This window comes from Streptomyces olivaceoviridis (genome assembly GCF_014650115.1).
GTDB lineage: Bacteria > Actinomycetota > Actinomycetes > Streptomycetales > Streptomycetaceae > Streptomyces > Streptomyces olivaceoviridis.
In genome coordinates, this window is sequence record NZ_BMUI01000008.1 from 280,315 (window position 1) to 335,924 (window position 55,610).

Annotated in this window: 52 protein-coding genes and 1 pseudogene (2 of these 53 only partly in view); 27 read left to right on the plus strand and 26 right to left on the minus strand. The window is 73.9% G+C overall.

The window, feature by feature from the left end; genetic code table 11:
* Positions 1–287, plus strand: partial view of a carbohydrate ABC transporter permease gene (locus IE273_RS18340; protein ID WP_189816256.1) — the end only. The gene continues 619 nt to the left of window position 1, outside the view; 287 of the gene's 906 nt are visible here — the last part of the coding sequence; its start codon lies off the left edge, out of view; the stop codon is at positions 285–287.
* Entirely contained in the window at positions 284–1,315 is a 1,032-nt protein-coding gene (locus tag IE273_RS18345; RefSeq protein ID WP_189816257.1) for a LacI family DNA-binding transcriptional regulator, read from the plus strand. Before IE273_RS18340 ends, IE273_RS18345 begins: the two co-directional genes overlap by 4 nt.
* On the opposite strand, the gene IE273_RS18350 is transcribed toward IE273_RS18345, so the two are convergent.
* Together IE273_RS18350 and IE273_RS18355 are read right to left on the minus strand one after the other, a co-directional pair.
* Complete coding sequence (locus tag IE273_RS18350; protein WP_189816258.1) at positions 1,296–1,643, minus strand: hypothetical protein; 348 nt, start codon at positions 1,641–1,643, stop codon at positions 1,296–1,298. The two genes, IE273_RS18345 and IE273_RS18350, sit on opposite strands and share 20 nt — an antisense overlap.
* Positions 1,640–2,014, minus strand: a complete 375-nt coding sequence (locus IE273_RS18355; RefSeq protein WP_189816259.1) for a hypothetical protein — start codon at positions 2,012–2,014, stop codon at positions 1,640–1,642. The genes IE273_RS18350 and IE273_RS18355 overlap by 4 nt, the downstream gene beginning before the upstream one ends.
* Before the next feature lie 245 nt (positions 2,015–2,259).
* Here IE273_RS18355 and IE273_RS18360 point away from each other — a divergent pair, with 245 nt between their 5' ends.
* Both IE273_RS18360 and IE273_RS18365 read left to right on the plus strand, forming a co-directional pair.
* Positions 2,260–2,610, plus strand: a complete 351-nt coding sequence (locus IE273_RS18360) for a VOC family protein (protein ID WP_189816260.1) — start codon at positions 2,260–2,262, stop codon at positions 2,608–2,610.
* A 73-nt stretch (positions 2,611–2,683) separates the two neighbouring features.
* Positions 2,684–3,121, plus strand: coding sequence for a MarR family winged helix-turn-helix transcriptional regulator (locus IE273_RS18365; RefSeq protein WP_189816261.1), 438 nt, complete (start codon positions 2,684–2,686; stop codon positions 3,119–3,121).
* A gap of 6 nt (positions 3,122–3,127) precedes the next feature.
* Here IE273_RS18365 and pqqB read toward each other — a convergent pair whose 3' ends face one another.
* From pqqB to IE273_RS18395, 6 genes are all read right to left on the minus strand, one after another.
* Positions 3,128–4,024: a pyrroloquinoline quinone biosynthesis protein PqqB gene (pqqB, locus tag IE273_RS18370; protein ID WP_229887278.1), complete on the minus strand. Its 897-nt coding sequence runs from the start codon at positions 4,022–4,024 to the stop codon at positions 3,128–3,130.
* Positions 4,025–4,203: 179 nt separating this feature from the next.
* A complete protein-coding gene (locus tag IE273_RS18375) occupies positions 4,204–4,602 on the minus strand; it encodes an SseB family protein (protein WP_189816262.1) in 399 nt (132 codons plus the stop codon).
* Positions 4,603–4,930: 328 nt separating this feature from the next.
* Positions 4,931–5,518: a cysteine hydrolase family protein gene (locus IE273_RS18380; RefSeq protein WP_189816263.1), complete on the minus strand. Its 588-nt coding sequence runs from the start codon at positions 5,516–5,518 to the stop codon at positions 4,931–4,933.
* Positions 5,515–7,068: a purine-cytosine permease family protein gene (locus tag IE273_RS18385; RefSeq protein WP_189816264.1), complete on the minus strand. Its 1,554-nt coding sequence runs from the start codon at positions 7,066–7,068 to the stop codon at positions 5,515–5,517. Before IE273_RS18385 ends, IE273_RS18380 begins: the two co-directional genes overlap by 4 nt.
* An 88-nt stretch (positions 7,069–7,156) precedes the next feature.
* Positions 7,157–7,480 carry a DUF2795 domain-containing protein gene (locus tag IE273_RS18390; RefSeq protein ID WP_189816265.1) on the minus strand — a complete coding sequence of 108 codons (324 nt, stop codon included), beginning with the start codon at positions 7,478–7,480 and terminating at the stop codon, positions 7,157–7,159.
* A 10-nt stretch (positions 7,481–7,490) separates the two neighbouring features.
* On the minus strand, positions 7,491–7,646 hold the full coding sequence (locus tag IE273_RS18395; RefSeq protein ID WP_189816266.1) for a hypothetical protein: 156 nt from the start codon (positions 7,644–7,646) through the stop codon (positions 7,491–7,493).
* Positions 7,647–7,821: 175 nt separating this feature from the next.
* Here IE273_RS18395 and IE273_RS18400 point away from each other — a divergent pair, with 175 nt between their 5' ends.
* Together IE273_RS18400 and IE273_RS18405 are read left to right on the plus strand one after the other, a co-directional pair.
* Positions 7,822–8,016, plus strand: a complete 195-nt coding sequence (locus IE273_RS18400) for a DUF2795 domain-containing protein (protein WP_014670942.1) — start codon at positions 7,822–7,824, stop codon at positions 8,014–8,016.
* 507 nt (positions 8,017–8,523) lie between these two features.
* The gene (locus tag IE273_RS18405; RefSeq protein WP_189816267.1) at positions 8,524–9,393 is read left to right on the plus strand and encodes a CAP domain-containing protein; all 870 of its coding nucleotides are present in this window, start codon (positions 8,524–8,526) and stop codon (positions 9,391–9,393) included.
* Between the two features lie 213 nt (positions 9,394–9,606).
* On the opposite strand, the gene IE273_RS18410 is transcribed toward IE273_RS18405, so the two are convergent.
* Positions 9,607–11,709 carry a sigma-70 family RNA polymerase sigma factor gene (locus IE273_RS18410; protein WP_189816268.1) on the minus strand — a complete coding sequence of 701 codons (2,103 nt, stop codon included), beginning with the start codon at positions 11,707–11,709 and terminating at the stop codon, positions 9,607–9,609.
* A gap of 166 nt (positions 11,710–11,875) precedes the next feature.
* Entirely contained in the window at positions 11,876–12,274 is a 399-nt protein-coding gene (locus tag IE273_RS18415) for a winged helix-turn-helix transcriptional regulator (RefSeq protein ID WP_189816269.1), read from the minus strand.
* A 97-nt stretch (positions 12,275–12,371) separates the two neighbouring features.
* Between IE273_RS18415 and IE273_RS18420 the strand changes: the two genes are divergently transcribed.
* On the plus strand, positions 12,372–13,298 hold the full coding sequence (locus tag IE273_RS18420; RefSeq protein ID WP_189816270.1) for an alpha/beta fold hydrolase: 927 nt from the start codon (positions 12,372–12,374) through the stop codon (positions 13,296–13,298).
* Here IE273_RS18420 and IE273_RS18425 read toward each other — a convergent pair.
* Positions 13,261–13,917, minus strand: a complete 657-nt coding sequence (locus tag IE273_RS18425) for a DUF4232 domain-containing protein (RefSeq protein ID WP_189816271.1) — start codon at positions 13,915–13,917, stop codon at positions 13,261–13,263. The genes IE273_RS18420 and IE273_RS18425 overlap by 38 nt on opposite strands.
* A gap of 338 nt (positions 13,918–14,255) precedes the next feature.
* Between IE273_RS18425 and IE273_RS18430 the strand changes: the two genes are divergently transcribed.
* Both IE273_RS18430 and IE273_RS18435 read left to right on the plus strand, forming a co-directional pair.
* Positions 14,256–15,329, plus strand: coding sequence for an NAD(+)/NADH kinase (locus tag IE273_RS18430; RefSeq protein ID WP_189816272.1), 1,074 nt, complete (start codon positions 14,256–14,258; stop codon positions 15,327–15,329).
* Between the two features lie 124 nt (positions 15,330–15,453).
* Positions 15,454–15,954 carry a peptidylprolyl isomerase gene (locus tag IE273_RS18435; RefSeq protein WP_189816273.1) on the plus strand — a complete coding sequence of 167 codons (501 nt, stop codon included), beginning with the start codon at positions 15,454–15,456 and terminating at the stop codon, positions 15,952–15,954.
* A gap of 71 nt (positions 15,955–16,025) precedes the next feature.
* Here IE273_RS18435 and IE273_RS18440 read toward each other — a convergent pair whose 3' ends face one another.
* On the minus strand, positions 16,026–16,805 hold the full coding sequence (locus tag IE273_RS18440; protein WP_308437046.1) for a thioesterase II family protein: 780 nt from the start codon (positions 16,803–16,805) through the stop codon (positions 16,026–16,028).
* A 111-nt stretch (positions 16,806–16,916) separates the two neighbouring features.
* Here IE273_RS18440 and IE273_RS18445 point away from each other — a divergent pair, with 111 nt between their 5' ends.
* The 3 genes from IE273_RS18445 to IE273_RS18455 all read left to right on the plus strand — a co-directional run bounded on the left by IE273_RS18445 (position 16,917) and on the right by IE273_RS18455 (position 19,858).
* Positions 16,917–17,606: a helix-turn-helix transcriptional regulator gene (locus tag IE273_RS18445; protein ID WP_229887279.1), complete on the plus strand. Its 690-nt coding sequence runs from the start codon at positions 16,917–16,919 to the stop codon at positions 17,604–17,606.
* Positions 17,607–17,620: 14 nt separating this feature from the next.
* A complete protein-coding gene (locus tag IE273_RS18450; protein ID WP_189816274.1) occupies positions 17,621–18,805 on the plus strand; it encodes an alanine racemase in 1,185 nt (394 codons plus the stop codon).
* Between the two features lie 69 nt (positions 18,806–18,874).
* A complete protein-coding gene (locus tag IE273_RS18455) occupies positions 18,875–19,858 on the plus strand; it encodes a threo-3-hydroxy-L-aspartate ammonia-lyase (protein ID WP_189816275.1) in 984 nt (327 codons plus the stop codon).
* Here IE273_RS18455 and IE273_RS18460 read toward each other — a convergent pair.
* Both IE273_RS18460 and IE273_RS18465 read right to left on the minus strand, forming a co-directional pair.
* Positions 19,833–20,621, minus strand: a pseudogene (locus tag IE273_RS18460) (PIG-L deacetylase family protein). The gene IE273_RS18455 and the pseudogene IE273_RS18460 overlap by 26 nt on opposite strands.
* Entirely contained in the window at positions 20,618–21,124 is a 507-nt protein-coding gene (locus IE273_RS18465) for an NUDIX domain-containing protein (RefSeq protein ID WP_189816276.1), read from the minus strand. The pseudogene IE273_RS18460 and the gene IE273_RS18465 overlap by 4 nt, the downstream one beginning before the upstream one ends.
* A gap of 320 nt (positions 21,125–21,444) precedes the next feature.
* Here IE273_RS18465 and IE273_RS18470 point away from each other — a divergent pair, with 320 nt between their 5' ends.
* Positions 21,445–22,464, plus strand: coding sequence for a sigma-70 family RNA polymerase sigma factor (locus IE273_RS18470; protein WP_189816277.1), 1,020 nt, complete (start codon positions 21,445–21,447; stop codon positions 22,462–22,464).
* A gap of 114 nt (positions 22,465–22,578) precedes the next feature.
* Here IE273_RS18470 and IE273_RS18475 read toward each other — a convergent pair whose 3' ends face one another.
* Entirely contained in the window at positions 22,579–24,651 is a 2,073-nt protein-coding gene (locus IE273_RS18475; protein ID WP_189816278.1) for a SpoIIE family protein phosphatase, read from the minus strand.
* A gap of 86 nt (positions 24,652–24,737) precedes the next feature.
* The gene (locus IE273_RS18480) at positions 24,738–25,163 is read right to left on the minus strand and encodes an ATP-binding protein (protein WP_189816279.1); all 426 of its coding nucleotides are present in this window, start codon (positions 25,161–25,163) and stop codon (positions 24,738–24,740) included.
* Positions 25,164–25,451: 288 nt separating this feature from the next.
* Here IE273_RS18480 and IE273_RS18485 point away from each other — a divergent pair, with 288 nt between their 5' ends.
* Together IE273_RS18485 and IE273_RS18490 are read left to right on the plus strand one after the other, a co-directional pair.
* Entirely contained in the window at positions 25,452–29,216 is a 3,765-nt protein-coding gene (locus IE273_RS18485; RefSeq protein ID WP_189816280.1) for a CHAT domain-containing protein, read from the plus strand.
* 50 nt (positions 29,217–29,266) lie between these two features.
* Positions 29,267–30,154 (plus strand): endonuclease/exonuclease/phosphatase family protein, encoded by an 888-nt coding sequence (locus tag IE273_RS18490; RefSeq protein WP_189816281.1) that lies wholly within the window; start codon positions 29,267–29,269, stop codon positions 30,152–30,154.
* Positions 30,155–30,216: 62 nt separating this feature from the next.
* Here IE273_RS18490 and IE273_RS18495 read toward each other — a convergent pair whose 3' ends face one another.
* Both IE273_RS18495 and IE273_RS18500 read right to left on the minus strand, forming a co-directional pair.
* Positions 30,217–31,506, minus strand: coding sequence for an MFS transporter (locus IE273_RS18495; RefSeq protein WP_229887280.1), 1,290 nt, complete (start codon positions 31,504–31,506; stop codon positions 30,217–30,219).
* Positions 31,507–32,359: 853 nt separating this feature from the next.
* Positions 32,360–32,686 carry a hypothetical protein gene (locus IE273_RS18500; protein ID WP_189886688.1) on the minus strand — a complete coding sequence of 109 codons (327 nt, stop codon included), beginning with the start codon at positions 32,684–32,686 and terminating at the stop codon, positions 32,360–32,362.
* Positions 32,687–33,024: 338 nt separating this feature from the next.
* Here IE273_RS18500 and IE273_RS18505 point away from each other — a divergent pair, with 338 nt between their 5' ends.
* From IE273_RS18505 to IE273_RS18520, 4 genes are read left to right on the plus strand one after another with little or no spacing between them, the layout of a single operon-like run.
* Positions 33,025–33,363 carry an antibiotic biosynthesis monooxygenase family protein gene (locus IE273_RS18505; RefSeq protein ID WP_189816282.1) on the plus strand — a complete coding sequence of 113 codons (339 nt, stop codon included), beginning with the start codon at positions 33,025–33,027 and terminating at the stop codon, positions 33,361–33,363.
* The gene (locus IE273_RS18510; RefSeq protein WP_189816283.1) at positions 33,360–34,247 is read left to right on the plus strand and encodes an NAD(P)-dependent oxidoreductase; all 888 of its coding nucleotides are present in this window, start codon (positions 33,360–33,362) and stop codon (positions 34,245–34,247) included. The genes IE273_RS18505 and IE273_RS18510 overlap by 4 nt, the downstream gene beginning before the upstream one ends.
* Positions 34,244–35,206 (plus strand): amidohydrolase family protein, encoded by a 963-nt coding sequence (locus tag IE273_RS18515; protein WP_189816284.1) that lies wholly within the window; start codon positions 34,244–34,246, stop codon positions 35,204–35,206. The genes IE273_RS18510 and IE273_RS18515 overlap by 4 nt, the downstream gene beginning before the upstream one ends.
* Entirely contained in the window at positions 35,203–36,444 is a 1,242-nt protein-coding gene (locus IE273_RS18520) for a cytochrome P450 family protein (protein ID WP_189816285.1), read from the plus strand. The genes IE273_RS18515 and IE273_RS18520 overlap by 4 nt, the downstream gene beginning before the upstream one ends.
* A gap of 96 nt (positions 36,445–36,540) precedes the next feature.
* On the opposite strand, the gene IE273_RS18525 is transcribed toward IE273_RS18520, so the two are convergent.
* Positions 36,541–37,470, minus strand: a complete 930-nt coding sequence (locus IE273_RS18525; RefSeq protein ID WP_189816286.1) for a LysR family transcriptional regulator — start codon at positions 37,468–37,470, stop codon at positions 36,541–36,543.
* A 95-nt stretch (positions 37,471–37,565) separates the two neighbouring features.
* On the opposite strand from IE273_RS18525, the gene mdlC reads away from it, so the two are divergent.
* The 3 genes from mdlC to IE273_RS18540 all read left to right on the plus strand — a co-directional run bounded on the left by mdlC (position 37,566) and on the right by IE273_RS18540 (position 41,989).
* Positions 37,566–39,146 carry a benzoylformate decarboxylase gene (gene mdlC / locus IE273_RS18530; protein WP_189816287.1) on the plus strand — a complete coding sequence of 527 codons (1,581 nt, stop codon included), beginning with the start codon at positions 37,566–37,568 and terminating at the stop codon, positions 39,144–39,146.
* A gap of 54 nt (positions 39,147–39,200) precedes the next feature.
* Entirely contained in the window at positions 39,201–40,655 is a 1,455-nt protein-coding gene (locus IE273_RS18535) for an aldehyde dehydrogenase family protein (RefSeq protein WP_189816288.1), read from the plus strand.
* Between the two features lie 86 nt (positions 40,656–40,741).
* Positions 40,742–41,989 (plus strand): MFS transporter, encoded by a 1,248-nt coding sequence (locus tag IE273_RS18540; protein ID WP_189816289.1) that lies wholly within the window; start codon positions 40,742–40,744, stop codon positions 41,987–41,989.
* Positions 41,990–42,004: 15 nt separating this feature from the next.
* On the opposite strand, the gene IE273_RS18545 is transcribed toward IE273_RS18540, so the two are convergent.
* The 4 genes from IE273_RS18545 to IE273_RS18560 form a co-directional block, all read right to left on the minus strand.
* Positions 42,005–42,649: a TMEM175 family protein gene (locus IE273_RS18545; RefSeq protein WP_189816290.1), complete on the minus strand. Its 645-nt coding sequence runs from the start codon at positions 42,647–42,649 to the stop codon at positions 42,005–42,007.
* A 62-nt stretch (positions 42,650–42,711) separates the two neighbouring features.
* A complete protein-coding gene (locus IE273_RS18550) occupies positions 42,712–43,359 on the minus strand; it encodes a DUF4232 domain-containing protein (protein WP_189816291.1) in 648 nt (215 codons plus the stop codon).
* 101 nt (positions 43,360–43,460) lie between these two features.
* Positions 43,461–44,309, minus strand: coding sequence for an alpha/beta fold hydrolase (locus IE273_RS18555; RefSeq protein WP_189816292.1), 849 nt, complete (start codon positions 44,307–44,309; stop codon positions 43,461–43,463).
* 43 nt (positions 44,310–44,352) lie between these two features.
* The gene (locus IE273_RS18560; protein WP_189816293.1) at positions 44,353–45,078 is read right to left on the minus strand and encodes an alpha/beta fold hydrolase; all 726 of its coding nucleotides are present in this window, start codon (positions 45,076–45,078) and stop codon (positions 44,353–44,355) included.
* Positions 45,079–45,389: 311 nt separating this feature from the next.
* Here IE273_RS18560 and IE273_RS18565 point away from each other — a divergent pair, with 311 nt between their 5' ends.
* A complete protein-coding gene (locus IE273_RS18565) occupies positions 45,390–46,370 on the plus strand; it encodes a helix-turn-helix transcriptional regulator (protein WP_189816294.1) in 981 nt (326 codons plus the stop codon).
* A 42-nt stretch (positions 46,371–46,412) separates the two neighbouring features.
* Here the strand turns inward: IE273_RS18565 and IE273_RS18570 are convergent, their stop codons facing one another.
* Both IE273_RS18570 and IE273_RS18575 read right to left on the minus strand, forming a co-directional pair.
* The gene (locus tag IE273_RS18570) at positions 46,413–47,390 is read right to left on the minus strand and encodes an alpha/beta hydrolase (protein WP_189816295.1); all 978 of its coding nucleotides are present in this window, start codon (positions 47,388–47,390) and stop codon (positions 46,413–46,415) included.
* Between the two features lie 202 nt (positions 47,391–47,592).
* Positions 47,593–48,645 (minus strand): helix-turn-helix domain-containing protein, encoded by a 1,053-nt coding sequence (locus IE273_RS18575; protein ID WP_189816296.1) that lies wholly within the window; start codon positions 48,643–48,645, stop codon positions 47,593–47,595.
* 330 nt (positions 48,646–48,975) lie between these two features.
* Between IE273_RS18575 and IE273_RS18580 the strand changes: the two genes are divergently transcribed.
* The 3 genes from IE273_RS18580 to IE273_RS18590 all read left to right on the plus strand — a co-directional run bounded on the left by IE273_RS18580 (position 48,976) and on the right by IE273_RS18590 (position 52,316).
* Positions 48,976–50,217 (plus strand): MFS transporter, encoded by a 1,242-nt coding sequence (locus IE273_RS18580; protein ID WP_189816297.1) that lies wholly within the window; start codon positions 48,976–48,978, stop codon positions 50,215–50,217.
* A 135-nt stretch (positions 50,218–50,352) separates the two neighbouring features.
* Positions 50,353–51,222 carry a LysR family transcriptional regulator gene (locus tag IE273_RS18585; RefSeq protein ID WP_189816298.1) on the plus strand — a complete coding sequence of 290 codons (870 nt, stop codon included), beginning with the start codon at positions 50,353–50,355 and terminating at the stop codon, positions 51,220–51,222.
* 110 nt (positions 51,223–51,332) lie between these two features.
* Positions 51,333–52,316: an AraC-like ligand-binding domain-containing protein gene (locus IE273_RS18590; protein WP_189816336.1), complete on the plus strand. Its 984-nt coding sequence runs from the start codon at positions 51,333–51,335 to the stop codon at positions 52,314–52,316.
* Here IE273_RS18590 and IE273_RS18595 read toward each other — a convergent pair.
* A complete protein-coding gene (locus IE273_RS18595; protein WP_189816299.1) occupies positions 52,309–54,633 on the minus strand; it encodes an ATP-binding protein in 2,325 nt (774 codons plus the stop codon). The two genes, IE273_RS18590 and IE273_RS18595, sit on opposite strands and share 8 nt — an antisense overlap.
* Positions 54,634–54,800: 167 nt before the next feature.
* Between IE273_RS18595 and IE273_RS18600 the strand changes: the two genes are divergently transcribed.
* Positions 54,801–55,610 carry the 5' portion of an alkaline phosphatase PhoX gene (locus IE273_RS18600; protein WP_189816300.1) on the plus strand. It continues 567 nt past the right edge of the window, so 810 of the gene's 1,377 nt are visible here — the first part of the coding sequence; its start codon is at positions 54,801–54,803; its stop codon lies off the right edge, out of view.

Consider the following 55,610-nt stretch of genomic DNA (forward strand, 5'->3'; position numbering starts at 1 on the left):
GGATCGCGCTGCCGATGATGATCCCCGGCATGGTCACGGTGTTCCTGTTCCAGTTCGTCGCGATCTGGAACAACTTCCTGCTGCCGTTCATCATGCTCAGCGACGACGAGAGGTTCCCGCTCACGCTGGGTCTGTACACGCTGCTGGAGCAGGGCGCGAACACGCCCGCGCTGTACACCCTGGTGATCACGGGTGCGTTCCTCGCGGTGCTCCCGCTGATCGCCCTCTTCCTGGTCATCCAGCGCTTCTGGAGCCTCGATCTGCTGTCCGGGGCCGTAAAGTCATGACCATGAGCAATACGGGGGGCCGGCGCAGACCGCCGACGATCCATGACGTGGCGCGCGAGGCCGGCGTCTCGCGCGGCACCGTCTCGCGTGTGCTCAACGGCGGCCACTATGTCAGCCCCGCCGCCCAGGAGGCGGTCAACGCCGCCATCCGCAGGACCGGGTACGTCGTGAACCGGCACGCCCGTTCGCTGATCACGGGCCGCTCCGACTCGGTGGGCTTCCTGCTGACCGAGCCGCAGGAGCGGTTCTTCGAGGACCCCAACTTCAACGTCCTGCTGCGTGGTTGCACCCAGGCGCTGGCCGCGCACGACGTCCCGCTGCTGCTGATGCTGGCGGGCACCGAGGACGAACGGCGGCGCATCACGCGGTACATCACCGCCGGGCACGTCGACGGGGTGCTGCTGGTCTCCAGCCACTCCGGCGATCCGGTCGCCGAGGAGTTGCGGGAGGCGGGCGTGCCGCTGGTGGCGTGCGGAAAGCCGATCGGGCTCGGCTCGAAGGTGAGTTACGTGGCCGCCGACGACCGGGACGGCGCCCGGGACATGGTCCGGCACCTGCTGTCGCTGGGGCGGCGCCGGATCGGGGTGGTCACCGGCCCGCTGGACACCCCGGGTGGTGTGGAGCGGCTCGCCGGGTACCGGGAGGTGCTCGCCGAGGCGGGCATCGCGGCCGACGAGCGGCTCGTCGTCCCCGGCGACTACAGCCGGGCCAGCGGTGAGGCGGGCGCGGAGCGGCTGCTGGCGCAGGCGCCGGACGTGGACGCCGTGTTCGTCGCCTCCGACCTGATGGCGCAGGGCGTGCTGGCGGCCCTGCACCGGGCCGGGAAGCGGGTGCCCGAGGACATCGCCGTCGGCGGTTTCGACGACTCGCCGGCGGCGACCGCCGCCACCCCCACGCTCACCACCATCCGGCAGCCGTGGGACCGGATCAGCAACGAGATGGTGCGGGTGCTGCTCGCCCAGATCGGCGGTGAGGACCCGGCGGCGGTGATCCTGCCGACGGAGCTGGTCAAGCGCGACTCGACGTGACGCCGGGTGCGCTCCGGCGTACCTCCCGGCAGGTGACCCGCGACGACGCGCCGTACGGCAGCACGGCGGTCCGCGCACCGGTGACGGTGCCGTCCAGGCACAGGTGCCCGCCCATGATCCGCAGGTCGAGCGTGAAGCCCACACCGCCGGCGGACCGCCGGGGACCGTCGACGCGCTCGTCGAGGTGACCGAGGCCGCGCAGTGCTTCCTCGACCTGGTCCGGGGTGGGGTCGGGCGTCTTCCCCAGGGCGTCGGTGATCCGGCGGGTGCGGGCGCGGGCCGCGCACTTCTCGACGCCGCTCAGTGCAACCTCCGCACGGGGGTTCACGGGGGAGCCGGTGGCATCCGGGACCGGGGCGGGGTGCCGGGGAGCGTGGGCAGGGGCGTGGGCACGGTCCTCGGCCGTCCCGGCTCGGACGGCTCGGGCGCGACGGTGGCCGGCGCCCGCGGCACGCACGGCGCCTCGACGGAGTCGAGCAGTTCCATGAACGCGACGAACCCGGGGCCCTCCAAGGGGGTGCGGGCGGCCACGGACCGGCCGCCGGCGCCGTCCTTCCCCTCCTGCTCACCGCCCGCTCGTTCGCTGCCGCACGCGGCGAGGAGCAACGCGCACAGGGCGAGCGGCACCGCGCGGCTGCCGACGCGGGTGGGCCGAGCCGGGCGCGCGGCACGGGTACGTGTGCTGAGGAGTGGCTTCATGCCGGCAGTCTCGGCTGCGTGGGGTTCCCCGGCATGAGTACGGCTACTCAGGTACGGCCCCCAGGTGTGCGTGCGACGTTCCGGCGGGACGTCGCCGGTGCGTTCCGGCGGGACGTCGTCGGTGCCGGCGAGCTGGTCCATCCGGAAGCGGTCAGGATCGAAGAAGCCGCGGCGGGCTGCCCGGCCCTAGCGTGAGAGCACCGACGGGGAACCGTCGGGTCCCGCGTCTCGAAGGAGTGAGCACCATGACCGCCGGCCTGCGAACGATCATCTACCCGGTGAAGGACCTGGACCGCGCCAAGGCCCTGTTCGGCGCGCTGCTGGGCGTCGAACCGTACGCGGACGAGCCGTACTACGTCGGCTTCAAGGCCGCCGGCCAGGACGTCGGCCTGGACCCGAACGGGCACGCCAAGGGCATGACCGGGCCGGTGCCGTACTGGCACGTGACGGATCTGCGGGAGCGGCTCGCGGCGCTGCTGGCGGCGGGCGCCGAACTGCTCCAGGACGCGCAGGACGTCGGCGGCGGCCGGCTGATCGCCTTTGTGAGGGACCCCGACGGCAACCTCGTGGGGCTGCTCCAGGACCCGGCGGCCTGACGTCGCCACGGCCCCTGCGCCGAGCACTAGTTGCACACTCAACGATTGGCTGGATCGGTGCTACCGTGCGGGTATGGCAGGCACGACGGCCGAGACCCGGCTCGAAGAACGCTGGCGGGACATCCTCGCGGTGCACGCACGCACGATGTGCGAGATCGACCGCGCCCTGCATCCGCACGGACTGGGCGCCAGCGACTTCGAGGTGCTGGACATCCTGGCGACGCAGTCGCCCCGGCAAGGTGACCAGTGCCGGGTGCAGAACCTGGTCGGCCGGGTGCACCTCAGCCAGAGCGCGCTGTCCCGGCTCATCGGCCGGCTGGAGAAGGACGGCCTGGTGGAGCGCTCGGTGTGCGCGGAGGACCGGCGCGGGGTGTGGGTGGCGCTCACTCCCAAGGGCCGGGCCCTGCACGCCGAGGTGCTGCCGGTGCAGCGGACGGTCCTGCGGCGGATGCTGGCCGGACAGGAGGGCCCGCGCCACGAGGCCCACCCTGGGGAACCGCCGGCCGTCTAGACGCGTCTAGACCACCAGCTCGGTCCCGTCCGGCAGGATCTCCGCGCCGTATGCGGCCACACGCGCGCGTGCGGGTGAGGCGGGGTCGAGGAGCGGGTTGGTGTTGTTGAGGTGGGTGTAGATCCGGCGCGCGCCGGGATGCCGGGCCAGCGCGGCGAGGGAGCCCTGGGGACCGGTGACCGGCAGGTGGCCCATGGCGGCCTGCCCGGCGCCGGAGCGCACCGCCGTGCCCATCTCGTCGGCGGCGAAGAAGGTGCCGTCCAGCAGGACGCAGTCGGCCTCGGCGCACAGCCCGTCCAGTACGGGGCTCCAGGCGCCGACGCAGGGCGCGTACACCAGCACTCCCCCGGTGGCCAGGTCCTCGACGCGGTACGCCGTCACCCACGGTCCCGGCGGCTTGGACGCCTGGTCCGGTACGTACTTCGGGACCTTCACCCCGACCGGATGGGCGGTCACCACGAGTCCCCCGGCCAGCACGAAGCCGCCGTCGGCCAGGCTGTCGGCCCACTCCCAGGGGGCATAGCGGTCCAGGGCGGCGCGGGCGGGGGCGAGGGCGCCGTGCACCGGGGGCGCGGCGTAGATCTTCAGGCCCGCCGCCCCGCGCAGCTCGGTCAGGCCCGTCACGTGGTCGGCCTCGGCGTCGGTGAGCAGCACTCCGCGCACCGGGGTTTCGCGGGGTCCGGGGCCGGGCCACAGGGTTCGGGTCGCGGCGAGCTGCGTGCGCAGGTCGGGGGAGGCGTTCAGCAGCCACCAGTCGCGGCCGTTGCCGGTGACGGCCGCGCAGTCCTGTGTGCGGGAGGGCAGCCTGCCGTCCCGGGCCGCGGCGCACAGCGCGCAGGCGCAGTTCCACTGTGGGAAGCCGCCCCCGGCGGCGGTGCCCAGCAGGACGACCTTCACGACCATCGGCTCCTTCGCGCTCGCCCGACTCGTCCCCCGACTGGGATCTTCCCGCGGAAGAGCCGGTGACCACCGGCGCCGGGGAGCACTTCCGGCCGTAGTGGACGGGGACGCCTTGGTGCGCGCGCGGGTGCGCGCGGTGTGTGGGCGTGCGCGGGGCTCGCGCGCCCCTCAGGGGCGCCGTATCACCGGACCAGCAGGGCGCGCACCCCCTGTGAGGTGAGGGTCAGCCCGTGCGCGGAGCTGCCGTCGATGGCCAGGGAGAGGTCCCCCTCGGGCCACTGGGCGGCGAGCGCGCCGAGCGGGATCAGGCGGTAGCGCGAGACGAACGGCAGCAGCTCGGCCATCTCGCCCTCCGTGGTGAACACCGGGACGACCGGGTCGCCCCCGGGCTGTTCCAGGACGGGCAGGGCCACCGTCGAGGTGTCGGCGCCTTCTCCGTCCACCGCGTCGTCCGGTACGGGGACGAGTACGTCACTGTGGGCGAGGGTGTCCAGGGCGGTCTGGTCCTCGGCGTTCTCGGCCAGCGCGTCCAGTGCCTGCTGGGCCGGCGTCGGCTGGGCGTCGTGTGCGGGTGTCTCCATGGCTGATCCCCAGGTAGCGGTGGTCGTACGGGCCGCCCGGGCGGGCTGGTGCCCGGACGGGCTCCCGCCTCGCGTACCCGGTGGGGTCCCCGGCATGCGTGGGGATCGGCGGGAGGTCCGGTGACGAGGCGGTGGACCGGGCGGCGAGCGCGGAACGACCAGGTGAGCGCCGAAGGGACCAGTACCGCTGATCGGCACCTGCGCCCGCGAGTCCCGCTCTGGCGTGGCCGCATGCCGATGCGACCCTGGTTCCGCGACGCCAAGCTGGGGATCTTCGTCCCCTGGGGCGTCCACGCCGTGGACGGAGTCCCTGAGTCCGGGACGCCGGTCATGGCCCGGCCTGCGCGAGCAGGTCGTCGATGGTGGTGACCCGGATCAGCGGCCGGTACAGCTCCATGATCTGAAGGGCCTTGACGTGGGAGTCGTCGTCCACGCCGACGCAGGCGTCCGCCACGACCAGCACCTCCGTGCCGGCGTCCGCGGCGGCGAGGGCGGTGGAGAGCACGCAGCATTCGGTGCTGACGCCGGCCAGCACCAGGCGGCCGTCGGGGGCGGTGCGGGCGGCGAGTGCGGGGGTCCATTTGCCGAAGGTGGTGGCGTCGACGACGTGGTCCGCGAGACCGGCGAACTCGTCGGTCAGCGCCCAGAGCCCGGCGTCCGGGGGCCGGCGGGCGAAGGGCCAGCGGTCGTAGTAGGCGCGCCAGGCGCCGGCCGGTCGCTCCGGGGCCAGGAAGCGGGTGAAGGTGACGCGGCCGGCGAAGGCCGGCAGCAGGGCGCGTACGCCGGCTGCCGCGTCGGCGTATCGGGGGGTGGCCCAGGGGCTCGCCGGGTCGGCGAACACGCGCTGCATGTCGATGACGGCGAGATGGCCGGGGCTCCTGCGGCGGGTCCGGGCGTCGGGGTGTCCGGCGGTCATGGGTTCAGCACCCCGTCGTCGAGCGCCGGGCTCGGTTCCCGGGCCTCCTGGGAGCGGACCCGGGCCCGGCCCGGCAGCAGCGTGCCGAGGAAGCCGAGGCCCAGGGCGACGAGGACGCCCAGGTTGGCGTAGGCCCAGGGACCGGTTTTGCCGCCGAGACCGAACGGCTCCAGCAGGTAGCCCTGCCAGGTCAGCCAGCGCGCGGCACCGTTGGTGACCAGGCCCCAGCCGACGGCAGTGGCGGCGAGGGTGAGGACCAGCGGGCGCAGGGGGACGTCGCCGTAGCGGCCGTGCGGGCGGAACAGGTCGCCGTCGTCGTAGTCGCGGCGGCGCAGGGCCAGGTCGGCGAGCATGACCCCGGCCCAGGCGGCGATGGGCACGCCGAGGGTGGTGAGGAAGCCCATGAACTGGGCGAGGAAGGTGTCGGCGAAGAACACGATGTAGATCGCGCCGGCGATCATCAGCACGCCATCGAAGAACGCGGCCAGATAGCGGGGCACCCGCAGGCCGGCGGAGAGCAGGGCCAGGCCGGAGGAGTAGATGTCGAGGACCGCGCCGCCGACCAGGCCGAGAACGGCGACCAGGGCGAACGGCACCAGGAACCACGTCGGCAGGAGCGTCGCCAGCGCCCCGATCGGATCGGCCGCGATGGCCTTGCTCAGCTCCGCGGAGGAGCCGGCCAGCAGCAGGCCGAAGACCAGCAGGACGAGCGGGGCCAGGGAGGCGCCGAAGGCGGTCCAGCCGATCACGCCCCGGCTGGAGGAGTCGCGGGGCAGATAGCGGGAGTAGTCGGCGGCGGCGTTGACCCAGCCGAGGCCGAAGCCGGTCATCATGAACACCAGGGCGCCGATGAACTCCTGCGCCGAGCCCGCCGGGATGGCGTCCACCGTGCTCCAGTGGACGTGGTCGGCGACGAGGACGACGTAGACGATCGTGAGCGCGCCGGTGATCACGGTGATCCAGGTCTGCAACCGCATGATCAGGTCGAAGCCCATGACCCCGCCGACGACGGTCAGGGCGGCCACCACCATGAGGGCGACCGCCTTGGTCTCGGTGCCGCCGCCCCAGCCCAGGCTGTCGAAGACGGTCGCGGTGGCCAGCGTGGCGAGCGCGGTGAGGACGGTCTCCCAGCCGACGGTGAGCATCCAGGAGATCACGGACGGCAGCCGGTTGCCGCGCACGCCGTAGGCCGCCCGGCTGAGCACCATGGTGGGGGCCGAGCCGCGCTTCCCGGCGACCGCCACGAAGCCGCAGAGCAGGAACGATACGGCGATGCCGAGCACGCCGGAGACCAGTGCCTGCCAGAAGGAGATGCCGAAGCCGAACGCGAAGGCGCCGTAGCTGAGTCCGAGCACGGACACATTGGCCCCGAACCAGGGCCAGAACAGGGAGCGCGGGGTGCCCCGGCGCTCCGAGTCCGCGATCACGTCGAGCCCGTGCGCCTCGACCTGGAGGGGACGGCCGGTGGCTCCGCCCTCCCGAGGGCCGGTGACTCCGCCGCCCCGAGGACCGCTGGCTCCGCCGTCGAGAGGGTCGTACGGATGCGTCATCGCCGAGCCACCTGCCCTACCTGTCCGAACGTGTTCGATCACGCTAGGTCTGCCCTCGGGGGCGTCGGGGCAAGCCCGGTACAACCGGTCAGCGGTCGAACTCCTCCTGGATCGGGGTCTTCGGCTCCTCCCGCAGATGCTGGGAGAGTCCCGGCTTGCCGCCCCGCCGTGCCTGTTCCGCCCGCTGGGCGGCGTTGGTGGCGAGGTCGGAGTCCGGGTCCACGCGGACGGACCTCGCCACGTCCGCGCGGTTGGTGTACTCCTCGGCGGGGATGCCGCGCAGGGCCTTCACGACCTCCTCGGAGGCTCCCGCCTCCCGCGCGGCCGAGACCAGCCGGTCCTTGCCGGCCGGGTAGATCACGTCCTTCAGCGCGTCCAGTACCTCTGGAACGCTGGTGTGTGCCGTGCCCATGACGCCTCCCTCACGCGTCCTCGCTCTCGTCTGTGGTCTCGTCCGTCGTCTCGTCGGCGGGGTCCTCTCCTTCCGCCTGTGACGGAGTGGTGCGGGGTGGCTGTTCGGCCTCGGGGGCGCCGGGCTCCGGTTCGCCCTCGGCCTGCGAAGGGGTGTTCTCGCTCATCGGATGCTCCTGCGTGCGCGCTGTTCCGGAGCCCCGGGTACCCGTGCGGGCGGGCCGGGACCCATCACCCGCGGAATACCTGAATCCGCTTCCGTCGGATGGGTACCTGACCAGTCCGGCGCAGCATGCGGCGTCGGCCCGATGACCCTCAACCCACTCACCGCCTGGAGGAGCCATGGCGGGTATCACCCCACCTGACCTGCAGAAAGCCCTGTCGGGCGCGGATTACCCGGCCACTTCCGACCAGCTTCGGAAGGTCGCCGAGAACAATCACGCGCCCAAGGAGATCACCGAGCGGATCTCTCACCTCGGGAAGAAGAAGTTCGAGAACCCCGCCGAGGTCAGCAAGGCCGTCTTCCAGAACGAGTGACGGCGACCGGACGCGGGTGCGTGGCGGCCGGAGACTTCCGCTCCGGCCGCCACGCGATGGTCGGCGGGGGCACCGGGTGGAACTGCCACAGGCGCGCCCGCTTGAGGAGAGGGCCGGGAAGGGCCGCCGGCCTGTTTCGCGGCCTTTGCGGCACGGCGACCCGGCAAGAAGTGACATCCGTCACGGCGGAGTCGGCGACTAGGCGGGACGGGTAGTAGATGCCGCTCCCGCGACATATGGGATTTGTCCGGCTTGCCGTGGGCACGCGTGGCGGTTCGCGCGATGGCACGCGTGCGACTCGGCACCTGACCTCTTCCCCCGCCCCGCGCACGCTTCTGACGGGCCGACAGTCTTTCGCAAACGTCGCGGTCGCGAAGTCGGCATCTCTGGGCCCGTCTGACAAGGGCCGTGCGCGCCTACGAGGCGAGATAGGAGAAGCGCCCTTTGCACTCGGTGTGAGGCCCTCTTGAGAATGAGCGCTCCGCGATCACCGAGTGAGGTTGACGTATGGGCCAGCACCGCAAGACCAAGCACTACCGGCGAATAGTCGTCACCGCCGCCGCCGTCGGCGCCGTGGGCGTGCCGTCCGTCGCCCTGGCCTGTTCCGAGTGGCCGTCCGGCACGGACGACCCGGCGCAGACCACCGCGACGAGCGCACCCGTGGGGCAGTGGCAGTACGTGCCCAGAGATCACGACAGCAACGCCTACGCCACCGGAGCGCCGCTGACCATCGCGCCGGAGACCGGCGCGCCGCCCACGCCCCGGGCCACGACGCATCCGGCGACCCGGCCGAGCACGCCTTGGCACACCAAGCAGAACGCGCCTTCGCAGCAGAAGAAGGCCGTGGCCCACCAGACCTGGCGGACCGCAGCGCCCGGCACCCCTGAGGCCGCCGCCCCCGCCGCCCCCGCCGCGACCGCCACCGCCGCCGCGCCCGCGCCCGCCACCGCTTCCGCGGCCCCCGCCGCGCCGAGCAGCCCGGCGCCCACCGCCACGGCGTCCGGGGTCACCGCCGACATCGTGCGGCTCGTGAACGCCGAGCGCGCCAAGGCCGGTTGCCAGCCCCTGACCCTCAACTCGACGCTGACCAAGGCCGCGCAGGCCCACAGCGACGACATGGCGGCCCACCAGAACATGTCGCACACCGGGTCCGACGGCTCGTCCCCGGGCGACCGCATCACGCGGGCCGGCTACACCTGGAGCAGCTACGGCGAGAACGTCGCCTACGGCTACAGCACGGCGGACCAGGTCATGGCGGGGTGGATGTCCAGCCCGGGCCACCGGGCCAACATCCTCAACTGCGGGTTCAAGGAGATCGGCGTCGGTCTCGCCCAGCCCGGCAGCTACTGGACCCAGGACTTCGGCACGTCCCGCTGAACGTCGGCCCGCTGAACGTCGGCGGGCGGGGCGTCGGCGGCGCGGCCGTACCGGTTGCCGTGCCGCCGCCCAAGCGCCTTGCGGCGTACCGGGACAGGAAGCCGCTCAGCCGGTGAACACGACCGGGCGGCGCACCACGGCCGGCGCGTTCACCGACGCTCTCCGTCGCCTTCGGGCACACGCCGGGCAGTGTCCCCCGCCGCTGACCGGGGCTCAGAGCCTGGCGCCGAAGGCCTGGGTCCACCAGGGGCCGCCCGAGCCGTCGTGGACGCCCACGCCGATGTCCTTGAACGCGCAGTTCAGGATGTTGGCGCGGTGGCCGGGGCTGTTCATCCAGGAGTCCATCACCGCCTGCGGGGTCTGCTGGCCCTTCGCGATGTTCTCGCCGTACGTGGACCAGCGGTAGCCCGCAGCGGTGATGCGCCCGCCGGGGCCGTCGCCGTCCGGGTCGGTGTGGTCGAAGAAGCCGCGGGCGGCCATGTCGTCGGAGTGGCCCTGGGCGGCCTTGTCCAGTTGGGGGTCCTCGGCGACCGGGCCGCATCCGGCGGCGGCGCGTTCCTTGTTCACCAGCGCGACCACCTGGGCCACCGTGCCGGTGGGCGCCGGCTGCGCCTGCGGGGTACGGGAGGCGCGCGGAGTCGTGGGCGCGGCCGGCTCGGTCCGGGGAGCGGCGCTCTTCCGCGTGGGGCGGGGGCTCTTGGAGGCGCTCGGCTTCTTCTTCGTGGGGGACGGGGACGGCGACGCCGAGGGCGACGAGGAGGTCTCGACGGCGCTGGGTTCCGCGAGGTCCACGACGGGGGCACCGGCGGTCCGCGCGGCGGTCGCCTCCCTGGTCCGCGCCGGTCCGGAGCCGGTGCCGAAGTACCAGAGGCCGCCGCCGGCCACACAGACCGCCACCACGGCACCCCCGACGGCCCGGCGCCGGACCCGCCGCCGTCGCCGCGCCTCGTCGCGCCCGCTCGTACGACGGCGAGAGACCGCCCGGAGCCCGACGGGGGCCGCGGGGTCGCTGCCGCCGACGCCTGCTCCGGCGCTGCCGGCGTCCGCCCCGCCCGCGCCCGGCTCCGACTCAGCGCTGCCCATATACGACTCAGCGCTGCCCGGATTCGATCCGGGGGCCGCGTGAGCCGACCCGGTGGCGGTCGCCTGTTCCGACCCGGTGGCGGTCGCCCGTTCCGGCCCCGCGGTCCCGTGACCCGAGCCGAAGGTCCCGTGATCCGCCCCAAAGGTGCCATGGGCCGGCCCGAAGGTCCCGTGGTCGGACACAGAGGTCCCGTGGCCCAACCCGAAGACCCCGTCACCCGGCCCGACGGCGCCCTGGTCCAAGCTCACGGCACCCTGGTCCGAACCCACGGCGCCCTGGCCGGCCCCGGCGGCGCCATGGCCCGGTCCCGTCGCCCCGAGATCCCAGCCGGACGCGCCCCCGTCCGACCCGGCGGTGCCGTAACCCGGCCCGCCGGCCCCCGCGTTCGTGTCCGGGCCCAGGTGGGTCGGCTGAGGAGCGGCTCCCGCGGTCAGGGTGGCCGTCGCCGAGCGTGTCGTCGCGAGGAGCGTCGACGACACCGCGACCAGCGCCAGCCCGGCCAGCAGGCCCTCCGCCGGCAGCAGGCCGCTCCACAGGCCGCCGCAGCGCTGGCACGCGCGGGCGTGCCGGGCTATTCGCTTGCGCCACAGGGCGGAGGGCAGCCCGTCCCAGGAGGCCAGCAGGGCGCGCAGTTCCTCGCAGGCGGGCCGCGTGTCCAGCGCCCGCACCACCACCCGGGCCGCCTCCAGCCGCGCCTTCATCCGCTGCACCCGTACCGCCGTGTGCTGCGGCGGCACCCCGAGGGCCGCGGCGACCTCCGCCCGGGTCAGCTCACCGGCGCACTCCAGCCACCACAGCGAGAGCACCTCCCGGTCGTCCGGCTCCAGCCAGCGCGTGGCGCGCGCGGTCTCCTGGCGCTGGCCGGAGAGCTGGAGCCGGACGATGGTCAGGTCCACGAAGTCGGCGCCGGGGTCGGCGACGTCGCCGCTCTCCTCCACGGCGTCCGGGGCGAGTCGGCGGTCCTGCCAGTGCGCCCGGACCCGGTTCATCGCGATGGCCACGAGCCAGGAGCGGAAGCTCTCCGGGGACCGCAGGTCGCCGAGCGAGCCGAGGGCCCGGAGCATGGTCTCCTGGACCACGTCGTCGACGTCGACCGAACCGTTCAGGGCCCGCCCCACGATGTTGTACACCAGCGGGAGGTAGGCGCCGACCAGGGCGTCCTGGGCCGCCGGGTCCCCCGCTCGGGCGGCGTTCACCAGTGCCGCCGGATCCACCGTGTGCTGTGTCCTCATCAGAGCTTCCCTGTCCTCGACGCCGAACGATGCTGTCCGTTACCTGGGAGACCGCTCGGCGCGGTACCGATAACAGTTCTTCGGAAAATCGTTCGACGGGAGACTCACAGGAGCGGCGCGACGGCCGCAAGGGAGGAGATCACACCGTGGCGAACCCGGGCCCGGTTCAGGCTTCCTGACCGCCGGTCAGCTCGTTGGCCCGGTCGACCTCGGCCATGTGCTCCTCGGCCCAGTTCCGGACGGCTGCGAGAACGGTTTCGAGGGACAGTCCGAGTTCGGTGAGGCGGTAGTGCACGGCGGGCGGCACGGTGGGTTCCACCCTGCGCGCGACCAGGCCGTCCCGCGCCAGGTTCCGCAGGGTCACCGACAGCATCTTCTGGGAGACGCCGGGCATCCGGCGCAGCAGTTCGGCGAAGCGCACCTCCCCGGGGGACGCCTCCGCCAGCACCTTCACCGCCATCGACGTCCATTTCGTACCGATCCGGTCGAGCAGCCGACGGGTCGGGCACGCGGGGTCGAACAGGTCACCGCGCGGGGCGGTCGCGCCCTTGGCCTGGGAGGTCACCTGAAGCTCACCATCTGACGGGAAAGTGCGGTCTGGTGGGGCCCAGGGTAGTTACCTAGCGTTCCCTTGTCACCATCGGTTACCCAAGGGATCCTTCATGACCGTCTCCCCCGTCCCCGGCGTGCGGCTGCGCCGGGTCACCGTCAACGGCGTCGGACTCACCGTCGCCACGGCCGGTCAGGGGCCGGCCGTCCTGCTGCTGCACGGCTTCCCGCACACCTGGCGGCTGTGGACCGAGGTCATCGGCCCGCTGGCCCGCCGGTACCGGGTGATCGCGCCGGACCTGCGGGGGTTCGGCGACAGCGACCGGCCCGCGGACGGTTACGACGCCGGGACCCTCGCCGCCGACGCCGCGGGCCTGCTGGAGGCGCTCGACACCGGTCCGGCCGCCGTGGTCGGCATCGACCTGGGCACCCCGCCCGCCTTCCTGCTGGCCATGCGGCGGCCCGGACTGGTACGGCGGCTGGTGCTGATGGAGTCGATGCTGGGCGACCTCCCGGGCGCCGAGGAGTTCCTCGCCGGCGGTCCGCCGTGGTGGTTCGGCTTCCACGCGGAACCCGGCCTGGCGGAGACCGTGCTCGCCGGCCGCGAGGAGGCGTACATCGGCTGGTTCCTGGACCGCGGCACCCTCGGCCGGGGCGTGCGGCCGGACGTCCGTGCCGAGTTCGTCCGCGCGTACACCGGGACCGGCGCGCTGCGCGCCGCGTTCGGCGCGTACCGGGCCCTGCCCACCGGCGCACGGCAGATCCGCGAGGCCGTGGCCGGCGCCCGCCTCACCGTGCCCGCGCTGACCATCGGCGCCCACCCGGTGGGCCGCGCGCTGGAACAGCAACTGCGGCCCTACGCCGACCGGTTGACGGGACATGTGATCCCGGACTGCGGCCACATCGTCCCGCTGGACCGCCCGGACGCGCTGCTGCGCCTGTTGGAGCCGTTCCTCGACGCGGACGAAGGACCGCACGGTCGGCGAGCGGACGAGAGCGCGCTCAGGCGGGGCGCGTCGCCGACACCGCCGTCACCGTGACCTTGTTGTCGCACTCGGTGATCTCCCCTTCGACGAGGGCCACTTGGTGTTTTCCCGCGCCGGGCAGCCCGACCACCAGGCTCGGGAACATGCCGGGCGCGGTGCCGGAGGCGCAGTACCCGTCCGCCCCGCCCAGCACCGGGACGAACGTCAGCTTCACCCATGCCCTGCCGCCCGGCGCGAGCCGCACCGGGGCCGCGCTGCCCTGGCGGGTCACTTGCAGCGGGAGGTTGCGCTCCGGGGAGCCGTTGCCGGCCACGGCCACCGTCGGGTGGCCCCGCACCCCGCACGCCCGCGCGGAGACGTTGGTGAACTCGACGATCGCCGCTCCGGTACCCGTGCCCGGGGGCCGGTGGGCGGCCTGGTACGCCGTCGCCTCCAACGCCTCCGGTGTGCAGGCCGGCGCCCCGGAAGCGGGGGCCGTGCCGGTCGGGGCGGCCTCCGCCAAAGAGGCACTCGCCGACCGGGCGCTCGCCGTCGGGGTGCTCACCGTCGGGGTGCTCTCGGTCTCGGCGCTCGCCGTCCGGGCGGCTGCCGTCTGAGCGGTCACCGGCGACAGGGTGGCGGCGATGGCGGCCAGAGCCGCCGCGGTGACGCGGATGCCGTGTCGGTCGCGCATGGGATTCCCCCGGTTGTCCGCGGTACGTGGTCGGGGCGTCCGCCGCGGCGCCGGTGCGCACCGGCACGGACCGGACACCGGGGCACCGGGTTCCCCGGTGGGTCCGCTGTGACACGTGTGACACGGGTGCACGAAGGGCCGAAGTGGTGCGCGGAAGGTCAGGAGGTACGCGCAAAGACGAGGAGGTACACGGAGAGCGGACGAGGTACACGGAGAGGATCGGTGCCGGATGCGCGCGGACGGTCGCGGGACCGGCTCCGGCGGCGTGGCGTGCGGGCCGGCGCGTCCGCGGCGAGGATGGCGCTCGGTACGAACCGGCTGGGAGGCGGTGTGCGGATATGACGGTGAACCGTGTCGGTCTGGTCGTGCACGGCGGGCGCGCCGAGGCGGCGACCGCCGCGCGGGCCGTGCGCGCGTGGTGCGCCGAGCACGCGGTGGGATGCGCGGACATCGACGTGTGGCAGGAGGGCGCGCGGCACAGCGCCCGCGAGGAGGTCGACAGCGCGGGCGATCCGGACCTGATCGTCACCCTGGGCGGCGACGGCACGTTCCTGCGCGGTGCGCGGCTCGCGGCCGAGAACGACGCCCTGGTGCTCGGTGTCGACCTCGGCCGGGTCGGCTTCCTCACGGAGGTCCCCGCCACGGCGGTGCGGGAGGCACTGGACGCCGTACGGGAGGAGCGGATCACCGTCGAGAGCCGGATGCTCCTCACCATGCGGGCGTCGTGCCGACTGGAGGTCCCCGCGCAGATGGAGACGCTGCTGCGGTACGGGCGGGGGCCGCTGCTGCCCCCGCCGCAGGTGCGCGGGGAGTGCGAGGCCGGCAACGACTGGGGCGTCGCCCTGAACGTCACCGCGCTGAACGACGTGGTCCTGGAGAAGCTGGCCCGGGACCGCCAGGTGTCGGTCGGGGTCTATCTGGCGGGCCGGCTGCTCGCCTCCTACTCGGCCGACGCCCTGCTGGTGGCCACGCCCACCGGGTCCACGGCGTACAGCTTCGCCGCGGGCGGTCCGGTGGTCTCGCCACGCGCGGACGCCCTGGTGTTCACGCCGGTCGCGCCGCACATGGTGTTCAACCGTTCGGTGGTGGCCGCACCGGACGAGCCCATCGCGCTGCGGGTGCTGGAGCGCTCGGGCCAGGCCGCGGTCAGCATCGACGGCCAGTTGCGCGGGGTGCTGAGCCCCGGCGACTGGATCGGCGTGTACGCCGCCCCGCGCCGGCTCAAGGCGGTCCGGCTCGGTCCGATGGACTTCTACGGCCGGCTGCGCCAGCGCATGAACCTCACCGACGCGCCGGCGGCGCTCGCCGACGGGGAGGCCGCTCCGCTGTGGCCGGTGACGAGTCCGCGGCCGGGCGATCTGGCCCATCTGGCCCTGCCCCCGGTCCCCGACGACGCGCCCCGGCTGTCGTGAGGACGTGACCCGGACGGATGGCCGTGCGCACCACGGGGCGCCGCGGCGCCGGTCCATGTGCCCCGTGGTCGTATATTCCGTAGCGTAGGCGTGGGCAGGCCCACCGAAATAGGGAGATTTTCCGATGTCGACAGTCGAGCTGAACACCAACTTCGGCCGTATCGTTCTGGAACTGAACGACGCCGAGGCGCCCAAGACCGTCGAGAACTTCCTGTCGTACGTGCGCGGCGGCCACTACGACGGCACGATTTTCCACCGGGTGATCAGCGGCTTTATGATCCAGGGCGGCGGTTTCACTCCGGACATGGACCAGAAGCCCACCCAGGCGCCTATTCAGAATGAGGCCGACAACGGGCTGAAGAACGACAACTACACCGTGGCGATGGCGCGGACGAACGACCCGCATTCCGCTACGGCCCAGTTCTTCATCAATGTTTCGGACAACGCCTTCCTCAACTACTCGGCGAAGAGCCCGTCCGGCTGGGGCTACGCCGTGTTCGGCAAGGTCACCGAGGGCCGGGACGTCGTCGACTCCATCAAGGCGGTCAAGACGGGCAGCCGCCGTGGCCACCAGGACGTCCCCACCGAGTCCGTGGTCATCGAGTCCGCCAAGGTTCTCGGCTGACGCACACCCCCGCGGGGCGGCACCGGTCCACCGGTGCCGCCCCGCGCTGCTCGGCGACTACGGCCGCGGGCTCAGGCCACCGCTCCGGCGCCGGGACCGAGTCGCCGCAGTGTCGCCTCGATCCGGGCCACCACGGCCTGCTGCTGCGCCGCCAGGTAGAAGTGGCCGCCGGGGTACACGTGCAGCTCGAACGGGCCGTCGGTCTCCTGGTCCCAGGTCCGGGCCTCCTCCGGGGTCACACGGGGGTCGGCGTCGCCGGTCAGCACGACGAAGGGGCAGTTCAACCGCGGCCCCGGGGCGCGCCGGTAGGTCTCCACCGCGCGGTAGTCGGCCCGCAGCGCGGGCAGGATCATCTCCAGCAGGTCCTTGTCCTGGAACAGGGCGGCGTCGGTGCCGTCGAGCTTGCCGACCTCCTCGATCAGCCGTGCGTCGCCGCCCTTGTGGACGGTCTCCTCCCGGTGGACGGACGGACCCCTGCGGCCGGAGAGGAAGACCACCGCGGGAGGCCGCCCGGCGGACTCCAGGAGCCGGGCCAGCTCGAAGCCGACCAGGGCGCCCATGCTGTGCCCGAACAGCGCGAGGGGTGTGCCGTCCCCCTCGTCCAGCGCCTGGAACACCCCCTGGGCGAGTTCCTGGACCGACTCCGCCGGGGTTTCCGCGAGGCGGTCGTGACGGCCGGGGTACTGCGCCGCGAGCACGTCGACCGCGGGCGACAGCGCCTTGGAGACGGGGAAGTAGAAGCTCGCGGAGCCGCCGGCGTGCGGCAGGCAGAGCAGCCTGGGCGCGCCCGGTGCCGCCTGGTGGAAGCCGCGCAGCCACAACCGGTGTGCCGCGCTGGACCGGTCGGTCATGTGTCCCCCTCGGTGGAGTAGAAGGCAGGTGCCGTCCTCGGCCCCTTCATCCGATCACGAGTGATCGCTGTTGACCCGGCACATCCCTCTCCTTAGACTCACAATCCAGAGATGGACGGTGAGTCTACGGAGGATGGCGTGACCCAGGGGGGCGTGGCCGAGGAGAGCGCGGACCAGGGCGGCGCGGACGAGCATCTCATCCGGGAGGCCGAGAAGATCGCTGTCGCGCTGGGCCGCATGTTCCCCGGCCTGTGCGAGGTGGTGCTGCACGACCTGCGGCACCCGGACCACGCGATCCGCGCGATCGAGAACAACCTGTCGGGCCGTCAGGTGGGCGACTCGGTGACCGAGTTGGGCCTGGCCCGCATCGCCGACCCCCAGTACCCGAGCGTCATCCAGAACTATCCCAACCAGTTCCCCGACGGCCGCCCGGCGAAGAGCACCTCCATCGGCATCAAGAACGCCGCCGGCGAGTACATCGCGGCCCTGTGCCTGAACCTGGACGTGTCCGTCCTGTCCCCGGTCACCCTGGCCTTGTCCAACCTCGTGGCCACGGACACCGAGCACCGCGACCGGCCCCTGGAGACCCTGCGGGACCGCACCGCGCGCGAACTGCGCCAGGCGGTGGAAACCCGGGCCGCCGAGCGCGCCGCCACGCCCCGCTCACTGAGCCGGGAGGACAAGAAGGCCCTCGTACGACAGCTGCAACGAGACGGCTACTTCGACTCGCGCGACGCCGCTCAGACCATCGCGGACCTGCTTGGCGTGTCCCGGGCCACGGTCTACAACTACGCGAAGTGAGAGGTCACCCGCCCATGACGACCGGGCCCGTCCCCGCCCCGCCCTCCCCCGCCGCCAGGACCCTGGCGGACCCCGACACCCCGTTCGCCGTGGTCGACGTGCACCGGGTTCGGCGCAACGCCGCCCGCCTGCGGGCACGGGCGGACCGCCTCGGGGTCGCACTGCGCCCCCATGTGAAGACGGCCAAGAGCCTGGGCGCCGCCGCCCTCCTGCACGACGGCGCCCCCGGCCCCGTCACCGTCTCCACGCTCGCCGAGGCCGAGGCGTTCGCCGACGCCGGATATCGCGACATCACCTACGCCGTCGGCATCGAACCGCACAAACTCCCGCGCGTCATCGCCCTGTTGCGCCGCGGTGTCACCCTGCGCGTCCTGTTGGACAGCACCGAGCAGGCGACGTTCGTCGCCGCGACCGCACGGGAGGCCGGCATCGCCCTTCCCGCCCAGATCGAGATCGACTGCGACGGCCACCGCGGCGGCCTCAGGCCCGACGCCCCGGGACTCACCGGCATCGCCGGGGTCCTGCACGACGCGGGCTGCCTGGACGGCGTACTGACCCACGCGGGCGAGTCGTACTTCTGCTACACCGCCGGGGAACAGCGCCAGGCGGCGCGGAACGAACGCGACGCCGTGGTCGCCGCGGCCGACCGGCTCCGCGCGGCCGGCCTGCCCGTGCCCACCGTCAGTGTGGGCTCCACCCCCACCGCCCACGCCGCCGAGGACCTGAGCGGAGTCACCGAACTCCGCGCGGGCAACTACGCCTTCTTCGACCTGGTGATGGCCGGCCTCGGCGTCTGCGACCTGGACGACCTCGCCCTGTCGGTCGTGGTCACCGTCATCGGCCACCGTCCCGAGTACGGATGGATCGTCACCGACGGCGGCTGGATGGCCATGTCGCGCGACCGCGGCACCGCCGTCCAGCCGCAGGACCAGGGTTACGGCCTGGTCACCGACCTGTCCGGCACGCTGGTCCCGGACCTGGTCATGACCGCCGCCAGCCAGGAACACGGCACCCTCACCGCCCGCGACGGCGCCGCCCTGCCCGACCTGCCCATCGGCACCCGCCTGCGGGTCCTGCCCAACCACGCCTGCGCCACCGCCGCCCAGCACCAGGGCTACCACGTCATCGACGGCTCCGGCGGCACGCAGGCGCCCACGCCCGGGATCGAGGCGTACTGGCCGCGCGTCACCGGCTGGTGACCCCGCCCGCCATCCGTCTCTCTCCCCCCGCACACCTCCCCGCCCCTCAAGGACACTTCAAGGACGCCCATGGCCGCCGCCGCACCGACCGTCACGTTCGCCGATGTCCGCGAGGCCGCCGCCCGCCTCGACGGCATCGCCCACCGCACCCCGGTCCTCACCTCCCGCACGCTGAACTCCCTGGTCGGAGCGGAGGTGTTCATCAAGGCGGAGAACTTCCAGCGGATCGGCGCCTTCAAGTTCCGCGGCGCCTACAACGCCGCCGCCCAGCTGCCCCCGGACCAGTTGGCGAAGGGCATCGCGGCCTACTCCTCCGGCAACCACGCCCAGGCCGTCGCGCTGGCCGCCCGGGAACTGGGCACCACCGCCGTCATCCTGATGCCCGAGGACGCTCCCCGCTCCAAACGGGAGGCGACCGCCGGATACGGGGCGGAGGTCGTCACCTACGACCGTTACACCCAGGACCGCACCGCGCTCGGCCACGCCCTGGCCGAGGACCGCGGTCTCGCCCTGATCCCGCCCTACGACCACCCCCACGTCATCGCCGGCCAGGGCACCGCCGCACTGGAACTCCTGGAGGAGACCGGCCCGTTGGACGCCCTCCTCGTGCCCGTGGGCGGTGGCGGCCTCATCGCCGGCAGCGCCACCGCCGCCACGGCGCTGCACCCGGGCATCCGCGTCATCGGCGTCGAGCCGGAGGCCGGCAACGACACCAAGCGCTCCCTGGAGGCCGGCACACGGGTCACCGTCCCGGTCCCGCGCACCATCGCCGACGGACAGGCCCTGGACACGCCGGGCGCGATCACCTTCCCCCTGAACCAGCGCCTGGTCGACGCCATCGCCCTGGTCAGCGACGCCGAGATCGTCACCGCGATGCGCTTCGCCTTCGAACGCCTGAAGATCGTCCTGGAGCCGAGCGGCGCGACACCCCTGGCCGCCCTGCTGGCCGGTCGCGTCGGCGACCCGCCCCGGCGGATCGGCGTCATCGCGTCCGGCGGCAACATCGGCGTGGACCGCTTCACCGCGCTCACGGGACGGCCGGACCGAGGGTGACGCGGGTGTAGTACTCGGTGCCGAGCAGGCGGTTCCGGGTCTCCTCCGGAAGCCGGGAGAGGAGCGCGGGCAGCGCGCGCTCCCCTTCCGCCTGGCTGCGGTGCGCCAGGATCGCGGCCCGCTTCGGGCCGCTCCACGGCCGGACGTCCACGGTGTCGGTGACGTGCGCGTCCGGCACGCTCAGCACCGACTTGCCCACCTGTCCCAGGAGTTCGCCCAGCTCGGCCACGGCCGAGTGGGGATGGGTCGCCAGCCGGACGACCCGGGGCTGCCACGGCTCACCTGCCTCGGGGTACAGGTGCCCGAGCCCGGCGGCGGTCACCGCGAGCATGACCATCCGGTGCGTGTGCCGGTGATCGGGGTGCCCGGTCGGCTACCCGTAGGCGTCGTGGGGGACGACGGTCTCGGGCCGGACCGCCCTGATGTGGGCGACGAGGTGGCCGACGGCCTCGTCGAGCGGCACCTCGCACCACCGGGACCGGCCGGGAGCGGACGCGGGGACCCGGTGGTCGGCATGACCGAGCATCCGTGGCGGCTCCCGAATGCCCAGGGCCGCCGGCGAGTCCGCGAGTTCGCCCGCCCGGGGACTGCCGGGCGCCCATGTGGCCGTGACGACGACGGTACGGGCGCCCGTGGCGGCATGCCGGGCCGGCAGACCGCCGGCGAGGAGGGCTTCGTCGTCCGGGTGGGCGAAGACGGCGAGCAGACCGGCCGGCGCGGCTGCCGTCCGTGCGTCCGACCGTCGCTCGGACTCCCCGCTCACGCCTCCCCCCAGTCCCAGGTGTCGAAGTACTCGGCCACGCCCGTCCGGCGGGCCTTCGTCACGGCGTTCAGCCGGGCGAAGTCCTGGGCCGGCATCAGCGGGCCCCACGCCTCCAGCGGCAGCACGCGGAACTCGTCGTGCTCCTCCGGGTCGAGAGTGATGCCCTGGATCCGCGCGTCGCTCAGGCGGCCCCCGTCGAAGATCAGGCCCATGGTGCTGTACGGCCATTCCTCGCCGGGCAGTCCGTAGACCGCGGCCAGCAGCCGCGGCGGGCCGGACACCGTGATGCCGGTCTCCTCGTGGCACTCCCGCACCGCCGTCTCCCAGGGCCGCTCACCGGGCTCCATCGTGCCGCCGGGCATGTGCCACGGGTGCGCGGGACTGTACGGGGAGTGGAGCTGGACCGGCCGGTCCCGCTCGTCGGTGAAGTGGACGCAGGCGAATCCGGTCGCCTTCATCAGTTGCTCGGCGTACTCCTCGGGCGGGAGCCAGACACGGCTCACGATGTCTCCTTTCCCCGGTTCCGGACGGCTGGTCGTCGCGTGCCGCGGGGCGGGGTGTCGCCCCGCCGGTGTGAACGTTCCAGGTCACCGCGGTCCCCCTCGGCGGTCGTCCGGTCGTGTCGTCGGGCTCAACGACCGGGCCGCGATATCGAACACACGTATTTCGGACGGACCGAGATTGGCCGAAACACCGCTGTCGCCGGGCGGTGGGCCGGCCATCGCCGGGCCCTCTGTGTCGTGGCCTCCCGCCCGGGTACCCGGCACCCCGTCGGAAGTCGAGAAGAGCGCAAAGCGAGCGACAGAGTCGGAGGGCCGGAACCATGCCTGCGCCGGCACGATCCGCGGCGGCGGATCCCCGAGAGCGCCGCCGTGCCGCCGCCCGCTCCGCACGTCCGCGGAGCAGGGTGCCGGAGACCGGGGACGAACCCGATCTGCTGGGCCGGTACCTGGCCCAGATCGCCGCGACCCCACTGCTCACCGCCGAGGACGAGGTGCGGCTGGCCCGGCGCATCGAGGCCGGTGTGCACGCCACGGCGGAACTGGAACGGGCCGAGGCCGGCGAGAGCGGCCTCGCTCCGCACCGGCGCCGGGAGCTGGAGGCGGCCGTACGGGAGGGGTTGCACGCCAAGGACCACATGATCCGGGCCAACCTGCGGCTCGTGGTGTCGATCGCCAAGCGGCACGCGCACCGGGGCGTGCCCCTGCTCGACGTGATCCAGGAGGGCAACCTCGGGCTCATCCGGGCCGTGGAGAAGTTCGACCACACCAAGGGCTTCAAGTTCTCCACGTACGCCACCTGGTGGATCCGCCAGGCGATCGAACGGGGCCTGGCCCAGCACGCCCGTGCCGTACGGCTGCCCATGCACGTCGTGGAGGAGCTCCAGAAGCTCGCGAAGGCCGAGCGGCGGTTGTACCTGCGCCTCGGCCATGAGCCGACGGACGACGAGGTCGCCCGGGAGAGCGGATTCGGCGAGGGGCGCGTCGCCTGGCTGCGCCGAGTCGGGCGGCAGACCCTCAGTCTCGACACGCCCGTGGACGACGCCGGCGAGACCGTGGTCGGCGATCTCATCCCCGCCGCCGACGTGCTCCAGGCCCCGGAGGTGGCCGAGTACCGGGCGCTCGCCGAGGAGCTGAGGGACGCCCTGGGCACGCTGGCACCCCGCGAGGCCATGATCCTCAGTCTGCGGTACGGGTTGCACGACGGGCAGTCCCGTACGTTGCAGCAGGTGGCCGACCAGGTGGGGCTCACCCGGGAGCGCGTCCGCCAGCTTGAGAAGGAGTCCCTCGGCCGGCTGCGGGCACCGGAGGCCGGCGAGCGCCTGCTGGAGTGGGCGGGCTGACGGTACGGGCACCTCCCCGGTGTGCGGGCCGATCACATCGACACGCACACCCCGTATTCCCTGTACCGGCGCCGATCCGGGCGACGGCGCACGGCGGGTGTCCCGTGCCGGGGGTCAGCCCTCCGCGCGGGCCACGAGCAGAGCCACGTCGTCGTCGCCTCCCGGCGGCCGGAGCCTCTCCAGGACGCGGTCGCAGGTCTCTCCGAGATCCTGGCCGGCTGTCGCGGTCAGGGCGTCGAGAAGGGTGTCGAGACGGGCGTCGATCGGGTCGCAGCGGGTTTCGACCAGTCCGTCGGTGTAGAGGGCGAGCTGATCACCGGGGCGGAAGTCGAACGCCGTCGTCTCGAAGGCCGTGCCGCCGACGCCCAGCGGCACACCGGACGGAAGGTCGAGGAGCTGTGCCGGCCGGCCCGCGCGGACGAGGGCCGGGGGCAGATGACCGGCGAGGCTGATGCGGCACTGGCCGCGCTCGGGGTCGTACTGGCAGTAGGCGCAGGTGGCGATGGTGTGCTCGACGTCCTCGGTGAGGCGGTCGAGCTGCCGGAGCACCTCCGCCGGGTCGAGGTCGAGTCCGGCGAACGCGCGGGTGGCGCTGCGCAGTTGCCCCATGCTGGCGGCGGCGTTGATACCGCTGCCCATCACGTCCCCGACGACCAGCGCACTCCTGTCCCCCTGGAGGCGCATGGCGTCGAACCAGTCACCGCCGATCTCGCTGGCGGCTCCGGCCGGCAGATAGCGGCAGGCGATCGTCAGGCCGGGCAGGCGGGCCGGGAGCTGCGGGAGCAGGCGGCGCTGGAGGGTGAGGGCGGTGTCGCGGGCGCTCTGGTACCAGCGCGCGTTGTCGATGCAGGTCGCGGCGCGGCCGGCCAGCTCGCAGGCGAGCAGCGCGTCGTCTTCGTCGAAGGGCGCGGGGTTGCCCGCGCGCGCGAGGCTCAGCGCTCCGAGGACCTCTCCGCGGGCGAGGAGCGGCACCGCGAGGTAGGAGTGCACCCCGGTCGTCTCCAGGAGGGAGGCGGCCTCGCTGGTGCGGGCGATGTTCCGCAGGTCCTGGCGGGTGGTCTCGGCCACCAGTACGGGCTGGCGGGTGCGCACGCACCGGGTGAGCAGACGGTCGCTGTCGTAGGTGGCGGCCCTTCCGGGCGGTTCGGCCGCGTGCGCGGCTTCGCAGGCGTGGGCCGCCGCGGTGGCCACGGCCCGGAAGCGGGCGGGACCGGTGACGGACGGGGCACGTCCGCGCAGGACGTTGTCGAGCACGTGGACGGAGGCGATGTCGGCCAGGTCCGGTACGACGACCCCGGCCAGCTCGTGCGCCGTCTGCTCCACGTCGAGGGTCGTACCGATGGAGGCGGAGGCGTGCGCGATCACGGCCAGCCGGTTCCGGGCGCGGGTCGCGGCGGTGGTCGCCTCGTGCCGCTCGGTGATGTCGACGACGGACGTGGCCACGCCGAGCACCCGGCCCGTGGCGTCCTCCAGCCGGTGGTACGACGCCGACCAGGCGTGCTCCCGGTGCGGGTCGGCGGTGGGGCGGCCGACGACGTAGTGGTCGGTCACCGGTTCCCCGGTCTCCAGCACTTGGCGCAGACGGCTCTCGATGGCCTCGGTGTCCAGGAAGGTCAGGACGTCGCGGACCCGTCGGCCGAGCTGTTCGCCGGCAGACAGGCCGTGCATGCGTTCGAGGGCGGGGTTCACGGTCAGGTAACGCAGATCGGGGTCGAGGATGGCCAGGCCGATCGGGGACTGGGTGACCAGGCGTGCGGAGAGGGCGACGCCCCGCTCGACCCGCACCACGGTCGACTGGTCCACGGCCAGGCCCAGGGCGTAGACGTCGCCGAGGTCGTCGAGCAGGCGCATGTTGCGGAACTCCACCAGGCGCGTGCTGCCGTCCTTGTGCCGGATCGGGAAGGCCCCGGCCCAGTCGGTGCCGGACTCCATGACCTCGGCGAACAGCGTGATGACCTCGTCCCAGTGCTCCTCGTGGACCAGCAGCCGGGCCGCGAACCGGCCCAGTGCCTCGTCCGCGGTGTAGCCGAACAGCTCCTCCGCCTGGGGGCTCCAGAAGACCACGCGCCCGTTCGTGTCCAGCACCACCGCGGCGACGCTCAGCAGATCGAGCAGACCGGTGGGCGACGCGCCGGCACCGGCCACGGGCCGGCCCCGGCGAGGCCGGGAGACGTCCGTTCCACCCATACGCCGCTTCTCCTCTGCCACTCGGTCGGAGCGTGCCACGGCCCGTGGGAGCCGCCGGGTACGAGGCGGTGGCCGCTCACCGGTCGTCACACCGGGGAGCGGCCGGCCACGTCCCCGCCGGGATCGTCCGCCAGCATCACGGACGCGGTGATCCGCTTGCCGACCGGTTCCCGGTGCACCTCGAAGCCCTGGCACACGGCCATCACGATCTCAAGCCCATGCTGCCCCACCCGGCCCGGATCGGCCGCCTTGGCCACGGGCAGCACCGGCGTGGTGTCCCAGACCGCGATCCCGACGCCGTCCCCGGACAGCTCCAGATCGACCAGGCACGGTCCCGGCGCGTGCTTGCAGGCGTTGGTGACCAGCTCGCTGACCACCAGCTGGACCACGCCCATCACCCGCTCCGACACGGGCAGGCCGTGATCGGCCTGCACCCTCGTCAGGAACGCTCGGGCGAGGTCACGTGCCGCCGCGATGTCGGCGGGGCTGCCCTCGTACGCGGCCGAGGTCATGACGGGACCGGCGCGGTCCGTCCGTCGATCCCCGCTCCGGGCACCCTCGTCCATACCGACCGCCCTCTGCCTGAGCGCCTGATCCCTACCTCGCGTGTACCCCGAAACGGCCGGTATCCGGCCTTGCCGGGGACGGCGAGGACATGAGCGGCACCGGCGCGGGCCCGCGCCGCGGTACCGGCCCGGCCGGAGACCGGGCCGTCAGGTGCGGCCACGGACGGCTCGGTGGTCAAGCGGCCCCCGGGCAGGCATCATGCGGGGACGAGGCGGGCGGGCGGCGGGGGGCCGATGGTCGGCGAGGTACGGCGGGACGGGGACGACGGCGGGGCGGCGGAACGGCAGGAGGAGCTGGCCGAAGCGCTCCAGGAGGCTTACCGGCTGCTGCACGCGGCGACGGGCGGGGAGCCCGCCGAGGCGTGGAGTCCGCTGCTCGAACGGCTGACCGGCATCGAGACCGCGCTGCGGGAGCACGGGGAGAACTTCTTCGTCGTCTTCGTCTTCGTGGGCCTCGTGCTCGGGATGCGCCGCCTGCACGGGGGTGAGCACGCCTCGTCCGGCTCCGGCGCCAGGGAGCGGGCGGAGGCGTTGCGGCGCCTGCGGTGGGCGGATCGGAACGGGCCGGTGGACGACCTGCTCGTCGTACAGGCCCGCATGCTGCTGGTCTTCCTGCTCGTGCCCTGGGCCCTGCCCCGCGCCGACGGCACCGACACGGTCCTGCGGAGCGCGCTGCTCACCCCCGGCTACGGGGAGGAACTGCTGACCGAGTCGGTGCGCCGGGATCTCGTGGAGGCCAAGGAGATCGTCGACCGGATCGCGGCGGCGCCGATCGGCGCGGAGTTCGAGCAGGGGACCGCGAACGTCAAGCGGGTCATCGAGCGGATGCTGGCGCCGGGCACGACCCTGTTCGACACGCCGTCCCCCGCCCCGGCCGGCACGGCGGCGGCCGGCGGGGCAGACGCGGCGGGCGCGCGCACGGCCGTGCCCGGCGGCGGGCGGCCCGTCGATGCCCTGGACGACCCCGAGGCCGCGCTGCTCGACGCCGTACGCGGCCTGGTGGCCCTCGCCGGTGCGCGCAGCACGGCGACGTTCACCCGCATCCTGCTCTGGATGCTGACCACCCTGCGGTCCGGGACCGGCGACCACCCGTACGAGGAGCTGCGACTGGACCCGGAGGCCGCGGCGCTGCTGCGCCGGGCCGCCGTCGGCGGCGCGGCCGGCGCCGACGGCCTGCGCGGCGCCGCCGACCTGGCGCTGCGGTCGCTCCACGCACTGCCACCGGACGCGCCCGAACGGGCCCGGGTCGCCCGGCTCCACGCCTGGCTGCTGGTCCACGTGGAGACGCTGGAGCCCGGATCGGTCGACTTCCGCGCCGCGGAGCGGCCCGTGCCGCCGGCCGAGAGCGACCGCGGCAGCCGTCTGAGGGACTGGCCGGCCGGCCTCGCCCTGGAGCCCGGTCTGGTCGCCCATCTCGACGGCCCGTTACGGGACTTCTCCGCCGAGCTGGGCGTGCGCGAGCGGCGCTACGCGGCCCGCATCGACCGGCTGCTGGCCTACCGGACCGGCGACACCGGCTACCTGGAGGACGCGGCCGTCCTGCTCACGGAGGCGATCGACCTGAGCCGCGACTCCTGGTGGGCCACGGCCCTGCGGGCGGAGCTGGCCGAGATCCAGGAGCAGGCCGCCTCGTACGGCGGCAGCTTCCACGACGCGGACAGCTCCCTGGCCACCCTGCGCGAGCTGGGCACGGCCCTGCGCCACGACGGCTCGCTGCCGCTCGACGCGCCGTTCGCCCTGGACCTCCTGCTCTCCACCGTGGACCGCGAACTGGGCCACGCGCGGCGTACCGGGAACCACGAGGCACTGCCGCGCCTGGTCGAGGAGCTGCGCGCCCGGCACGCCGCCCTGCCGGTGGACAGCGACCGGCGCGGCGCGGTGGCGGAGCGGCTGGAGCAGATCGAGGAGCTGGGCTCGGGCGGGCAGCGACAGGCCGCCGGGGAGGCAGGGCCGGCGGTGGACCTCGCCGCCGAGCTGGAGGACCTGAAACGCACGGTCGCCGAGATCACCCGGGATCTGGACGCTCCGGCGCTGTACCACCACCACGAGTACGACCGGCGCGTCACCCTCGGCATGCGGCTGCTCCTCTCCGTCCGGCGCGGCCTGACCGCCCCAGTGCTGCTGGACTGCGCCATCGGCCAGCTGGCCCGCGCCCGGACACTGCTCGCCGAGGGGCGTGGCGGGGGGCGCCGGGTGGACGTCCTGACGCAACTGGCCGAGGCACACCTCATGCGGGCCTCCCGGCGCGGTCCGCACACCGCCGCGGACGAGCGGGCGTTCCTGGAGATCACCCATGAGGCGCTGGACGAGCTGGCCGCCGACGTCCTGCTCCAGACCGGGGCCGACCACGGTCTGTCCGCGGCCCTCAACGGCGACCTGCTGGCGGAGCGGCTGGCGTGGGCCGCGCTCCTGCTCCGTCGGCCCGCCGACGCGGTGGCCGGTCTGGAGAAGGGGCGGGCCCTGGTGCACCAGGCCGCCACCGCCTCCTGGAGCATTCCCGAACTCCTCGACGCCGCCGGCCACCCGGAACTGGCCCGGCGGTGGCGCACCCGGATCCCCGCCGACCCGCTGCGCCCGCGGACCGGTGACGCGTCGGCCCCGGCCGCCGCCACCCCGCCCATCCCCAGCGCCCTGCGGCGTGACGCACTGGCCGCGCTGGGTGTCCGTCCCCGCCCCGGACAAGGCCGGCGCGCCCGGCAGGTGGTGGGCGCCGCGGACGTCGCCGCGCTCACCGAGGGTCTCGCCGCCTCGGGCGCGGACGCGCTGGTCTATCTGCTGCCGGGCCTGCCGCTGCCCCCGACCGGCGGCTCGTACCCCGGCCACGCGCTGATCCTGCGTCCCGGCGCCGAACCCGTCATGCTGCCGCTTCCGGAGTTGATCCGTCCCGGCAGCGCGCCGCTGGAGCGGTACCTCAAGGCCGCGGTGGCGCGTTCCCGGGCGCTCGTCCACCCGACCATGCACACGTCGTACCGGGCCGCCTTCGAGCTGGACTGGCAGGCCGCGCTGCGCGCCCTGTGCGACTGGGCGTGGCCGGCGGTCATGGGTCCGGTGCTCTCGGCGGTGCGCTCGGCACCGGGCGCGCGGGTGCCGCCGGACCGGCCGCCGCGGCTCGTGCTGGTGCCCTGCGGCCGGATCAGTGTCGTACCGTGGCACGCCGCGCGGACCGGGGGCGCCGGCGGGCACGGCCACCGGTACGCCTGTCAGGAGGCCGTCATCAGCTACGCGCCGTCCGGGACGCAGTTCCTCGCCGCGGCCGGCCGGCGCCGGATGCCCCCCGCCGAGGGGCGGCAGGTGCTCGTCGCCGACCCGGAACTGACCCTGCCCTGGGCCGAGGTGGAGACGGCCGCGCTGTACGCCTCCTGCTATCCCGGGGCGCTGCGCTACGGCGAGTTCCTGGACACCGGCGAGGAGCCGGACGCGGCGGGGACACCGGCGGACCTGCTCGCGGTGCTGCCCGGCGGTGCGTCACCGGCGTCCGTGGTCCACCTGGCCTGTCATGCCTGGGCCGCGCCGCGCCCCACCGAGTCCGCGCTGCGGCTGGCCGTCGCGCCCGGCGCGGGCCGGGACAGCGGCCGGCTCACCGTGGCCGGTCTCCTCGACGGTGCCGCAGGGCCGCGGCCGGACACCGCCGGTCCGCTGGTCGTGCTCAGTGCCTGCGAGACCGACCTGAGCACGCGTCACCACGACGAGTCGCTGACGCTCGCCACCGCGCTGATCACGCGTGGGGCCGCCGACGTCGTGGGGTCGCGGTGGGCGGTGCGGGACGGTCCGACCGCCGTGATGATGGCCGTCTTCCACCACCACCTCACCGCGGGCGGGCTGGCCCCGCCCGACGCCCTGCGGGCCGCCCAGCTGTGGATGCTCGACCCCCACCGCAGGCTCCCGTTCGACCTCGACGAGCCGCTCCGCCACGAGGCCGCCCGCTCCGACCTGCACGGCCTTCACCACTGGGCGGCCTTCACCCATCAGGGCAACCCCGCGCCCGCGCCGACGGGTTGAGGCAGGGGTACCGCCCAGCCGACCTACAAGAACCACCTCGGGAGGATTCAGTGGACCGCAAGCCCCGACGCGCCGCTCCGCGCGTACTGGCCGCCGCCGTGCTCGCCGCCACCGCCGCGCTCGGCGCCGCATCGCCCGGCGCGACCGCGGCGGACGGAGTGACCGGCGCCGGACCGGCCGCGCCCCGCGTGCCGTTGCGCGTGGCCACGTACAACATCCACGCCGGAGCCGGCCAGGACGACGTCTTCGACCTCGACCGCACGGCGGCGGCGATCCGGGACCTGGACGCCGACGTGATCGGCTTGCAGGAGGTCGACGTGCACTGGGGTGCGCGGAGCGACTTCACGGACGAGGCCCGGGAACTGGCCGGAAAGCTGGGCATGCGGGTCTTCTTCGCGCCGGTCTACGACCTCCCGCCCGCCACGCCCGGCGGGGAGCGGCGGCAGTACGGCGTCGCGCTGCTGAGCCGCCCGCCGCTGCGGGGCGCGTGGAACCACGAGATCACCCGGCTGTCCACCCAGACGCCCGACCCGGCGCCGGCCCCCGCGCCCGGCTTCGCCGAGGTGGCGGTCAAGGTCCGGGGCACCTTGGTGCACGTGTACGCGACCCACCTGGACTACCGCACCGACCCCTCGGTCCGGCGCGCCCAGGTCGACGACATGCTGGGCGTCCTGGCCGCGGACTCCGGCCCGAAGGTGCTCCTCGGCGACTTCAACGCCGAGCCGGACGCCCCTGAACTGGCCCGGCTGTGGGGCCCGTTGGCGGACGCGGCCCCGGGTGGCGGCAAGACCTATCCGGCGGTGGACCCGGTCAAGCGCATCGATCTCGTGACGGTCTCACCGGACGTCACCGTCACCGCCACGCACGAGTCCGGGGCCACGGCCTCCGATCACCGCCCGGTGGTCGCCGACCTCCTGCTGCGCCGCGGGGCCCGCTGAACTCCCCGCCCCGGACTGCTGCACCTGCTCCTGCCACTCGACGGTCCCCGCGGCACCCTGGCTCACGCTTGTCCGTCCGCACCGTTCTCCGGAGCCCTGTTCACCGGCGGCCGGCGCCCGGCCCCGCGGGCGTCCGCCCCTCGCAGGACGGCGAGCAGGACGAGCGCGACGGCCTGGATCGCGGCGACGACCGTGATCAGGAGCGGGACCGAGTAGCCGTACAGGGCGCCGGTCAGCGCGCCGCCCACCAGGGTCGCGCCGCCCACCACCCCGGCGAAGACGCCGTACGCCGTCGCCCGGCCCGGCGAGGGCACCAGGTCCGCGACGGTCGCCCGGAGCGTGGACTCCTGGATGCCCGTCGCCGCGCCCCACACCAGCGAACCGGCCACGGCGGTGGCCACGGTGTGCGTGAACGCCAGTGCCGGTACGGCGGCGGCCAGCACGGGCAGGACCGCCAGCACCCGCGGACCGGTCCGGTCGTACAGCCAGCCGGTGGCGAGGGCGGCCACCGCGTCCACGGCCATCGCCGCCGCGTACAGCACCGGCACCCACGCCGTCGTCATCAGGTGCCGCTGGACGAGGTGGTACGACAGCACGCCGAAGGTGGTGAAGCCGGCCGTCGTGACCGCGGTGAACGCCGCGTACGTCCAGAAGGCGGCGGGCAGCGGACCGGCGGGCAGCGGACCGTCCGGCGCGGGGCTCCCCGGCGGGGCCGCCGCCTGCCGCTCGTACACCTCCGGGTCCGGTACCCGCGCCCGGAGCCAGAACAGGAGCCCCAGCACCGCGGCGCCGGGCGCGGCGAGCACGCCGAGCGCGGGGCCGTAGGCGTTCCCGCTCAGCGCGAGCACGCCCGCCACGGTCAACGGACCGACCAGCGCGCCCACCTGGTCCATCGCCTCGTGGACGGCGAAGCCCCGGCCGCGTCCGGTAGCGGCCGTGGCATGCGAGAGGAGGGTGTCCTTGGCCGGGGAGCGCACCGCCTTGCCGACTCGTTCGGCGATCACCAGGGCGCAGGCCGCCCACAGCACGCCGGCCACGCCCAGCAGGGGCACGGAGAGCACGGTCAGGGCGTAGCCGCCGATCGACAGGCCCCAGAAGCGGCGCGTCCGGTCGGCCAGCGGCCCGGACACCAGGCGCAGCCCCAGCGCCGCCGCCTCACCGGCGCCGGTGACCACACCGACGACCAGGGCGGAGGCACCGAGCGACGCCAGCAGCGGGCCGGTGACCGAGCGGGCGCCTTCGTACACGAAGTCGGCGAGCAGGCTGACCAGGCCGAACCACACGACGAACCGCCACGGCCCGATCCCGCCCGGCCGCACGGGGTCCTGCCCTCCGGCCCGCGCTGCCCGCACGCCCACACCACCTCCGCGACTGCCCAGCAGCCCAGCATGCCTCGCGGCACCGAGCGGACGCGAGACAGCACGCCCCGCAGGACCGTGCCGCAGTCCCCGACGCCGGCCACGGCAAGGCCGACGACGCACGGTCCTCTCGCCCGCGGAGGGGCACACCGTTCTCGCCGGCCCGGCGCCCCCAGGAGCACCGCCGGCTAGCCGGCACGCCGGGCCTCCGCATTCTCGTCCCGCCCGCGACGAGCGTGCCGCCGCGGCAGGCCCGCTGCGACGACGGCGGTGCCGCACGGGCCCGTTCGGCGGCCGGATCGCCGCCCTCCGCGGTCCGTGTGCTCGCCTCCCCCAGCGTGCCTGGAGACAACCACGGCACTGGGCGTGGAGGGTGCGCCGGTTCCCCGGTTGACGGATGTGGACGTGGGCCGCCGACGGGGCCGCACCCCGGGCGAGGTGGGGCCCGCTGGCCGATGCGCGGGGCCTGGAGGGCCGTACCCTCGCCGGGGTCGAGGCGAAGGTGGTACGGGCGGCGGCGGTGGCGGCACTGGGCCTGCCCGTCGCGGCCTTCCGGCGCCTGGGCGTACCGCCCCTGACCGTCACCGAACTCAGCGGCCGGGCCCGGCGGTGGAATCTGCGGCTGGGGCGTCCACTGTCCGCACCGGGGGCCGAACAGCCGCCTGCCGAACGGCGATCGGGCGGGGACGGCCCCGGGCCCGCCGGTGGTCGGCGGGAGTCAGTGCGCGGCCGGCTCCTTCGGGAGTCCGCGTCCCCTCTCGGCGGTGCACAGGACGGCGGCCCCGACTCGCGGGCACCCCGCACACCGTGGCGCGACCGTGCCGGGTGATCCCGCGCGGCCCGGGTCTCAGGGATCCGCGCGTCGCCGGGGCGGTGTGAAGGCGTACAGGTCGAGGATGTCCGGCAGGGGAGCCACACCCGGGCCGCCCGCGCGCACCCAGGTGACGATGTCCTCGGTCGCGTCCGGATCGTTGACGAGCCCCAGCCAGACCGGCCGCGCACCGGCGGCCCGGCCGGCGGCCGACGGCTGGACGACGATGACGTTGGCCTGGTCGCAGACGTCGAGGCAGTCGGAGACACGCACGGGCACCTCGGCCCGCAGCCGCGCGGTCTGCGCCGCGTGGTCGACGCCGGTCACCTTCGGGCTGCCGCAGCAGCAGTCCCGGCACACCACGACCCGGCACGGCACCGCACCGGTCCCCCTCGCCGCCTCGCCTGCCGTTTCTTCCGCCGGCCTGTCGGGCACGCCGCGCCACTCCCCTCCCGGGGAGGTCCGCCCCGGTGTCACCTCACAGGGTGATCATCCTTTCATCCCCGGCGACGAGCCGTCACCCGGCCGCCGTACGGCGGGTCACCCGTCGGAGCGGCCCCCCTCAGTCACTCGAAATGACTAATGCCGGAACGTGCGCCCCTTGTGCCGACCGGGCCCTCCCCCGTTCGGAGTTGCGGCCGTACGAGGGACATGAGTCCGTTGGTGTCGTGTCCTGCCGGATCTCACTCAGGAGGAGACACATGGGCACCAACCACAACGGCCTGTCGGCCGAGAAGCTGAACGTCGTCTTCGCGGTCCGCGTGGTCGAGGGCGGCGAGCAGGGCTTCCTGGATCTGTACGAGCACCTCCGGAAGTCCGTGTCCAACACCCCCGGTCACATCGTCGAGCGGCTCGGAGAGCCCGTCGACGGCTCCCGCCAGTGGGTGATCACCAGCGAGTGGCGGTCGGCCGAGGACTTCTTCGCCTGGCAGCGGAGCGAGGAGCACCAGGAGCTGGTGGCCCCGCTGCGCCAGTGGGTCGACCAGCGGCAGTCGATGCGGTTCCGGGTGGTCAAGGAGACCAAGGGGGTGTCCGCATGACGGGCACCGTCAACGGCCCCGTCGCCGTCCTCGGTCTCGGCACGATGGGCGCCGGCCTGGCCACTCGCCTCCTCGACCAGGGGATGCGGGTCCGGGTCTGGAACCGTACCCCGCAGCGCATCGAGCCGCTCGCCGAGGCGGGCGCCCACGCCGCCGCCCACCCCGCCGACGCCGTCGCGGGCACGAGCGCCGCCCTCTGCGTCGTGTCCGACGGCGAGGCCCTCGGCACCGTACTGCACGGGCCGCACGGCGTGCTGGCCGACGGCCCGTACCCCGGCGTCCTGATCTGCGCCAGCACCGTCGCCCCCGACGAGGTCGTGCAGATCGCCGGTGAGGCGCCCTCGGTCCTGGACGTCGGCATGCTCGGCAACCGCGACCACGCCCGCGACGGAGAGCTGCGGCTGTTCGCCGGCGGCGACAAGCACGTCTTCGACACCGCCCGTCCGCTGCTGGAGACGCTGGGCAAGGAGGTCGTCCATCTGGGCGCACTCGGGTCCGGCATGCGGATGAAACTGCTCCTCAACCTGCTCATGGGCATAGAGGTGCAGGCCCTGGCCGAGGCCACCGAACTGGCGGGCGCCTGCGGCCTCGACCGGCAGCAGGTCCTCAAGACCATCGCGGGCAGCGGCTTCGCCTCGCCGGTCATGGCGTTCAAGTCCCGGCGTCTGGCCTCCGGCCGCTTCGACGAGCCGGACTTCCGGCTGCGGCTGATGGCGAAAGACCTCATGCTCGCTTCCAAGCAGGCGGCGACAGTCGGCCTGAGCCTGCCGTTGGCGACCGCCGCGGCGGAGACCCACGTCCGTGCCACCGAGCAAGGACTGGGCGACCAGGACTGTGCCGCGGTCACCCGCGCACTCGTACCGAAACCGGAAACCGACACGTGATCATCGACATCCACGGGCATCTGTCCCCACCGGAAGCGGCCGAACGCTTCCCCATGCCCCCGAGCCTGACCGACGTCGACGGCATGCTCGCCGCCCGCGCCGAGGCCGGGATCGACCTCACCGTCATCGGCAGCCCCGTCGGGGCCGGCGCGATGGCGCGGGTGCCGGGCGTCGACAACTACGCCCAGCCCCGCGACCGGCTGCGCCGCTTCCACGACTGGATGTCGGGGCTGATCCGGAGGTTCCCGGACCAGTTGCGCGGCTACGTGTACGCCAACCCGTTCGGCGACGACGACCACCTCGAAGGAGTCCGGGAGACCCTCGCGGACCCGGCCTTCGTCGGTCTGATCACCACGTCCAGCGTGCACGGCGAGTTGCTCGGCTCGCCCCGCGCCGACTCCTTCTTCGCGCTGGCCGCGGAGGCGGGGGTGCCGGTGCTGGTGCACGCCCCGGCCGAGCCGGTGGGCACGGAACGGGTGGACGAGACCGGGTTCGTCGAGCAGATCGGCCGCTTCGGCGACGTCACGATGGGCATGGCCATGATCGCGTTCGCGGGGTGGCTGGACAAGTACCCGGGTCTGCGGTTGATCGGCGCGACCGGCGGCGGCGCGATGGCGCTGCTGCCGGAGCGCCTGCGGACCGCGGCGCGCCCCCGGCACTGGGCCGGGGGCGCGCCGCCCTCCGGGCGGCCCACGGCCGGTCCGCCCGCCGCCGACCCGGCCGCCGCCCTGCGGCGCATGTACGTCGACACGAGCCCCTTCAGCGCCGCGCACCTGAGCCTGAACGCCGAAGTGCTGGGCCCCGAACGGATGCTGTTCGGCACCGACTCGCCGCCGATGGCCGCGCCGCTGGAGGACTCCATCCGCATGATCGAGAAGTTGCCGGTCGACGAGGCGTCCCAGCGGCTCGTCCTCGGCGGCAACGCCCAGACCCTCTTCGACCTCAGGAGCCGTCCGTGACCACCACGCAGGAGGCCGTCGCCGCGGCCGAGCGGTGCACCCCGGAGTTCCGCCGCGACCCGCACGCGGTCTACGCCCACCTCCGCGACTCGGCGCCCGTCTGCCCCATGAGCCCCCCGCACGGCAACGAGACGTATCTGGTCACCCGGTACGACGACGCGCGGGCCGCCCTGTCGGATCCGCGGCTGAGCAAGGACATGTACGGGGCCATGGACGCCTACCGGAGGATCTTCGGCGACTCGTCCGTCGCGCTGGACGACAACATGCTCAACTCCGACGCGCCGAAGCACACCCGGCTGCGCCGGCTGGTCAACTCGGCGTTCACCCCCCGGCGCGTGGAGGCGCTGCGGCCCCGGATCGAGGAGGTCGTCCGGGACCTGCTGGACGGGTGCCCGGCCCGGGAGCGCTTCGACCTGCTGCCCGCGTTCGCGTTCCCGCTGCCGATCACCGTGATCTGCGATCTGCTGGGCGTGCCCCCCGAGGACCGGACGCGGATGCAGCACCTGTCCACCACGGTGGCGCAGACCGGCTTCGGCGAGGAAGCCAAGCGGGCCCAGCAGCAGGCGGAGGAGGGTCTGCACGCCTACTTCACCGACCTCCTCACCGCCAAGCGCGAGCGTCCGGGTGACGATCTGCTCAGCGCGCTCATCGCGGCCCGTGACAACGACGGCGGTCTGACGGAGAGCGAACTGGTCTCCACGGCGTTCCTGCTGATGTTCGCGGGTCACAAGACGACCGCGTACCTCATCGGCAACGCCGTCCACCACCTGCTGTCCCACCCCGCCCAGCTGCGCGCCGTACGGGAGGACCCGGGGTTGATCCGTGCGGCGGTCGAGGAACTGGTGCGCTACGACGGCTCGGTGGAGAGCGCGACGTTCCGCTACGCGACCGAGGACGTGGAGTACGGCGGAACACTGATCCCCAAGGGCGCCCTGGTGCAGATCGCGCTCAGCTCGGCCAACCGCGACCCGCGGAAGTTCGACGCGCCGGACGAGCTGGACGTGCGGCGGCCGGGCAACGCGCAGGACGCCCATCTCGGCTTCGGACACGGCAGCCACTACTGCCTGGGAGCCCCGCTGGCCCGGCTGGAGACCCAGCTGGCCCTCACCCGCCTGTTCGAGCGGTTCCCCCGGATGGCCCTGGCCGACCCCGCCGGTGAACCGCGCTGGCTGGAGGTCCCGTTCCCGGCCTTCCGGGGCCTGGCCGAGCTGCCGGTCGTCCTCGATCCCGCGGGGTGAGCGGCGGCGGCACGCGGCAGGCCCCCACCGCCCGGCCGGCGTGACCGGCCGGGCGGTGGCACGCCGGTGCGGGACCAGGGTCTGTCCTCGGATTCCCTAGGCGCCGGGCGGCAGCTGGGCCGGGCTGACCCGTTCGCCCAGGACCTCCGCCATGAACTGCACCAGCCAGCGCTGGGACGGGCTGCGGGAAGCCTCGTGCCGGGCGTAGAGCGCGACCTCGATCGGCTCGGTCTCGAACGGCAGGCGCACCAGGCGCAGGCGGTGGGAGGCGGTGAAGACCTCCCCGACGTACTCGGGGACGATGGCGATCAGGTCGGTGCGCTCCAGCAGGTACGGCAGCATCGAGAAGCGGGTGGCGTCCACGGCCGCGCGGTCCAGGAGCCCGTAGGTGGCGAGCACGGAGCGGGGGACGACGTGACCGCTGGGGCCGTACACCGTGGCGTGGTGCTCGGCCGCCAGCTCGGCCAGGGTGACGGACGCGCCCCGGACGCGTGGGTGGTCGGCGGCGACCATGCCGACGTAGCGCTCGTGGAAGAGCGGGATGCGCACGGTGCGGTGGGAGGTCAGGACGGGGGTGGCGACGAACGCGTCGAGTTCGCCGCGGCGCAGTTGGCCCTCGGCGTCGTCGACGTCGAGGGCGCGGACGGTGAAGGACACCCGGGGCGCGCGGGCGCGGGCCGCCGCCACGAGACGGGGCAGCAGGGTCACCTCGCCGAGGTCGGACAGGGCGAGGGTGAAACGGCCCGCCATGGTCGCGGGGTCGAAGTCGTCGCCCTGGCGGATCGCCCCGTCGATGTCGGCCAGGGCGCGTTGCAGCGGCTCGTAGAGGCGGCGGGCGCCGGCGGTCGGGGTCAGGCCGCGGCCGGTGCGGCGGAAGAGGTCGTCGTCGAAGTGCCGGCGGAGTTTGGCCAGGCTGTAACTGACCGTCGGCTGGGTGACGTGGAGGGTCTCGGCGGTGGCCGTGACGCTGCCCGTCTCGTAGAGCAGCACGAAGACCCGGGCGAGGTTGAGATCGAAGCTGCTCATATCGATCGACTCTATATCGCGGCGCGCCAACATCTATTGGTGGCCCGGTCGCGCGCTCCCTAGCGTGTGCTGCGTCACTTCGGAGAGGAACGCCTGTGCCGTCCGTGCGCCGCATCGCCCATGAGTTCCTGGAGCGCCAGGGGCTGACCACCGTCTTCGGCAACCCCGGTTCGAACGAGCTGCCCTTCCTCACCGGACTCCCCGACGGGTTCCGGTACGTGCTCGGCCTGCACGAGGGTGCCGTCGTGGGCATGGCCGACGGCTACGCCCAGGCGACGGGCCGGCCGGTGCTGGTCAATCTGCACGCCGCTTCCGGCTCCGGCAACGCGATGGGGGCGCTGACGAACGCCGTGGCCTCGGGGACGCCGCTGGTGATCGTGGCCGGTCAGCAGGTGCGGCCGGCCATCGGGCCGGAGGCCAACCTCGCCAACGTCGACGCCCCGGCGCTGATGAGGCCGCTCGTCGGCTGGGCCGCCGAACCGGCGTGCGCCCAGGACGTGCCGCGCGCGCTCGCCCAGGCCGTCTTCGAGGCGCGGTTGCAGCGCCGGCCGTCCTACCTCTCCGTCCCGTACGACGACTGGGCGGCCGACGCGGGCGAGAACGCGCCGGCCGTGCTGGACCGGTGGGTCGAGCGCGCGGGGGTGCCCGCCGGGGAACAGGGCCACCGGCTGGCCGAGGCGGTGGCCGGCGCCCGGCGGCCCGCGCTCGTCCTGGGCGGTGACATCGACACCGCCGGGCGCTTCGACGACGCGGTGCGGCTGGCCGAGCGGCTCGCCGGCCCGGTATGGGCGGCGCCCTCGCTCTTCCGGCTGCCCTTCCCCAACCGCCACCCGCTGTTCCGCGGTGTGCTCCCCGCCGGCATCGAGCCGATCCGCCGGGCCTTCGAGGGCCACGACCTGGTACTGGTGCTCGGCGCCCCCGTGTTCCGCTACCACGAGCACCTCCCCGGGCGGTATCTGCCGGCGGGCACCCGGCTGATCCAGGTGACGGAGGACGCGTCCGCCGCCGCGCGGGCGCCGATGGGCGAGGCGCTGGTCGCCGACCCCGGCGCGGTGATCGAGCTGCTGGCGAACGCGCTCGACGCGTCCGGGGTGCCCTCGGCCGACTACCGGCCCGTGCCGGCGCCGCGCTCCGCCGAGGGGCCGCGCCTGCATCCGGAGGAGGTCTTCGCGGCCCTGCGGGACGAACTGCCCGCCGACACCGCGTACGTGGTGGAGTCGACCTCGACCACCTCCTCGTGGTGGCGCCAGATGGATCTGCGCCGGCCCGGCTCGTACTACTTCCCGGCGGCGGGCGGTCTCGGGTTCGGCCTGCCCGGCGCGGTCGGGGTCGCCATGGCCCAGCCCGAGCGGCCGGTCGTGGGGGTGATCGGGGACGGCTCGGCCAACTACGGCGTCACCGCGCTGTGGACGGCCGCCCAGCACCGGGTTCCGCTCACCGTGGTGCTGCTGCGCAACGGGACGTACGGCGCGTTGCGCTGGTTCGGCGGCCTCCTCGGCGTGCCGGACGCTCCGGGCCTGGACATCCCGGGTCTGGACTTCACCCGTATCGCTGAGGGCTACGGGGTGCCCGCCCTGCACGCCGACGGCGTGGACGAGTTGCGGGCGGTCCTCGCCGAACGCCCGGACGGCCCCCGGCTGGTCCAGGTGGACACGGCGCTCACCACGCCCTCCTGAGCACGCACCGCCCGCGAGTCTCCCGTTCCACGGCAGCTCCACGAAGGGAATCCGATGACACTCCTGGACAGCGACGTCTGGAGCAAGAAGATCTTCGGCGACGGCTGGACGGCCGCCACCCGCGAGCAGCCGGTCGTCGAGCCGGCGACCGGGGACGGGCTCGGCACCGTGGGTCTGGCCACGGCCGAGGAGGTGGGCCGCGCCGCCGCCCGCGCCGCCGAGGCACAGCGGGCCTGGGCGGCCGTCCCCGCGCAGGCGCGGGCGGCCGTACTGCGCCGCGCGGGCGAGCTGTTCACCGAGCACGCCGCCGAGATCGAGGACTGGCTGGTGCGGGAGGCGGGCTCCGTCCGGGCCAAGGCGCGTTTCGAGGTGGGGCTGGCGCGCGGCGAGTGCTTCGAGTGCGCGGCGCTGCCGACGTATCCGCAGGGTGAGGTGCTGGCGTCCGAGGACCCCCGCTGGTCGTTCACCCGCCGTCGCCCGGCCGGGGTGGTGAGCGTGATCGCGCCGTTCAACTTCCCGCTGCTCCTGGGGCTGCGCTCGGTGGCTCCCGCACTCGCGCTGGGCAACGCGGTGCTGCTCAAGCCCGATCCCCGCACGGCGGTGAGCGGTGGTGTCGTCATCGCGCGGGTCTTCGAGGAGGCCGGGCTGCCCTCCGGTGTGCTCCATCTGCTCCCCGGTGACGGCTCGGTCGGCGAGGCGGTCGTCGAGGCCCCCGAGGTGCGGGTCGTCTCGTTCACCGGGTCCACGCCGGTGGGGCGGGCCATCGGCGAGCGGGCCGGCCGTCTGCTCAAGCGGGCCCACCTCGAACTCGGCGGGAACAACGCCCTGGTGGTGCTGCCCGGCGCCGATGCGGGCAAGGCGGCCTCGGCCGGTGCGTTCGGCTCGTACCTGCACCAGGGGCAGATCTGCATGACGACCGGCCGGCACGTCGTGCACGAGTCCCTGCTGGAGGAGTACACCGCCGCGCTCGCCGCGAAGGCCCGGGCGCTGCCCGTCGGCGACCCGGCCCGGGAGGACGTGGCGCTCGGCCCGATCATCGACCGGCGGCAGCTGGAGCGGGTGCACGGCACCGTCACCGAGAGCGTCGCGGCGGGCGCGACACTGGCCGCGGGCGGCGAGATCGTGGGCGCCGGGTACCGCGCCACCGTGCTGACCGATCTGACCACCGACATGCCGGCGTGGCGTGAGGAGATCTTCGGACCCGTCGCACCCGTCATCGGTTTCTCCACGCCGGAGGAGGCCGCGCGGATCGTGAACGACTGCGAGTACGGGCTGTCCGTCGGCATCCTCGGTGACGTCGGTACGGCGATGAGGCTCGCCGACCGGATCGACTCCGGCAAGGTCCACATCAACGAACAGACCGTCGGCGACGAACCCCACGCGCCCTTCGGCGGGGTCAAGGCGTCGGGTACGGGCTCCCGGTTCGGCGGAGCAGCCGCCAACGTCGAGGCGTTCACCGAGACGCAGTGGCTCACCGTGCGGCCCGACATCGCCGAGTACCCGTTCTGAACCGGAGTCCGGCACCGCCTGGGCACCACCGCTCAGCACTCACCCCATCTCCATCTCCCGCAGCCGCTCACAGGGGGAACACCGCCATGGCATCCATCGCCTCGTCCGGCGCGTCCGGCACCACCACGGGGACCGGCACCGCCGGACGCAACCTCTGGACGGTGGTCCTGTGCTGGATCACCGTCCTGCTGGAGGGCTACGACCTCGTCGTCCTCGGCGCCATCATCCCGACGCTGCTCAAGACGCGTCACCTCGGCATGACCGCGGGGGACGCGACCACCGTCGCCACGCTGTCGCTCGTCGGCGTCGCCATCGGCGCGGTGCTGGTCGGTCCGCTGGCCGACCGGCTCGGCCGGCGCCTGCTGCTCATCGGCTCGGTGGTGCTGTTCTCGGTCTTCACCCTGCTGGTGCCGCTCGCCGGCTCGGTCACGATGTTCGCCGTACTCCGCCTCATAGCCGGTCTGGGGCTCGGTGCGTGCATGCCCGTGTCCCTGACGATGATGGCCGAACACATGCCGGCGGACCGGCGGGCGCGCGCCAGCACGCTGACCATGACCGGCTACCACACCGGCGCCGTGATCACCTCGCTGCTCGCGCTGCGGGTGACCGACGACTGGGAGGTCCTCTTCTACGTCCTGGGCGTCGCCGGACTGGTCGTCGCGGTCGTCCAGTGGTTCCGTCTGCCGGAGTCGGAGGCGTTCGTCCGCGCCAAGGAGGCGCCGGGTGCCGAGCGCGTTCCGTTCACCGAGCTGCTCAAGCCGGCCTACCTCCGCGCCGGCATCGGGATCTGGGTGGCCTCCTTCATGGGCCTGTTGCTGGTCTACGGCCTCAACACCTGGCTGCCCAAGCTCATGAACGACGCCGGATACCCCGTTCCCACGGCCGTCACCCAGCTCCTCGTGCTCAACGTCGGCGGTGTGGCCGGCCTGGTGCTGGGCGGTTTCGTGGCCGACCGGCGCGGCATCAAGCTCACCACGCTGGGCTGGTTCGCGGTCTCGGTGGGCATGCTGGCCTGTCTCAGCGTCAAGATGGACAGCGACCTGCTGCTCGACACGGTCGTCTTCCTCACCGGCGTGTTCGTCTTCTCGGCGCAGGTGCTCGTCTACGCCTACGTCACGCAGTACTACCCGGCCTCCGTCCGCGGCACCGCGCTCGGCTCCGCGTCCGGCATCGGCCGCATCGGCTCCATCGTCGGCCCGTCGATCACCGGCGCCCTGGTCTCCGCCGGGATCGGCCACCCCTGGGGCTTCTACTTCTTCGCCACGGTGGCCGTCCTGGCCTTCCTGGCCGTGCTCACCCTCCCGGCCCGGCCCCCGCAGGACCCCACCGCCTGACGCGGCGGTGTCCGGTCACCGTCCCTCGGGGAACCCGTCGCTGGTGATGAAGTAGAACACCGGCAGCACGACGAAGACGGCGACGGCCACCAGCGGCGCGACGACGACGCCGAGGAGCCCGGCGGCACTGTACGCCAGGGCTCCCGCCCAGGAGCGCAGGCGGCCGTGCCGTACGTACGTGCTCTCCACCTCCGGGGTCAACAGCTCGGGACGGCGGGCCAGTTGGTCGTAGAAGGCTACCCAGCTCAGGCACATCACCGCCGCCAGACCGGCGTAGAGGGCAACGGCGACCCGGGCGTCGGAACCGTCGGGGTCCGCCTGGAGCGCGTCCGCGACGACCGCGGTGGGGAACGACAGCGCCGCCGTGCTGAACAACAGCAGCAGGTTCGCCGCGTGCAGCCCCCGGTCCATCACACGGACCCGCACGAAGGCCTGGTGGTGGTTGAGCCAGATGACCGACACGTATCCGAAGGAGGCCAGATAGCCGAGGTAGGCGGGCCACTGGGCCAGCAGGGCGTGGCCGAGGCCGCCCGGCCGGTGCGGTGGATCGGCGAGGCCGAGGGCCAGCAGCGTGACGGCGATGGCCAGCACGCCGTCGCTGAAGGCCTCCGCGCGGGTGGTGTCGGACCGGGAGAAACCGCGGAGGCGGGTGCGGGACACACTGGCTCCTGACGTGCTGGTTCACAACGGGACGGGATGGGGCCGGGGCCGGGACGGGTGTGTCAGGCCCCGCTGCCGGGCCTGAGGGGGCTCACCCGGGGGACGGACGCCTTTCCCGTGTTGGAGACCTTGCCGCCGGTCCAGGGGACGGAGAGCGAGGTGGTCTCGTCGGGCGGGGTGACCAGCAGGGCCCGCGGCGTGACGGTGGTGACGCCGGTGATCCGCGGATCGCTGTAGCTCAGCGCCGACCAGGCGTCGTCCCCCGGGGCGAGCGTCACCCGCTGCTCCGGCTGGTCGGTGGCCCGCTCGGGGTCCGGGGTGACGGCGTCGCCCGCTCCGTCGACGAACGCCACGCCCGGGAAGCCGTACAGGCTGCACGTGCGCGGAGACCGGTTGGTCAGCACGAGGGCGAAGTTCTCCTGCCCGGCCCCGGGGTGGTCGGGCCCGAGGGACGCCTTGAGGTCGGAGGTGCGACAGCGTTTGGGGGCCGGTGCGGCGGGTGACGCCGCCGCCGTACCGGTGCCGGTCGGCTCGGAGGGGCCGGCGGTGTCGCCGCCGGCGGGTCCCGATGAGGTCGCCGACGGCGTACCGGTGGCGGCGGCGGACGCGGGCGGGGCGCCTCCGGAGGTGCCGTCCGCGCTGTGGCTCGTACACGCGGTCAGCACGGCACAGCAGGCGAGTACGGCGGGCAGGATGCGACGGAACGTCATGGTGCTCTTCCTCGGGGCTCACGGGCGCTCGGGGCTCACGGGCGCCGTGGCAGGTGTGTGCGCCGGCACGGGGCCGGCGCGGTGACGGGCGGCGGGCCGGGTCAGTGGCCGGTGCGGACGGAGCGGACCGCGCGCAGGATCAGGTCGGTGACGGGGCCGGGGTCGCTCACGGACACCGCGTGCGGGGCGCGGACGGCGACGGTGTGGGCGTGGGCGCGCTCGGCCATCCAGCGTTCGGCGGCCGGCGGGATGTTGCGGTCCTCGGTGGCCACGAGGTACCAGCTGGGGATCTTCTTCCACGCGGCGGCGGTGGCCGGTTCCTGGAGCGCGGCCAGGGTGATCGGGCGCTGGCCCGCGGCCATGACCTGGGCGGTCGGCACGGGGACACCGGCGGCGAACTGGTTGCGGAAGAGGTCCTTCCTGATGACCAGTTCGTCGCCCTGGCCGCCGCCGGGCAGCGGGTAGTGCTGGGTGACGGTCGCCTCCCCCAGAGTGCTGCCGGGGAACTTGCCGGTGAGCTGGAGCGCGCTCTCCCCGACCTCGGGGACGAAGGCGGCGATGTAGACCAGCGCCTTGACGCTCGGGAGACCGGCCGCGGCCTGGCTGATGACGGCGCCGCCGTAGGAGTGCCCGACCAGGACGATCGGTCCGCTGACGCTCTCCAGGACGCTGCGGATGTACGCGGTGTCGCTCGCCAGTCCGCGCAGGGGCAGGGCGGGCGCCAGCACGCGGTGGCCCTGCCGCAGCAGGCGCTGGACGACGCCGCGCCAGCTTGAGCCGTCGGCGAACGCGCCGTGGATCAGGACGACGGTGGGGTCGGCCGGGCGGCCGTGTCCGGTGGCCGGACGGCCCGCGGCCGGCGCGGCGTGCGCGATCCCGGCGGTGCCCAGGGCGGCGGCACCGGCCAGGAGGGACGTGGTCACGGTACGGCGCGAGATCGGTGCGTTCATCGTTCGCTCTCTGTCTGGGGTGGAGGGAGGGGGCGGGCCGGGGTCAGCGGGAGGTGGCCCGGACGGCGTCCTCGATGAGGCGCACGACCCGCTCGGGGTGGGCGAGCATGACCAGGTGGGAGGAGTCCACCTCGACGGTGGTCATGCCGGCCCGCCGGTAGCCGTAGCGCTCCACGTCGGGGTTGATGGTGTGGTCGGCGGAGGCGACCAGGCCCCAGGAGGGCTTGGTCTTCCAGGCCGCGGCCGGGGCCGCCTCGGTGAAGGCCTGGGCGGCCAGCGGGCGCTGGGACACGGCGAGGGCCGAGGCGAGGCGGGGGTCGACGTCGGCGGCGAAGATGGCCGGGAACTTGTCGGGCCGGACCGACACGTCGGTTCCGGGCTGGTCCGAACCCTCGATCGGGAAGGGGGTGTAGACGAGGGCGCCGGTCAGGTCGGAGTCGGGGAAGCGGCCTTGCAGCTCGCCGAGGCTCTCGCCCTCCTCCAGGGCGTAACCGGCCAGGTAGACCAGGGCGCTGACGTTGTCCTCGGTCCCGGCGACCGTGATGACGGCACCACCGTAGGAGTGGCCGACCAGGACGACGGGGCCGGGGATCTGGCGGACGATGTCGGCGACGTAGGCGGCGTCCCCGATGAGGCTGCGGTTGGGCACGGCCGGGGCGACGACGTCGAGGCCGCGGGCGATCAGCCGGGGGATGACCTCCGCGTAGCTGGAGGCGTCGGCGAAGGCTCCGTGGACGAGGACGACGGTCGGTCCGTCGGTACGGGACATGGGAGGACTCCCTGGTCGCTGGGGTGGGTGCCGGCCCGTGCCCGGCTGCCGGGCGGGTGGGTGGCTCGTGGGTGGTGCCGGGGCCGTGAGACGTCCGGACGGGTCGATCGTCCGGATTCGTGCGCGGGGAGCGCGCCAGCACGCTGTGGGCGAAGCCGCCGGTACCTCCGAGACCCTAGGGCGGGCGCAAGGGGGCGGATTGACTGTCTGTGCACCATCTGTGGCCTGTGCGCGCTCAGCGGCCACCGGCCCGTCCGGGGGCGTCGTATCGTCGGGACCGCGGCATCCGGGAAGTCGATTCGGGGGGTTGTGTGCTGCTGCTCGATCTGGCCACCGTGGCGCCACGTGACCGGGTGGACGCGTTCCACCACGCGTTGACGGACTCGTCGGTGCCCAACGACGTGGTCCACGAGGAGCCCGCGTCCGGCATCCACGCCCGTATGCGGATGTGGCGGGTGGGCGATCTGCACCTCTTCGCCACCCGCAACTCCGGCTTCGAGGTGCGGCGCGCGGAACGGCACGTCCGGCACCACCGGAGCAACCCGATCGTGTCCGTCTCGCTCCAGCCCGAGGGCGTGCACCGGGCCGAGGTCTCCGGCGCACGGCGGTTGCTGGGCTCGGACGACATCTGTGTCTTCCACGAGCTGTCGCCCCGGGTGTACGGCTGGTCCGGTGACGGGGCGTCCCAGTCGATGATGTTCGACACGCACCGGCTCGGCCTGCCGGTGGACGTGGTGGTGCGGGCGGCGGAACGACTGCGTGCCAGTCCGCTGCACGACCTGGTCCTGACTCATCTGCGCGGGGTGTGGCGCGACCCGGACGGCCTGGAAGCCGACCCCGGCGCGCGGCACCTGGCGTCCGCGACGACCGATCTGGTGCGCGCGCTGCTCGTGTCGGCCGCGCACGCCGAGGAGTCCGCCGAGGTCCGGTCCGTGATGGACGACACCCTGCTCACCCGGATCATGGCCCATGCGCGGCGCCACCTCGCGGATCGCGATCTGACGCCCGAACGGATCGCGGCGGAGCACGCGATCTCCGTCCGCCGGCTCTACGTGCTGCTCAGTGGGGCGGGGCTCAGCCTGGAGCAGTGGCTCATCACCGAGCGCCTCGGCAAGGCACAGGGGATGCTCGCCTCCGCCCGGTACGACCGTCTCACCGTGGCGGCGATCGCCACCCGCTGCGGGTTCAGCAGCCCGAGCCATTTCAGCCGGCGCTTCCAGGCGGCGTACGGGGTGGCGCCGAGCGAGTGGCGGCGGCTGAAGCGCGAGGAGGCGATGGGCGCGGCCGGGTGAGCCGGGCGCGCCTCCCGCGTCGGCGTGCCCCGGGCGGACGGGTCAGGCGGCGTGCAGCGCGGTGTGCAGGGTGTCCGTCATCTGGATGCGGGCCGCGCGGGAGGCGTCGGTGTCGCGGAGGGGGTCGAAGAGCACGAAGCCGTGGATCGTGCCGTGGTAGCGGATGGACACCACGGGGACGTCCGCCTCCCTCAGGTGGGAGGCGTAGGCCTCGCCCTCGTCGCGGAGCACGTCCGCCTCCGCGGTGAGCACGAGCGCCGGCGGCAGGCCGCGCAGCGACCGGGTGGGTGCGCGCAGCGGGGAGACCGTGTCGTGCGTCCGGATCCGCGGGTCGGGTGCGTACTGCTCCCAGTAGTCGCGCATGGCCGCGCGGCTCAGGAAGTAGCCGTCGGCGAACTGGTCGTAGGAGGGGGTGTCCATCGCGGCGTCGGTCACCGGGCAGAGCAGCACCTGGTGCCGGAGGGCCGGGCCACCGCGCTGCCGCGCCAGGAGGGCGAGCGAGGCGGCGTGCTGGGCGCCCGCGCTGGCACCGACGACGGCCATCCTGCTCCCGTCCAGCCGGCATCCCGAGCCGTGAAGGGCGATCCACCGGGCCACGGTGTACGCCCGCTCGACGGCGCCCGGATAGCGGACGTCCTCCGGCGCGTCGTACTCCGGTATGACCACGGCGGCGTCCGTTCCGAGGACGAGGTCGGTCAGCAGGTGCCGGTGCGCGTACGCGTCGGTCAGCATCCAGCCCAGTCCGTGCAGGTAGAGCACCACCGGCAGCGGTTCGTCACTGCCGGCGGGGCGGAGGATGCGCACCCGGACGCGGTGGCCGTCGCTGCCCGGCAGCGCCAGCCACTCCTCCTCGATGTCCGGCTCGTCACCGCCGTCACCGGCCCACAGGGAGGCCATCCGCGCCCTGGCGCCGGCCGCGTCCGGGTCCGAGGACGCGGGCAGTGCGTACGTCTTGACGAAGGCGCGTGCCAGCCGCTCCAGGACGGGTGCGGCCCCAGGGGCGGGAACGTCATCTTGCAAGAGAACTCCTGCGCGGGGGCCCGGCCGTGCAAGGGACCGGACCGTCGGAAAGGGTGCCGGCCCCTCCCCCGCGACCGGGCAGGCAGGCGTGCGGCGCCGGAGGCGGCTCCACCGGCACAAGTGCCCAGCCTAGGACGCGGCGAACGGGATGCGGGCGGCGCCGTGCCGTGGATACTTGCCGCTGCGTGCACAGTTTCCGCCGTCAGCCGTCCCCGCCCGCGGGGTCCTCGGACGGCCGGGTACGGTTGCGCCACTCGCGGGGTGACATGCCGTAGGCCGCGCGGAAACTGCGACTGAAGTGGGTGGCGTTGGCGAAGCCCCACCGTTTGGCCACCGCCCCCACCGCGACGTCCCACGCCTCGGGCCGGGCCAGCTCGCGCCGCGCCTCCTCCAGGCGGCGGTGCTGGATCCACCGGCCGATCGTGCTGCCCTGGCCCTCGAAGAGCTTGTGCAGATAGCGGACCGAGATGTGCTGGGCCGCGGCGATCGTGGCGGGGGTCAGGGTGCGGTCCCACAGCCGCGCGTCGACGTAGGCACGCACGCGCCACAGGAGGTCCTGCTGCTCCCGCACCTGCCCGGACGCGGGTTCGGCGCCCGCCGCGCCCTCCGTTCTCGCCACGTCCACGGTGTCCTCCACGTCCTGTGCGTGCCCCGGGCCCTCCGCCGCGAGCGAACCGACGAACCCCGTGACGGTCGTGGCCAGGCGGAGGGCCGTCGCCGGCGAGTACGCGGGCAGGGTGTCGAGCAACCCCCGCAGGAGGGGGCCGAGCAGGGGCGCCACGGGGCCGTCGGCGAAGGGTGCCCGGGCGCTGAGCGCCCGCGCCTGGCGGTCGGTCAGGGTGAGCGCGACCCGTGGAATCCGGACGAGGTGCAACTCGAAGTCCACCGACTCGTGCAGTAGGAAGGGCACCTCTTGGTCGCAGACGAAGATGTCGTCCGGACGGCAGGCCGCGGTGCCGTCCCCCCGGACCAGGGTCGCCCTGCCCGAGGAGTGGACGCCCAGCGTCAGATGCGGCTCGGTGGTGTCCCCGGTGGAGCGGACGAAGGACCGTGCCGGTCCGCGGTAGGTGCTGACCTGGAGGAGGCCGAGCCTGCGGACCTGTGCCGGTGCGGTGAAGCGGGCGGTGGCACGGACGTGGGCGGGCAGGAAGGCGCGCATCAGCGCGGGCACCGGGGCGCTCGCCAGGGTCAGGTCCGGGTACGGGGGTCGGCCGGCGGCGCTGCCGGTTCCGGTGGGCGGGGGCATCGGGTTCATGGGGTCCCCTGGTTGAAACGGTGGTTCCGCGCCGGGACGGTCCGGCGGTGGACGTCCGGTGAGGAGTCCACGCATGTCAGCCTGCGGCGGCTGGGCAGCGCGCGGGGGACCGTCCGGCGTTCCGTGCGGGCAGGGGCATGAGCCGTGCGCGGTGAGGCATCGTCGCGTGCGTCACCTGGCAAGAAGCACCGTCCACCCGCCTCTAGGGTCGACGCCCGGTGCTCGCGTGCTCATCTCCATGCGAGATGACTGACATCCCGAACGATCGCGCCAGGTGAGGAAGGCGACCGGCGGTCAGGTCGTTGTACCGCATGACGAAAGAAGGTGCCCATGTCCACACCACTTGATCTCCGCCGTAGGACCCACGCCACCCGGGAGGCCCAGGGCGTGCCCGGCTGGCTGGTCGCGCTCCTGGCCGTCGCGTCCGGGATGACGGTCGCCAACCTCTACTACGCGCAGCCGCTGCTGTCGTCGTTGAGCGGAGTGTTCGGGATCAGCGAGGCCACCGCCGGCACGCTGATCACCCTGACCCAGATCGGCTACGTCCTCGGCATGATCTTCCTGGTGCCGCTCGGCGACCGGCTGGAGAAGCGCAATCTGGTCTCCGTCCTGCTGATCGTCACGACGGCCGCCCTCGTGGTGGCGGGACTGGCCCCGAACTTCCCCGTGCTGCTGATCGCCGCGCTGGTCAGCGGTGCCACCTCGGTCGTGGCCCAGATCCTGGTGCCCTTCGCGGCCAGCCTCGCCCCGGACCACGCCAGGGGCCGGGTCGTCGGCCGGGTCATGAGCGGTCTGCTCACCGGCATCCTGCTCTCCCGGACCCTCAGCAGCCTGGTCTCCGACGTCGCCGGCTGGCGGGTGGTCTTCCTCGGCTCCGCCGCCCTGATGGCCGTGCTCACGGTGGCACTGCGCGTCGCTCTCCCCGATCACGCCCCCACCACCACCGTCCCGTACCACCACGTGCTGCGGTCCACGGTCCGGCTCGTGCGCACCCATCCCGCGCTGCTGCGCCGCGGGCTGTACCAGGCGGCGATGTTCGGTGCGTTCAGCGCGTTCTGGACCACGGTCTCCTTCGTCCTGACCGGCCCCCGCTTCCACTACTCGCCGGTCGGCGTCGGCATCTTCGCGCTCGTGGGCGCGGCGGGCGCGGCGGTGGCCCCGTTCGCCGGCCACTGGGCCGACCGGGGGCTCGCACGTCCCATGACCGGTGCCGCGTTCGTGGTCGCCGCGCTGGCCTTCCTGCTCGCGGGTCTGGGCGGACACAGCATCGTGCTGATAGCCCTGGCCGCGATCCTGATCGACATGGCCGTACAGGCGACGCTCATCCTCGGACAGCACACCATCTACGCGCTCGACCCCGGCGCCCGGGCCCGTCTGAACAGCGCCTTCATCGCCATGTTCTTCGTCGGCGGTGCCGCCGGCTCCCAGCTCGGGTCCACGGTGTACCACGCCGGAGGCTGGGCCGCCCTGACCGTCCTGGGCGCCGCGCTCCCGCTGGCCGCGCTCGTCTACTGGGCCTTCGAGCGGCCCCGGGCCGCGCGGCGGACCCCGGCCGCGGAAGCCCGCGACTGAGGACGCCCGGCAAGGCCGGTCGACACACCCCTCGCAGGCGCCTGACGGACATCCCGCCGTCAGGCGCACCCCTACGATGCGGCACGGGTCCCGCCCGCCGGCGACCACCCCCGCACCAGCCCGAAGGAGCACACGATGGACCTGCGGCAGATGGAGGTCGCCGTCGCGGTGGCCGACGCGGGCGGCTTCACGGCTGCGGCGCGACAGCTGCACGTGGTCCAGTCGGCGGTGTCGGGCACGGTCCGCGCACTCGAACGCGAGCTGGGCACGCCGCTCTTCGACCGCACCACGCACCGCGTCGCGCTGACACCGGCGGGCGAGGCGTTCGTGCCGGCGGCGCGCGCCGCCCTGCGGGCCGCGGAAGCCGCCCGGGAGGCGGTCGACGCGGTGCGGGGGCAACTGCGCGGCCGGATCACCGTGGGCACCATGCAGGGGGTCTGGGCCGGGCTGCACCACGCCCTGGCCGCGCTGCGGGCGGAGCACCCGGGGCTCGGCGTGCAGCTGCGGCAGGCGGCGGTCGCCGACATCCGGCAGGCGCTGCGGGAGGGCACGGTCGACCTGGCCGTGGTGGCGCTGGACCGCCAGCAGCAGCGCGGGCTGACCACCCGGCTGCTGTCCGAGGAGGAGATGGTGCTGGTCGCGTCGCCGCGCCGGGTCATGGGGGCCACGACGCCCCGGGGCGAGGTGGAACTCGCCGATGCCGCCCGGCTGCCGCTGGTGGACTTCAGCCCGGGCTGGGCGATCCGTCACTCGGTGGACCGCGCCTTCCGGGCCGCGGGCGTCGACCGCAGCACGACGTTCGAGGTGAACGACATCGTGGCAGCGGCCGAGCTGGTCCGCAACGACCTGGGGATCTGCATCCTGCCCAGGTCGATCGCCGACCGCTTCCCCGACCTGACCGCGTATGGTTTCCGGCACCACGCGCCCCACTGGAAGATCATGCTGGTGCGCCCTCCGGGCGAGGCGTCACCGGCGGTCGCCGCGCTGTGGCGGCACTTCGCTTGATCAATTTCTGCCTGCTTCCTTCCTGGTGCTCCCCGGTTCCCGCTGCTTGGCTGGCCGGGGAACAGAACCAGTACGGCGCCCCGGTGCCACGCATGCCAAGGGAGAGCCAGTTGAGCCTGGTGCTGACGACCGACACGGTGCCGGACCAGGAGAAGGTCGCGTACTGGAACGACGCGGTGAGCAGGGCACTCGTGCCGGTCACCGTGGCCCCCCGCGACGGCCGGCGGTTCGACGGCAGGATCGCCAGCGACTGCCTGGGCTACCTGCGGGTCTCGCGCATGGAGGCCGACGCCGGGCGGGTCAGCCGCACCCCGGCCCTGATCGAGCGTTCACCCGAGGCCCTCGTCGCGGTCGGCCTGCTGGTGTCGGGCAGCGCCACCTTCATCCAGGACGGCCGGCGGGCCGAGATGGCCGGGGGCGACCTGGTGTTCTACGACACCGCGCGGCCGTTCTCCTTCACCTATCCGGAGCGGTTCGCCACCCATGTCTTCCAGCTGCCGCGGCATGTGCTGGGCGTCGCGGACGGTGACATCAGGCGGGTCACGGGCACCGCCATCGACACGGCACACGGCCTGGGCGCGGTGCTGCGGCCCTTCCTCGCCACGCTGGCCGACGCGGCCCCCTCCTACCCGGCGGCCGTCGGGCACCGGCTGGCCGGCCACGTCGTCGACCTGTTCGCCACCCTGATCACCGATCAGGCCCTGCGGGACCCGGACGACGGCCGCGACCATCTCGTGCTGAGCGTCCGGGCCCACATCGACCGCAAGCTGGGCGACCCCTCCCTCTCACCGGAATCCATCGCCCGGGCGCACCACATATCCGTCCGCTACCTGCACCGGCTCTTCGAGGGCGAGGGCATCACCGTCAGCCGTCTCATCCAGCAGCGGCGGCTGGAGGCGTGCGGGCGTGAACTCGCCCGTCGCGGACGGGTGACGCCCACCGTCTCGGCGGTGGCCCGGCGCTGGGGGTTCGTCAATCCCGCCCACTTCAGCCGGGCGTTCCGCGCCGCGTACGGGCTCTCCCCCCGGGAATGGCGCACCCTGCACCTGGAGCGGGGCGAGGACGAGCGGCCGACGGGTCCGACCCTCACCTGACGCCCACGCCACGCGGCGGGCGGTGCCGGTCGCCGTCCAGGCGGACGAGCCGGGAGCGGGCCTCGGCGACCCGTTGCGGGTCCGCGTCGCCGCCGAGCGCGACGCACCGCGTGAACGCCTCACGGGCCTCGGCGGGACGGCCGGCCTTGAGGAGGATGTCACCGAGCGAGAGGAGGTAGCGGCTCTCCAGGGCGATGTTGCCGTCCGTCCGGGACAGCTCGACCGAGGTCCGCAGGTACTCCACCGCTTCCTCCCAGCGCCCCAGGCTGCCGTAGCAGCCCCCGAGGCCCGCCAGTGCGTTGGCCCGGGTGAAGGTGGCGATGTGCGGTTCGAGGCGGTCGCCGGCCTCGTCCAGTCGGGTCAGGACCTGCCGGTAGGTCTCGATCGCCTCCTCGTCGCGGCCCACGCCCCTCAGGTGCAGGGCGCGTGAGATCAGGGCCTGGAGCAGGCCGTGCAGGTCACCGGCGGCCTCGAACAGCGCGACTGCGTGGGCGCTGTGCTCGGCGGCCGGGCCGTTCTCGTCCAGCACATGGTGGGCCCAGGCGGCGTACGAGTGCGCCCACGCCTGCTGCCCGGCGTCATCGGCCCGCCGGGCCGCGGCCAGCGCACGGGCGGCGTACGGGAGACTGTCCCGGGGCCGGCCCTCGCAGATCATCAGCGCCCAGGCGTAGTAGTTGAGCTGGGTCGCTTCGAGCAACGGGTCGCCGAGCGCTTCGGCGGAGCGGACGGCGGCGCCGAAGACCTCCGGCCAGTGCCCCCAGAAGATCCACTGGTCGGAGAACCAGTGCAGGGACTCGGCCACCTCGACCACGGTGGCGTGGCCGCCCTCCGCCGCGGCGGCGTGCAGGGCCGCCAGCCAGTTCGCGGACTCGGTCTGGAGCCACTCGCGGGCCTTGTCGGCGCTGGACAGGTCCACCGTGCCACGCCAGGAGGCGGGCGGCGCTCCGTGGCCGGGTTCGTACCACCGCCCCGCCACGACGGCCGTCTCCAGCAGCCAGCGGAACATCGACCGGCGGGCCCGCTCGACGTCGGCCTCGCCGTCCTCCGCGACGAGGCGGCCACGGCCGTACAGGCACAGCAGGTCGTGGAGCCGGTAGCGGTCGTCGGCGCCGCCGAGCAGGCCGGCCTCGACCAGTTCCTCCAGGGTGTCCTCGGTGTCGTGGACGTCCTGGCCGGTGAGCCGGGCGGCGCAGGCGGCGCTCACGTCCGGGCCGGGGACCAGGGACAGGCGCCGGAACAGGCGGGCGGCCGTGGGTGTGAGCTGACGGTAGGACAGGTCGAAGGCGGTCGCGACGCGTACGTCCCCGGCGGACAGCGCGTCCAGCCGCCGTTCCTCGCTCGCCAGCCGGTCCGCGAGCCGTCGCACGGTCCATCCCGTGCGGGTCGCCAGCCAGTTGCCCGCGATCCGCAGGGCCAGCGGCAGGTGCTCGCAGAGCCGGGCGACCTCCTCCAGGGCCTCGGGTTCGGCCGTCGCGCGCGCCTCGCCGACGAGGGAGGTCAGGAAGGCGGCCGACTCGGCGGGTTCGAGCCGGCCGAGGGGCAGCCGGTGCACGTCGTCCAGTCCGGTGAGCATGCGGCGGCTGGTCACCAGGACGAGGGTCCCGCCCGAGCCCGGCAGCAGCGGGCGCACCTGCGCCTCGTCACGGGCGTTGTCCAGCACCAGCAGACAGCGGCGGTCGGCGAGGACCTGCCGGTAGAGGGCGGGGTGCGCCTGCGGTCCCGCCTTGGCCAGGTCGCGGTCGGGCACACCGAAGGCCTTGAGCACCCGGACCATCAGCTCGGAAGGGGCGGGCGGGCTGTCGTCGGTCCCCCTGAGGTCGACCATGAGCTCGCCGTCCGGGAAGCGGCCCGCGAGCCGGCGGGCGGCGCGCAGCGCGAGGGTGGTCTTCCCGGTGCCGGGCGGTCCGTGGATGACGACCACGACGGGCTGGTCGTCCGGGAGACCGCCGCCCTCACCGGGGGCGCGGTCCTCCCGGGGCGGTGCGGCCAGCGCCTCCAGACCGGACAGTTCGTCCGCGCGGCCGACGAAGTCGTCGATGCCCCGCGGGAAGGAGCGGACGCCGACGGGGCTGTATCCCGGGGTGCGTCCGGCGCGGGCGGCGGCGAGCAGCCGTTCCCGGTCGGCGTCGTCCAGGCCGAGGCCGTCCGCGAGCGCGGCCACCGTCCGCCGTTGCGGTGCGGCCCGCCGGCCGCGTTCCAGGTCGCCGATGCCCCGCTCGCTGACCCCGGAGGCCTCCGCCAGGGCCTCGATGGTCAGCGACTTCGCCCGTCGCATCGAGCGCAGCAACGGCCCGAACGCGACCTCCTGTCCGGACATGTCCGCCCTTTCCCCCGACCACGCTTGAACATTGTAATAGCGGACACCTGTCTGGCGTACGTCACGAGGCGTGACACGGGGTACACGCGTGGTTCCCGCGGCCCGCGGCAGGTGATAGACACAGCGGGATCACAGTTCCTGTCCGCCAACAGGAAGGTTGCTGCCGCATGTCTGCAACACGCCGTCAGGTCCTGGCCCGAGCGAGCGCCCTGGGAGCGGGCATCGCCTTCACCGGGGCCCTGTCCGAGCTCTTCGCGGGCACCGCCGCCGCGCAGAACCTGGGCCACATCGGCTACGGCCCGCTCGTCTCCGATCCGCACGGCCTGCTCGACCTGCCGAAAGGTTTCCGCTACACCGTGCTCTCCCGCGAGGGCGACCAGCTCCGCTCCGGAGAGGGCAGAGTCCCCTCGAACCACGACGGCATGGCCGCCTTCACCGGCCGAGGGGGCCGTACCCACCTCGTCCGCAACCACGAGAACCGCGTCACCGCGCCCATCCCGGTCCCGACCGTCAGCGGCCTCACCTACGACCCGGCCGGCAAGGGCGGCTGTACGGCGCTCGCGCTCGACGCGCACCAGCACGTGCTGTCCGAGCGGGTCGCCATCGCCGGTACGGCCGTCAACTGCGCGGGCGGCCGTACCCCCTGGGACACCTGGCTGACCTGCGAGGAGACCGAGGACAAGGCGGGCACCAACGGCTACACCAAGGACCACGGCTTCATCTTCGAGGTCCACCCCACCGACCCGCACCGCACCGGCGCCGTCCCGCTGACCGCGATGGGCCGCTTCCAGCACGAGGCGGTCGCGATCGACCCGCGCTCCGGCATCGTCTACGAGACCGAGGACGCCTTCCTGAAGCCGTTCGGCCTCTTCTACCGCTTCCTGCCGGACAAGCCGCTCGGCGGCGTCGGCTCGCTGCGCGCGGGCGGCCGGCTCCAGGCGATGCGGGTGCCCGGCGTGCCGGATCTGTCCCCGGTC

What these genes read in the sequence shown, in the direction of transcription:
- IE273_RS18345 (WP_189816257.1), top strand. Translation starts at nt 284, where the DNA reads ATGACCATGAGCAATACGGGGGGCCGGCGCAGACCGCCGACGATCCAT.
- IE273_RS18355 (WP_189816259.1), bottom strand. Translation starts at nt 2,014, where the DNA reads ATGAAGCCACTCCTCAGCACACGTACCCGTGCCGCGCGCCCGGCTCGG.
- IE273_RS18360 (WP_189816260.1), top strand. Translation starts at nt 2,260, where the DNA reads ATGACCGCCGGCCTGCGAACGATCATCTACCCGGTGAAGGACCTGGAC.
- IE273_RS18365 (WP_189816261.1), top strand. Translation starts at nt 2,684, where the DNA reads ATGGCAGGCACGACGGCCGAGACCCGGCTCGAAGAACGCTGGCGGGAC.
- pqqB (WP_229887278.1), bottom strand. Translation starts at nt 4,024, where the DNA reads ATGGTCGTGAAGGTCGTCCTGCTGGGCACCGCCGCCGGGGGCGGCTTC.
- IE273_RS18375 (WP_189816262.1), bottom strand. Translation starts at nt 4,602, where the DNA reads ATGGAGACACCCGCACACGACGCCCAGCCGACGCCGGCCCAGCAGGCA.
- IE273_RS18380 (WP_189816263.1), bottom strand. Translation starts at nt 5,518, where the DNA reads ATGACCGCCGGACACCCCGACGCCCGGACCCGCCGCAGGAGCCCCGGC.
- IE273_RS18385 (WP_189816264.1), bottom strand. Translation starts at nt 7,068, where the DNA reads ATGACGCATCCGTACGACCCTCTCGACGGCGGAGCCAGCGGTCCTCGG.
- IE273_RS18390 (WP_189816265.1), bottom strand. Translation starts at nt 7,480, where the DNA reads ATGGGCACGGCACACACCAGCGTTCCAGAGGTACTGGACGCGCTGAAG.
- IE273_RS18395 (WP_189816266.1), bottom strand. Translation starts at nt 7,646, where the DNA reads ATGAGCGAGAACACCCCTTCGCAGGCCGAGGGCGAACCGGAGCCCGGC.
- IE273_RS18400 (WP_014670942.1), top strand. Translation starts at nt 7,822, where the DNA reads ATGGCGGGTATCACCCCACCTGACCTGCAGAAAGCCCTGTCGGGCGCG.
- IE273_RS18405 (WP_189816267.1), top strand. Translation starts at nt 8,524, where the DNA reads ATGGGCCAGCACCGCAAGACCAAGCACTACCGGCGAATAGTCGTCACC.
- IE273_RS18410 (WP_189816268.1), bottom strand. Translation starts at nt 11,709, where the DNA reads ATGAGGACACAGCACACGGTGGATCCGGCGGCACTGGTGAACGCCGCC.
- IE273_RS18420 (WP_189816270.1), top strand. Translation starts at nt 12,372, where the DNA reads ATGACCGTCTCCCCCGTCCCCGGCGTGCGGCTGCGCCGGGTCACCGTC.
- IE273_RS18425 (WP_189816271.1), bottom strand. Translation starts at nt 13,917, where the DNA reads ATGCGCGACCGACACGGCATCCGCGTCACCGCGGCGGCTCTGGCCGCC.
- IE273_RS18430 (WP_189816272.1), top strand. Translation starts at nt 14,256, where the DNA reads ATGACGGTGAACCGTGTCGGTCTGGTCGTGCACGGCGGGCGCGCCGAG.
- IE273_RS18435 (WP_189816273.1), top strand. Translation starts at nt 15,454, where the DNA reads ATGTCGACAGTCGAGCTGAACACCAACTTCGGCCGTATCGTTCTGGAA.
- IE273_RS18440 (WP_308437046.1), bottom strand. Translation starts at nt 16,805, where the DNA reads ATGACCGACCGGTCCAGCGCGGCACACCGGTTGTGGCTGCGCGGCTTC.
- IE273_RS18445 (WP_229887279.1), top strand. Translation starts at nt 16,917, where the DNA reads ATGGACGGTGAGTCTACGGAGGATGGCGTGACCCAGGGGGGCGTGGCC.
- IE273_RS18450 (WP_189816274.1), top strand. Translation starts at nt 17,621, where the DNA reads ATGACGACCGGGCCCGTCCCCGCCCCGCCCTCCCCCGCCGCCAGGACC.
- IE273_RS18455 (WP_189816275.1), top strand. Translation starts at nt 18,875, where the DNA reads ATGGCCGCCGCCGCACCGACCGTCACGTTCGCCGATGTCCGCGAGGCC.
- IE273_RS18470 (WP_189816277.1), top strand. Translation starts at nt 21,445, where the DNA reads ATGCCTGCGCCGGCACGATCCGCGGCGGCGGATCCCCGAGAGCGCCGC.
- IE273_RS18475 (WP_189816278.1), bottom strand. Translation starts at nt 24,651, where the DNA reads ATGGGTGGAACGGACGTCTCCCGGCCTCGCCGGGGCCGGCCCGTGGCC.
- IE273_RS18480 (WP_189816279.1), bottom strand. Translation starts at nt 25,163, where the DNA reads ATGACCTCGGCCGCGTACGAGGGCAGCCCCGCCGACATCGCGGCGGCA.
- IE273_RS18485 (WP_189816280.1), top strand. Translation starts at nt 25,452, where the DNA reads ATGGTCGGCGAGGTACGGCGGGACGGGGACGACGGCGGGGCGGCGGAA.
- IE273_RS18505 (WP_189816282.1), top strand. Translation starts at nt 33,025, where the DNA reads ATGGGCACCAACCACAACGGCCTGTCGGCCGAGAAGCTGAACGTCGTC.
- IE273_RS18510 (WP_189816283.1), top strand. Translation starts at nt 33,360, where the DNA reads ATGACGGGCACCGTCAACGGCCCCGTCGCCGTCCTCGGTCTCGGCACG.
- IE273_RS18525 (WP_189816286.1), bottom strand. Translation starts at nt 37,470, where the DNA reads ATGAGCAGCTTCGATCTCAACCTCGCCCGGGTCTTCGTGCTGCTCTAC.
- IE273_RS18535 (WP_189816288.1), top strand. Translation starts at nt 39,201, where the DNA reads ATGACACTCCTGGACAGCGACGTCTGGAGCAAGAAGATCTTCGGCGAC.
- IE273_RS18540 (WP_189816289.1), top strand. Translation starts at nt 40,742, where the DNA reads ATGGCATCCATCGCCTCGTCCGGCGCGTCCGGCACCACCACGGGGACC.
- IE273_RS18550 (WP_189816291.1), bottom strand. Translation starts at nt 43,359, where the DNA reads ATGACGTTCCGTCGCATCCTGCCCGCCGTACTCGCCTGCTGTGCCGTG.
- IE273_RS18555 (WP_189816292.1), bottom strand. Translation starts at nt 44,309, where the DNA reads ATGAACGCACCGATCTCGCGCCGTACCGTGACCACGTCCCTCCTGGCC.
- IE273_RS18560 (WP_189816293.1), bottom strand. Translation starts at nt 45,078, where the DNA reads ATGTCCCGTACCGACGGACCGACCGTCGTCCTCGTCCACGGAGCCTTC.
- IE273_RS18575 (WP_189816296.1), bottom strand. Translation starts at nt 48,645, where the DNA reads ATGAACCCGATGCCCCCGCCCACCGGAACCGGCAGCGCCGCCGGCCGA.
- IE273_RS18580 (WP_189816297.1), top strand. Translation starts at nt 48,976, where the DNA reads ATGTCCACACCACTTGATCTCCGCCGTAGGACCCACGCCACCCGGGAG.
- IE273_RS18585 (WP_189816298.1), top strand. Translation starts at nt 50,353, where the DNA reads ATGGACCTGCGGCAGATGGAGGTCGCCGTCGCGGTGGCCGACGCGGGC.
- IE273_RS18595 (WP_189816299.1), bottom strand. Translation starts at nt 54,633, where the DNA reads ATGTCCGGACAGGAGGTCGCGTTCGGGCCGTTGCTGCGCTCGATGCGA.